This is a genomic window from Aeromonas sp. FDAARGOS 1408, assembly GCF_019048665.1.
GTDB classification, from domain to species: domain Bacteria; phylum Pseudomonadota; class Gammaproteobacteria; order Enterobacterales; family Aeromonadaceae; genus Aeromonas; species Aeromonas dhakensis.
Genome location: NZ_CP077394.1, coordinates 4,602,501 through 4,657,485, shown reverse-complemented (window position 1 = coordinate 4,657,485; position 54,985 = coordinate 4,602,501). Strand labels below are relative to the sequence as shown.

The following is a 54,985-nucleotide window of genomic DNA, read 5'->3' as shown; positions in this document are numbered from 1 at the left end:
CCTCCGCATCCAGCGGCGGAGTGCCGAAGGCGTAGGCGATGTCGCTGGTCACCGTGCTGCCGGCGTACGGGATCACCTTGGTGTGACGCAGGGCGCCGCCGGTAAACAGCGACATGTCCATGGTGCCACCACCTATGTCCACCACGCAGACACCCAGCTCTTTCTCGTCTTCGGTCAGCACGGCGTAGCTGGACGCCAGCGCGGAGAAGATCAGCTGATCCACCCGCAGACCCACCTTCTCAACGCACTTCTCGATGTTGCGAGCCATGTCGTTGTGGCAGGTGATCAGGTGCACCTTGGCGGCCATCCGCACGCCGGACAGACCGACCGGGTTCTTGATCCCTTCCTGGTAGTCGATGGCGAACTCCTGGGGCAGCACGTGCAGCACCCGCAGCTCATCGGACAACCGCACCGACTTGGCGGTGTGGATGACGTTGTCCACGTCTTCCTGGGTCACCTCTTCATCGGAGATGGGCACCATGCCGGTTTCGTTGCGACAGTCGATATGCTTGCCGGACAACCCCAGATAGACGGAGCTGATCTGGCAGTCGGCCATCATCTCGGCCTCTTCCACCGCACGGCGCAGGGACTTGACCACGGAATCGAGATCGTTGACCCCCCCCTTGTCCATGCCACGAGAGGCGTGACTGCCCATGCCGATGACATTGAGCTCACCGTCTGGCAGCACTTCGCCAACCAGAACCGCCACCTTGGTTGTGCCGATATCCAGTCCGACAATCAGATTTCTATCTGCGGTTTTGGTCATTCACTTTCTCTTCGTTCTTCTTCCAGCCAACTGCCATCCCGGTGTCGTATCGAAGATCCACGTAAGCAACCCGCTCACGGGGCTCGATGACCGGAAAGGCATCGATAAACCGCTGCAGTCGAAGCGCGATATCCGAGCGCCCCAAAAACAGCTGAATGTTGCCATCCAGGGTCAGTTCCCAGGCATGGCGAGGGGTCAGATTCACCCCCAGCAGCTTGTATCCTCTGGCCGCCAGCTGCGCCTCGTACTGACGGCTGGCCTCCAGCACCTTGACGGCCTGATCCTCAGGCCCGGACAGCTGCATCAGAGGGGTCTTCACCCTGTCCGGCGCACTGAACACCTCACCCTTGGTGTTGACGAAGCGGTTGCCGTTCCAGCGTGCCGCTACCGCCTGTTCGGTGAGGTAGACCTTGATCTTGTTGGGCCACTTCTTGCGTACCGAGACCTGGGCCACCCAAGGCAAGGCGTTCAACCGCGCCTGCAATTCGTTCACGTCCAACTCGAAGAAGTTGCGCAGTTCGGCGCCATCCAGCACGGCGCTGCGCAGTTCATCGGTTTGCAAATACTGGTGTTGCCCCTGCAGCAACAGCTCGCTCATGGGCAACCGATTGGCATCCGTCAGCCAATCTTTAACATCCAGCGCGGTCTGGTAGAGGCCCCACATGACCAGGAGGAAAAATCCCACCCCGGCGATGAAGCCTCCCTTGGTGCGCCCTTGTGCCCTTGCCTCCACCCGATCGATCCCCGTTTAACGCGCCATGCCGGCCCTTTGCAGGCCGGTTCGCCATTATATAGGCCCCGGCTTGGCGGTCAAAATACTCATTGGGCCCTCAGGCGCCGGATTTCATGCTCTCGATGCTCAATTTCATCTCGCCGAGACGCCGTGCCAGCGCCCCGACGTTCCCTGCCCCCTGGGTCAGCACCAGATCGCCCTCGCCGACCAGCCCGGCCAGTACCGCCGGCACATCGTCCGGCGTCGCGACAAAGATGGGTTCCAGACTGCCGCGGGAGCGGATGGAGCGGCACAGGGCGCGGCCATCGGCGCCCGGAATAGGCTCTTCACCGGCGGCATAGACCTCCAGCATCACCAGCACGTCCACCTTGGAGAGCACGTCAGCGAAATCTTCATAGAGATCGCGGGTGCGGGTGTAGCGGTGCGGCTGGAACACCATCACCAGTCGCTTCTCGGGCCAGCCGGCGCGGGCGGCGTTGATGGTGACCTTGACCTCGCTCGGGTGGTGACCGTAGTCGTCCACCAGCATGGCCTTGCCGCGGCCGGTCTCGAACTCGCCATATTGCTGGAAGCGGCGACCCACCCCTTCAAACTTGGCCAGCGCCCGGATGATGGCATCATCGCCGATCCCGTCCTCGGTGGCGACCGCAATCGCCGCGGCGGCATTGAGGGCATTGTGGATGCCGGGCAGATTGAGGGTTACCTCCAGCTCGCCGGCATCCTTGCGACGGACCCGGAAACGGCTGCGGTTGCTGGTCTGCACGAAGTCCAGCACCTGCACGTCGGCATCATCACTCAGGCCATAGGTGATGGTGGGACGCGCGATCTCCGGCAGCATGCCGCGGATCACAGGGTCATCCACGCACACCACGGCCAGCCCGTAGAACGGCAGATTGTGCAAAAAGTCGATGAAGGTGGCCTTCAGCTTGGAGAAGTCGCCACCATAGGTATCCATGTGATCCGCTTCGATGTTGGTCACGATGGAGACCATCGGCTGCAGATGCAGGAAGGAGGCGTCGCTCTCGTCCGCTTCGGCGATCAGATAGCGGCTGCTGCCCAGACGGGCATTGGTGCCGGCGCTGTTGAGCAGGCCCCCGATGACGAAGGTCGGATCCCGGTCCGCTTCGGCATAAATGCTCGCCACCAGACTGGTGGTGGTGGTCTTGCCGTGGGTGCCGGCGATGGCGATGCCATGGCGGAAACGCATCAGCTCGGCCAGCATCTCGGCGCGGCGCACCACAGGAATGCGCAGCTCGCGGGCAGCCAGCAGTTCGGGGTTGTCCTGCTTGATAGCGGTGGAAACCACCACCACGCTCGCCTCGTTCACGTGCTCGGCACTGTGGCCCACGAAGATGTGGGCACCGAGGGACTCGAGCCGTTCGGTTACCGCATTGCGGGCCAGATCCGAGCCGGTCACCTGATAGCCTTCGTTGGCAAGGACTTCAGCGATACCGCCCATCCCGGCCCCACCGATGCCGATGAAGTGAATGCGACGCACCCGGCGCATTTCAGGGATAACGGTACGCAGTTTTGCCAGTTCAACCTTGGTCATAATCATCTCTCGCTCTGCCCGGTCGCCAGGCGTTTGCACTCATCGGCGACCCGCTCGGCGGCATCGATGATGGCGACGCGACGGGCGGCCTGGGCCATGTTCAATAGGGTTTCCCTGCGCCCGGCAAGCCAGGAGAGACGCGCAGCCAGCGAGGCCGTGGTCAGCTCGGATTGGGGCAGGAATTCAGCCGCACCGCCGTCGACCAGAGTCAGGGCGTTGCGGGTCTGGTGATCATCCACCGCGTGGGGCAGCGGCACAAAGATGGCGGCAACCCCGGCGGCGGCGACTTCGGAGACGGTCAGCGCCCCGGCCCGGCACACCACCAGGTCTGCCCAGGCATAGGCACCGGCCATGTCCTTGATAAATTCACTCACCTCGGCCGCCACGCCCTGCTTGGCGTAGGCCTCGGCCACGGCATCACGATTGCCCTTGCCGCACTGGTGACGCACCTCGATGGGTACCCCGGCCGCCGCCACCGCTGGCGGCACCTGCTCGTTGAGCACCCGGGCCCCCAGGCTGCCACCGACGATCAGCAGCCGCAGCGGCTCTGCACTGCTGCGCAGTTGCGGATCCGGCAGGGCCACCACCTCGGGGCGCACCGGGTTGCCCACCACGGCGGTGCGACGGCTCGGGGCAAAGGCGCCCGGGAAGGCCATCAGCACCCGCTTGGCGAGACGGGCCAGCAGCTTGTTGGTCATGCCGGCCGCAGCATTCTGTTCGTGCAGCAGCAACGGGATGCCGGACAGCCAGGCGGCCACGCCACCCGGACCGGAGGCAAAGCCGCCCATGCCGAGCACCACGTCGGGGCGAATGGTCTTGAGCACCCGGCGCGCCTGCAGCACGGATTTGACGATGCGATAGGGGGCCGCCAGCAGCCGCTTGATGCCATTGCCACGCACCCCCTGGATATCGATGAAGGAGATGGGATAACCATGGGCAGGCACCAGCTCCGCCTCCATCCGGTCGGCGGTGCCGAGCCAGTGAATGGTCCAGCCCTGGGCCTTGAGGCGATCGGCCACGGCCAGACCGGGGAACACGTGGCCCCCGGTACCGCCTGCCATCACCAACAGCGTCTTGCTCACTAAACCTCCCGCACGCGCGCCTGGGCACTGGCCTGACGCAACTCGAAATCGATACGAATCAACATGCTCACCGCCACCATCATGATGATGAGGCTCGAACCACCATAACTGACCAGCGGCAGGGTCAGACCCTTGGTCGGCATCATGCCGCTGGCGGCGCCGACGTTGACGAAGGTCTGGAAGCTGAACCAGATGCCGATGCCGATGGCCAGATAGCCTTCATATAACCGCTCCGCCACCAGCGCCTGATGGCCCAGCTTGAGCGCCTTGACCGAGAGCGCGAAGATGAGGAAGAGCGCGCCCAGCACGCCCACATACCCCAGCTCTTCACCCAGGATCGCAAACACGAAGTCGGTGTGAGCTTCCGGCAGGTACTCCATCTTCTGGATGGAGTTGCCGAGCCCCTCGCCAAACCAGCTGCCACGACCAAAGGCCATCAGCGACTGGGTCAGCTGGTAGCCGCTGCCGAACGGATCGGCCCAGGGGTCGAGGAAGGAGGTGACCCGCCGCATCCGGTAGGGCTCGGCGATGATCAGGGTCACTACCGCGCTCACCCCCACCAGGATGAGGCCGATGAACTGCACCAGGCGAGCGCCGGCCAGGAACAGCATGCCCAGCGACGTCACGAACATCACCACCACAGAACCCAGGTCAGGCTGTGCCAGCAGTAGGATGGCTACCACGAACAGCACCGCCATCGGCTTCATGAAGCCGATGAAGCGCTCGCGTACCTCGCTCTGGCGGCGTACCAGGTAGCCGGCCAGATAGACAAACAATGCCAGCTTGCCAAACTCGGCAGGCTGCAGGTTGAAGGGGCCGAGCGGCAACCAGCGCACCGAGCCGTTGACGCTGCGCCCCACCAGCAGCACCAGCACCAGCATGACGATGGCCAGCAGCAGCATGGGGCCGTTGTAGTGCTGCCAGCGTGCCATCGGCACCTGCAGCACGAACCAGGAGATGCCGAGCGCCATCAGCAGAAACAGGCCATGGCGCTTCACGAACATGAAGGGATCGTTGTTGATGGCGATCCCCTCCGGGATCGAGGCGGACGCAACTATCACCAGACCCACCGCCATCAGCGCCAGCGCCAGCACCACCAACTGCCGGTCGTAAAGACCGGCAGGGCGTGCCGGCAACAACCAGCGCTGCAGGAAGCCCGCTACTGTGCGCAGGGCGTTCATAAGGCCATCACCAGCTCGGTGAAACGATCACCGCGCGCTTCGAAAGACTTGAACTGGTCCAGGCTGGCGCAGGCGGGTGCCAGCAGCACCCAGTCGCCGGGCCTGGCATCGGCAGCCGCCTTGGTGACCGCGGCATCGAGATCGGCAACCCGCTCGGTCTGCTCACCCAGCGCCAGCAGCACCTCGGCATCCTGGCCGAAACAGTACATGTGATCGATCTGGCTGCCGAGCAGCGCCTTCACCGGGCCGAAATCTTGGCCCTTGCCCTGACCGCCGGCCAGCAGCAGCAGACGGCCTTTCACCGATTCACGCACCCCGGCCACGGCGGCCAGGGTAGCCCCCACGTTGGTAGCCTTGGAGTCGTTGATCCAGCGCACCCCGTTCACCTCGCGCACGAAGCGGGCACGGTGGGGCAGCCCCTCGAACCGACGCAGCACTCGCAACTGCGGCTCGCGCGGGATGCCGACCGCATCGCACAGGGCCATGGCGGCCAGTGCGTTGGCTTGGTTGTGGGCGCCGACGATCTTCATCTCGTCCACCGCCAGCAACGGCTCGCCGTGCAGGGTCAGCCACTGGCGTCCCTCCAATTCACAGCGGCCGTAACCGTTGCAATCGAGACCGAAGCTCTGCCACACCTGACCCACGTCGGGCAGGGTCTGGGCATCGTCACGATTGACCAGAATGTGCTGGGAGTGCTGATGGATCTCCATCTTGGCGGCGCGGTAGTCGGCCATGCCTTGATAGCGATCCATATGATCTTCACTGAGGTTCAATACCACGGAAGCGGCGGCGCGCAGGCTGTGGGTGGTCTCCAGCTGGAAGCTGGAGAGCTCCAGCACGCAGAGATCCATCGGCTGCTTGAGCAGCTCAAGCGCCGGCGTGCCTATGTTGCCACCAACGCCCACCTTGAGGCCGGCTTCGGCGATCATCTCGCCCACCAGGGTAGTCACAGTGCTCTTGCCGTTGGAGCCGGTGATGGCGATGACCGGCACTTCGGTGTCGCGCACAAACAGCTCGATGTCACCGACGATCTGCACCCCGCACTCGGCGGCGGCTTTCAGCTCGGGGGTGGCCAAGGCGATGCCCGGGCTCGCCACTATCATGTGCGCCTGCTTGAGGCGCTCGCCGTCCAGCCCGTGAATGAGCTCCACCTCGGGCGGCAGCTGATCCTTGCCGGGCGGGTTGGCGCGGGTGTCCATCACCAGCGGCGTGACGCCACGGCCGAGGAAGTAGTCGACGCAGGAGAGTCCGGTTTTGCCGAGTCCGATGATGATGACCATGGCTTACCTCACCTTCAGGGTGGCAAGGCCGAGCAGCACCAGCATGAGGGTGATGATCCAGAAGCGCACGATGACGCGCGGCTCAGGCCAGCCCTTCTTCTCATAGTGGTGATGGATCGGCGCCATGCGGAAGATGCGCACGCCGCGCAGCTTGTAGGAACCTACCTGCAGGATCACGGAGACGGTCTCCATCACGAAGACCCCGCCCATGATCACCAGCAGGAACTCCTGACGCACCAGCACGGCGATGGTGCCGAGCGCGCCGCCCAGCGCCAGGGAACCCACGTCCCCCATGAACACCTGGGCCGGATAGGTGTTGAACCAAAGGAACCCCAGACCGGCGCCGACGATGGCGGTACAGACGATCACCAGCTCGGAGGTATAGGGCACGTAGGGAATGTGCAGGTAGCTGGCAAAATTGACGTTGCCGGTGGCCCAGGCGATGAAGGCGAAGCCCCCCGCCACCATCACGGTCGGCATGATGGCCAGACCGTCGAGGCCGTCGGTCAGGTTGACCGCGTTGGAGGTGCCGACGATGACGAAGTAGGTCAGTACGATGAACATCAGACCGAGCTGCGGCATCACGTCCTTGAGGAAGGGCACCACCAGCTGGGTCTGACCGTCGTGGGTGGCGGTGGCGTAGAGGAACACAGCCACCCCCAGCGCAACGGAGGACTGCCAGAAGTACTTCCAGCGGGCGATCAGGCCGTCGGTGTTCTTGCGCACCACCTTGAGGTAGTCATCGGCGAAGCCGATGGCGCCGTAGGCACCCAGCACGAACAGCACCAGCCACACATACGGGTTGTCGAGACGGCACCAGAGCAGCACAGAGATGAAGATGGCGGCGATGATCATCAGGCCGCCCATGGTCGGGGTGCCTTTCTTGCTCAGGTGTGACTCGGGACCGTCATTGCGGATCACCTGGCCGAACTTGAGGATCTGCAGGCGACGGATGAGGCGCGGCCCCATCCAGAGCGCCACCACCAGACCGGTGATGATCGACAAGATGGCGCGAAACGTCAGGTAGGAGAAGACGTTGAAGAAGGTGAAATGCGGGGTGAGCAGTTCCGCCAGCCAGACTAGCATGTGGCCGACTCCTGATGGTCTTTGACCATCTCGACGATATCTTCCATGCGGGAGCCGCGGGCCCCCTTGACCAGAATCGAAATTTCTTGATGTGTTTTTATCATTTGCGCAAGCACTTCAAACAACGACGCCTTGTTATCGAAATGTCGGCCAGCCGCGGCATCTGCGGTGTGGCGACTCTGTTCTCCTACGGTCAGCACGGCATCCAGACCGCGCTCACGGGCGTGGCGACCGACCCGGGCATGCTGCTCGGCGGACTCCTCACCCAACTCCTTCATGTCACCAAACACCAGCACCTTGTAGCCGTTCATGGCAGTCAGGGTATCGATACCCGCCAGCACGGACTCCACGCTGGCGTTGTAGGTGTCGTCCACCAGGGTGAGACCACCCCAGCGCTGGACGCAGAAGCGACCCTTGACCGGCGCCATCTGCTCGAGCCCGGTCTTGACCGAGGCGAGCGAAGCGCCGAGCGCCAGCGTGCCAGCGGCGGCGGCCAGGGCGTTGGCCACGTTGTGGCGGCCCGGAATGGCCAGAGTCAGGCTCACTTCACCCTGCGGGGTCACCATGACGAACTCGGCACAACCCTGCTGATTGATCACCACGTTTCTGGCGTGGAACGGCTGACGCTGATCCTCGATGGAGAAGGCGCAGTGAATGCCGCGGGCCTGCCATTTGGGCCAGAACTCGTTGTCGGCGTTGACGATGGCAGTGCCACCTTCGCACAGGCCCTCAAAAATCTCGCTCTTGGCGTGGAACACCCCTTCCAGCGAGCCGAAGCCCTCCAGATGGGCGGCCGCCACGTTGTTGATGATGGCGGCATCGGGTTTGGCCAGCGAAGTAGTCCAGGCGATCTCGCCCGGGTGGTTGGCCCCCAGCTCCATCACCGCGAACTGGTGTTGCGGCTCGAGGCGCAGCAGGGTGAGCGGCACCCCCACCTCGTTGTTGAAGTTGCCGGCGGTGGCCAGCACTTCCCCTTCCTGGCGCAGAATGGCAGTCGCCATCTCCTTCACCGTGGTCTTGCCACAGCTACCGGTGATTGCCAGCACTTTCGGGTTGATGCGCTCGCGCACCAGCCGACCGAGGCGGCCCAATCCCTTGAGGGTATCAGCCACCACCAGCTGGGGGATCGCCAGCGGCAGTTCACGCTCCACCAGCAGGGCGGAGGCACCGGCGGCCACGGCCTGGTCGCAGAAATCGTGGGCATCGAAACGCTCGCCGCGCAGCGCCACGAACAGCGCGCCGGCGCCCAGGGTACGGGTGTCGGTGCTGACAGCCGTGATCGCTTCGTCTTCACCAATCAGACGGGCATCGAGTACCTGTGCCAGCTCAGCAAGCCTGAGGGTCATCATGCGAATGACTCCAATAATGTGTGCAAGGCGGCCGCGACGGTTTCCCGGTCGCTGTAGTGCCGCTTGTCGGTTCCAATGATCTGATAATCCTCGTGGCCTTTACCGGCCACCAGGATGATGTCCTGTTTGTTTGCCTGGCTCAGCGCCAGCTGGATCGCCTTGACTCTGTCGTGCTCGATCTGCACGGCGCCAGGATCGCGAAGACCCGCCACCATGTCGGCCATGATCCGGGCCGGCTCCTCGGTACGGGGGTTGTCGTCGGTCAGGATCACGCGATCCGCATGCAGCTCGGCCATGGCGGCCATCATGGGACGCTTGCCGCGATCCCTGTCGCCACCACATCCCACCAGGCACCAGAGCCGTCCTTCACAGTGCACCCGCAGGGCCTGCAGCGCCTTCTCCAGCGCATCCGGCGTGTGGGCATAATCGACCACGGCGAGCGGCGCCTTGCCGCCACCGAAACACTCCATACGACCGGTCACCGGCTGCAGTTGTGGTGCGCTGGCCAGCAACTCGTCGAAGTCATAGCCGAGCACCAGCATGGCGCCCATCGCGGCCAGCACATTGCTGACGTTGAAGCGCCCGAGCAAGGGGGCGGATAATACACCATTCCCCCAACTGGAGTTAATCTGCGTGCGAAAACCTTGCTGGTGGAAATGGGGGTCTTGCGCCGTCAGCTGTCGCCCCGGGTGATTGGCCACCGGGCCGTGTACGCTGAACGCCACCGCGGTCGGATAAGCGGCCAGCCACTGGCGACCCAGGCGGTCATCGGCATTGAGCACGGCGCAAGGTTCGGCCACCAGTTTCAGCAGCTCTTCCTTGGCGGCGCCATAGGCCTCCATGGTGCCGTGATAGTCCAGGTGATCCCGGCTCAGGTTGGTGAACACGGCAGCGGCAAACGGCAGGGCTGCCACGCGATGCTGCACCAGACCGTGGCTGGAAACCTCCATCGCCACCAGATCCGCCCCCTGCGCCTGCAGGGCGGCCAGATTGGCCTGTACCTGCAGCGCGCTGCCGGTGGTGTTTTCAGCTTCGATGAGATCGCCGAACAGGCCGTTGCCGATAGTGCCCATCACCCCGGCCTTGCCCCCCAGCAGGGTGCGCCAGTTGGCGACCAGCAGTGCCGTGGTGCTCTTGCCATTGGTGCCAGTGATGCCCACCAGCGCCAGCTTGCTGGCCGGCTGGTCGTAGAAATAGCCGGCCAGCTCGGAGAGGCGGGCCGGCAGATTGGGCACGCCGATGCAGGGCACGGCCAGCGTTGGTGCCACGAATTCCCCGTCCTCTTCAAACAGTACGGCGGTCGCTCCCTGAGCCACCGCCTGTTCGATAAACCGTCTGCCATCCACCTGATGTCCGCGAATCGCCACGAAGAGACAACCGGGCCCGACGCGCCGACTGTCCAGCTGGATGTCGGTGAGTGCGAGCGCCGGGGCAGTAATGCCGAAGGGGCGCATCAGCTGATCAAGTGCGCGGGACAACATTGGAAGCCTCCGTACGGGCAAGTTTGGTGGGTACCGCAGGCGGCACCGCGTCGGGACGAATATTGAAGAGTTGCAGCACCCCGCCCATGGCTTCGGCAAACGGCGGGGTCGCCACGGCGCCACCGTAGTAGGCATCGCCCTTGGGCTCGTTGATCACCACCACCATGACGAAGCGCGGGTTGCTGGCCGGGGCGAAGCCGGCGAACCAGGCCATGTAATCCTTGCCGTAGCCGCCGGCCACGGCGACCTTGGCGGTACCACTCTTGCCGCCAACCCGGTAGCCAGGGATTTTGGCTTTCGGAATGGCGTTGTCGACCACGTACTCCAGCGCCTGCAGCATGGCGGTGGCGTTGTTGTGATCGATGACCTGCTCGCCCTTGGGCGGCTCGCTCACCTTGACGATGGAGATGGGCACCCGCTTGCCCTTGTTGGCCAGAGTGGCATAGGCAGAGGCCAGCTGCAGCGGGGTCACCCGCAGGCCATAGCCGAATGACAGAGTAGCCCGTTCGATATCGGACCAGCGCCGACGTTGAGGCAGCATGCCGCTGCTCTCGCCCATCAGGCCGCTGCCGGTATCCATCCCGAAACCCACCATGCTGAGGGTGTTGATCATCTCCTGGGCCGGCATCCGCAGTGCGATACGCGACATGCCGATGTTGGAGGAGTAGCGCAGGATGTCGTACAGGTTGGTCGCCTTGTGAATACTCACGTCGCGGATCTGCTTGGCCCCGATGAACAGAGGGCCGCCCTGGATGGTGTCCTTCCAGCTGGTGACGCCGGCCTGCAGGGCACTCAGCAGGATCAGGGGTTTGACGGTCGAACCCGGTTCATAGGTGTCGGTCACCACTCGGTTGCGCACCCGGAAACTCTGGTACTGGCCGCGGTTGTTAGGGTTGTAGGAGGGGGTGTTGACCATGGCGAGCACCTCACCAGTCTTGACGTCCAGCATCACCATGGAGCCGGAAGTCGCCTTGTTCTCGTCGGTGGCCCGCTTGAGTGCCCGGTAAGCCAGCGCCTGTACCCGCTGATCGATGCTCAGCTGCAGATCGTTGGCGTTCTTGCCCTCTTTCACCAGCCCGAGCCGCTCGATGACCCGACCCTGCCGGTCCTTGCGCACCCGCATCTCGCCCGGGGTCGCGGTCAGCCATTCGTCATAGCTGCGCTCGATCCCCTCGATGCCGTGCCCATCGATGTTGGTCACCCCCACCAGATGGGCGCTGATCTCGCCGGTCGGATAGAAACGGCGCGACTCCGGACGCAGGTAGATGCCGCCCAGCTTGAGCCCCTTGATGTACTCGGACACCGCCGGCGTCACCTGCCGCTGCAGGTAGACGAAGCGCTTGCTCGGGTTGGAGATACGGTGCTTGAGGGTGTTGATGTCGAGCTTGAGCACGGCGGAGAGCGCCATCCAGGCGCGTTCGTTGTGGATGGCACCGGATTCATGCACCGTCTTGGGATCGGCCCACACCGCTTCGACCGGTACCGATACCGCCAGCTGTTCACCGTTGCGATCGGTGATCATGCCACGCACCGCCTGGGTGGAGGTAGTGCGCAGCGAGCGCATGTCCCCCTCCTGACGCAGCCTGTCCGGGTCGATCACCTGGATCCAGGCCAGCCGCAGGATCAAGCCGGCAAACGCAATGCCGATGAAAAACACCAGCGTGCGAAAGCGCCACGGATAGAGTGACGGGGCTTTGACCTTGGGTTGGGCCTTGGCGGATGCCTTGCGTTTCATGGTTGTGTAATTACCTTCTCGGTGGTCACCAGCGGGCGAGCCATCTGCAACTTGTCCATGGCCAGACTCGCGACCCGGGAATGCTCTGCCAGCGTGCCCTGCTCCAGCAGCAGGTGGCGCCACTCGATGTTGAGCCGATCCTCCTCCGCCATCAGGTCATTCTGCTTGGCGGTGAGGCCGCGAGTCATGTTGGTCACCAGGATCACCGCAAAGGCGGTGATCAGCACGGCGATGGCCAGCACCACCTGCAGCTTGTGCCGCCAGAGATCGCCGAGGATCTCTCTGGCCAGATGAACACGCACCTCGCTCATGGCTTACTCCGCCAGCCGCTGGGCCACCCGCAGCACCGAGCTGCGTGACCGGCTGTTTTCGTTGACTTCATGCTCGGAAGGCTTGAGCGCCTTGCCGACCGATTTCAGTTTGCGACCGCCGGCCAGCTGGGCCTCGGTCAGCGGAATGCCGTGCGGCACTTCCGGGCCTTTCTCGTGCTTGCGGATGAAGTGCTTCACCAGCCGATCTTCCAGCGAATGGAAGCTGATGACGGAGAGGCGGCCGTGGGGGGCCAGCACTTCCAGGGCCCCGTTGAGTGCGGTCTCGATCTCGTCCAGTTCGCTGTTGATGTAGATGCGGATGGCCTGGAAGCTGCGGGTGGCAGCGTGCTTGCCCTTTTCCTTGCTCGGATTGACCCGGGCGATCATCTCCGCCAGCTGGCGGGTGCGAACATAGGGCTCGGTGACCCGGTCATGCACGATGGCGCGGGCAATCTTCTTGGCAAAGCGCTCCTCACCGAAGGTCTTCAGTACCCAGGCGATGTCGTCCACATCGGCCCTGGCCAGCCATTCGGCGGCGCTCTGACCGGAAGTGGGATCCATCCGCATGTCGAGCGGACCGTCCTTCATGAAGCTGAAACCGCGCTCGGCATCGTCCAGCTGGGGGGAAGATACACCCAGATCCAGCAGGAAACCGTCGACCTTGCCCAGCAGGCCGCGCTCACTCAGGTAGGTGGTGATGCCGGAAAACGGGCCGTGCACGATCTCGAAGCGCGGATCCTGGATCTTGGCCGCTTCGGCGATGGCCTGGGGATCCCGATCGATGGCAATCAGACGGCCATTGGGGCCCAGCTGCTGCAGGATAAGGCGCGAGTGACCGCCCCGGCCAAACGTACCGTCGACGTAGATGCCGTCCGGCTTGATGGCCAGCCCTTCGACGGCTTCGTGCAGCAGCACTGTAATGTGTTCAGCGGCTTGGGTCATTTATAAAGAGAAATCCTGTAGTCGTGGCGAGCTTACCCAGTCATCCTCGGGCAGGCCCTGAATGTCGTCATTGACCTGTTGTTGCCAGCGGGCTTCATCCCATAGCTCAAATTTGTTGAGCTGGCCCACCAGCATGATTTTCTTGTCCAGCCCCGCGTGGCTGCGCAGTGGCTGGCTGAGCAGCAGACGGCCATTGCCGTCCAGCTCGCATTCGGTCGCATGCCCGAGCAACAGCCGCTGCAGGCGGCGCTCAAGGGGATTCATGCTGGAGAGGGTCTTGAGCTTGCGCTCGATCTCTTCCCATTCGTTTAGGGGGTAAAGCAGCAGACAGGGGTGGGCAATATCGATGGTGCAGACCAGCTGGCCCTCGCTCTCGTCGCGCAGCCAATCACGGTACTTGGTCGGAATCGCCAATCGCCCCTTGCTGTCCAGGCTGATGGCATGCGCACCACGCAACAAATTGCAGTCCCTGAAAATGAGTTAAAGGGGGCAAACCGCCCGATAAAAACCACTTTGATCCACTTTTCCCCACCTTGAAGTTTAAGGACGTGCTGAGGGCTTTTCAAGCGAGGATCTCGGGCATGGGGAACATATTGACGCAGCATTTTCGCTGCGAGGATTAAATGAGTTGATTTTCCACAAGTTATTTGTGTTACCCGCAATTCGATTAATTTTCGGCAATTAAAAAACTGACGAATTACGCGAATAAAAATCAGCCATGCAGGTCACGTTTCTCCAGCGCCATCACAATACTGACATCATGGACAAAAACCACATAACAGATTGATATAAAGCACATTTGTTAAGCAGGGCCAGCCCGATAGTAAATATTCCGAGTCAACCGAGACAGTATTTTACAGTTAATAAAAAGAGCCTTGCGATAAATCGCAAGGCTCTTCAGGAAAGAGGTCGGAGTCGGCCTGTAAGCCGGGTTCTGTACCGGGTTGCCCCGGGTAGCAATCATTCCTCTAGGCCAGCAATCGCTCGCTGGCTCAAGCAACCTACCCGCCCCCAACGCGGGCCGCGCCAATAGGGGCCTATTTGGTCTTGCTTCGGGTGGAGTTTACCGTGCCACGAACTGTTGCCAGTCGCGCGGTGCGCTCTTACCGCACCCTTTCACCCTTACCTGATCCCTTGCGGGCCATCGGCGGTCTGCTCTCTGTTGCACTGGTCGTAGGCTCGCGCCCCCCAGGCGTTACCTGGCACCCTGCCCTGTGAAGCCCGGACTTTCCTCCCCTCCGCCTGTCTGTCCCGAGGGACACAACGACGAAGCAGCGATTGCCCAGCCAACTCCGAGGCGCGGATTATAGCCTCGTGATGCCGGCGGGGTAAACCGGCAATTCCCGTTTACGGCAATTAATAGTGCTCGAGGCCGTACTTGTAGAGGGCATTCTTCTTCACGCCGTGGATCTCGGCGGTCAGCGCCGCCGCTTTTTTCAGCGGCAGCTCGGCCACCAGCAACCCCAGGGTGCGGATCGCCTCAGCCGGCAAGGCCTCTTCGTCCTTGCTCGCCCCCGCCACCACCAGCACAATCTCGCCGCGGCAGCGGTTTTCATCTTCGCCGAGCCAGGTCAGCATCTCGGAGGCAGGCAGACCGTGGATCGACTCGAAGGTCTTGGTCAGCTCGCGGCAGACCACCACCTGGCGCTCACCCAGAATGCGGGCGATCGCTTCCACCGTCTCCTGTACTCGGCGCGGCGATTCATAGAACACCAGCGAGCGGGTGTCCTCAATCACGGCCTGCAGACGATCGTCGCGCCCCTTGGCTTTGGCCGGCAGAAAACCCTCGAAGGCAAACCGGTCGGTGGGCAACCCGGCGGCGGAGAGCGCCGTGATGGCGGCGCAGGGGCCGGGCAGCGGCACTACCTTGACCCCGGCTTCGCGACAACGGGTGACCAGGTGATAACCGGGGTCGCTGATGAGCGGCGTGCCCGCGTCGGAGACCAGAGCCACGCTCTTGCCCTCCTTGATACGGCCGATCAGCACATCGGCTTTCTGCTGTTCATTGTGATCATGCAGCGCAAAGGTCGGTACCGAGATCTGGTAGTGGCTGAGCAGGATGCCAGTATGGCGGGTATCCTCGGCGGCCACCAGATCGACGCTGCGCAGCACATCCAGTGCTCGCTGGGTGATGTCGGCCAGATTGCCGATCGGAGTGGGGACTATATACAGGGTTGGGATGTCACTCATGGGAGCTCCGAGTGTCCCGACAATTGTGTCGCCATATTGGCCCGTTTACACTATGGAGAATTTCAACACTGGTCGGGGAATGAACTTGAACCGGGTTATAAAGCAGCTAAGTGTATCACGACTCTTCGGCATCCTACTCGCGGCAGTCCTGCTCGCCGCCTGTGCGTCGGAGCCCAATCAACCCGCTGGCCAGTCCGGCATGCCGTCGGCCTTCTCGGATCTTACCAAGAATGCCCAGTGGTATCTGGCCCAGGTGGACCCGGCTAAACCGGCCGAAGCCTTCACCTGGCAAGTGATGGCGGCGCGCAGCTATCTGGCGCTCGGTCAGGCCAAGCCGGCCGCGGCCCTGTTCCAGCAATTGCAGAAGCAGGCCCAGAGCGCCGAGCAGAAGGCCCAGCTGCAACTGCTGCAGGCTCACCTGCTGCTCGCCCAGGGCAACGCCAACCAGGCGCTGATCCTGCTGGAAGGCAAGCCCGATGTGGCGCTGGATGCTGATACCCAGAAGGACTGGTACCGCCAGCGCGTGGTGCTGCAGCTCGACATCAACAACAAGTTTGGTGCTGCCAAGTCGCTGATCCTGCTGGAGCCCTACCTGGCCCAGAATGAGCTGGCCACCAATCATCAGCAGATCTGGTCCCTGCTCAAGAGCATGACCCCTTCCACCCTGCAGGCGCTGGAAGAGGCACCGGCTCCCGATGTCACCACCGGCTGGCTGCGGCTGGCAGCGCTGGTGAATGAATTCGGTGCCCAGCCCAATCAGCTGGCTCGCCAGCTGGCCGGCTGGAAACAGGCCTTCCCGAACCACCCGGCCCAGAAAGACATGCCGGCCGGACTCGGTGATCTGGCCACCAGCAACATCAATGCCCTGCAGCAGATCGCCGTCTTCCTGCCGCTGTCCGGCAACCTGGAACCGCAGGGTGCGGCAATCCGCAACGGCATGCTGATGTCTTACAAGGAAAATCAGAGCCAGTTTACCCTGAACTTCTACGATACCCAGACCAAGTCGACGGCGGATCTCTACAAGCAGGCCATTCAGGAAGGGGCCAACATGATCATCGGCCCGCTGCTCAAAGACAGGGTCGAGGAGCTGCTCAAGGCCAATCCGACCGTGCCTGTACTGGCACTCAATGAGCTGGACAAGCCGATCGTCAACGACACCACCTATTACTTCTCCCTCTCAGCCGCCGCCGATGCAACGCAGGCTGCCCAGTACCTCTATGGCCAGGGTTATCGCAAACCCCTGCTCATCGCGGCACAGGGACGGATCGGCTACAGCAGCATCAAGGCGTTTGAACAGGCCTGGGCGACCGTAAGCCAGGACAAACCGGTCGTGGCCACTTTCGGTGCCCGCAACGAAGTGCAGGGTATGGTCAAGAATGCGTTGAGCGGCCGCTCCACCGCCCGGGCTGGCGAAGTGGTTCAGCTCTCCGCTGCCGCCCCGCGCAGCATCGACGTGGTCTATGTGGTCGCCAACAGCCTGGAGACCCGGATGATCAAGCCCTACGTCGACATCTCGGTCAATCCGATGGGCAGCCTGCCGATCTACAGCAGTTCGCGCAGCTACGACAGCGCCACCACCGAGGTGGCCTCCGAGCTCAACGGCATGCACATCTCCGACATGCCGCTGCTGCTTGGTGGTTACGAGAAGCAGCGCGAGCAGATCGCCCTGCTCTGGCCGCAGACCCAGGGCGACCTGCTGCGTCTGTTTGCGCTGGGCTATGACGCCGTCAGCCTGGCTGAGAACCTGCAGCAGATGCGCAAGGTCAACGCCATGCAGCAGCCCGGCATGAGCGGTCAGCTGAGCGTGGATGCCGGCGGCAACATAGTACGGGTACTGGACTGGGCCACCTACCAGAATGGCAAGCTGGTCAGTGACAGCGCCATGCCCCAGCTCGAGGGAGTCCCCCATGAAGGTACTTCTGGCACGGATGCGCCGGCAGTTACAGAACCTGTTCCCGTCACCAACGAGCAAGGGACAGCACTTTGAGCAGGTAGCGGAGCGCTGGTTGCAGGCCCGCGGCCTGCAACCCGTGACCCGCAACTATCGCTGTCGGGGCGGCGAGATCGATCTCATCATGCGCCAGGGGGAGATCCTGGTGTTTGTTGAAGTCCGCTATCGCGCCCAGGCCAGCCACGGCGGCGCCGCCAGCTCCGTCACCCGACGCAAACAGCACAAGATCGTGCTGGCGGCACGCCACTATTTCAAGCAACATGCCATCAACGAGGCCAACCAGGCCTGCCGATTCGATGTGATCGCGTTCGAAAGCGACCAGCCGGACTGGATCCAGAACGCATTTTAAGAGGACCCCATGACTGACCGCATCAAAGAAAACTACACCGAGAGCATCCAGACCAAGATAGCCGCCGCCGAGGCGCTGCCGGATGCCATCCATACTGCAGCCCAGATGCTGACCATCTGTCTGCTCAATGGCCACAAGGTGATGGCATGCGGCAATGGTCCCTCCGCAGCACTGGCCCAGCTGTTTATCTCTGAGCTGGTCAACTGTTACGAAACCGAGCGTCCCTCCCTGCCCGGCATGGCGCTGACCCCGGACATGGCAACCATCAGTGCCATCGCCACCGACCACGGCTTTGAAGAGGTGTACGCCAAGCAGATCCGTGCACTCGGTCAGCCCGGCGACATCCTGGTGGTCATCACCACCACGGGTAACAGCCGCAGCCTGATCAAAGCCGCCGAGGCCGCCCTCTCCCGCGACATGACCATAGTGGTGCTGGGGGGCGGTGATGGCGGCGAGATCGCCGGTCTGCTCGGTCCCAACGATGTGGAGATCCGGGTGCCGTCTGCCCGTCGTCCCCGCATTCTGGAAGTGAACCTGTTGACCCTGCACTGCCTGTGTGATCTCATCGACCAGACTCTTTTCCCGCAACAGGAAGATTGAAACCATGAAGAAGCAAACGCTCCTGCTCGGCCTGCTGGCCGGCACCCTGCTGCTGCAAGGTTGCGCGGCCGTGGTGGTCGGTGGTGCCGCCGGTACCGCCAAGGCTTCCGGCGATCGCCGCACCCTGGGCGCCCAATGGGACGATCAGGCCATCGAACTGAAGGCGGCTAACCTGCTGGCCGACAACAAGCCGCTGAGCGCGGCCAGCAAGATCAGCGTCTACAGCAACAACGGCCGGGTACTGCTGGTCGGTCAGACACCTTCTGACGCTTACAAGCTCGAGGCTGGCAAGATAGTGGCCCGTATCGAGGGGGTGCGCCACGTCTACAACGAGCTGCGCCTCGGCCAGCCAGTCAGCATAGGGGTACGCAGCAACGACACCTGGATCACCTCCAAGGTGCGGGCTGACATGCTGGGCGCCAAGAACTTCGACAGCGCCAAGGTCAAAGTGGTCACCGAGAATGGCGAGGTGTTCCTGATCGGCCTGGTGACCCGTCAGGAGGGGGATCAGGCCGTCGAGATCGCCCGCCACGTCAGCGGTGTGAAGCGCGTGATCAAGGCCTTCGAGTTTGCCCAGAACTGACCCTGTTGATCGCCATAAAAAAACGCAGCCAATTGGCTGCGTTTTTTATTTGATGACCTTCAGGGTCGGACGACCGCTCGGGCGCGGCGGTTCCGGCTCAGGCTCTACCGGCGCTTCGGCCTGCTCCAGCCAGAGATCATACCCAGGCTCGGGTGGGAACAGGGTGCCCACGCCGTTTTCCCGGGCATGAATGGCTAGCACGGCCGCCATCGGGATGTAGACCTGCTGGGAAACTCCACCAAAGCGGGCGCTGAAGCTGATGGCATCATTGTCCATGTGGAACTGCCCAACCGCACGAGGTGCGATGTTCAGCACTATCTGCCCATCCTGAACGAACTGCATCGGCACCATCACATGGGGGATGTTGACGTTGACCACCAGGTGAGGGGTCAGGTCATTGTCCAGCAACCAGTCAAAGAACGCCCGCAACAGATACGGGCGACTGGGCGTCATCGTCGGTTCCATGCTCATACGCCAGCGCGGATCTCGCGCTCGGCTTCGGTCAGGGAAGCCTGGAAGGATTCACGTTCGAACAAACGAACCATGTAGGCCTTCAGCTCTTTGGCGCCACGACCGGTGAAGTCGATGCCCAGACTCGGCAGACGCCACAGCAGCGGGGCCATGTAGCAGTCGACCAGACCGAACTCTTCACTCATGAAATAGGGCATCTCACCGAAGATGGGGGCGATGGCCAGCAGGTTGTCCCGCAGCTCGGCACGCGCCGCATCCACGTCGGTACCCGCCATGATCTTGTCGGCCAGGGAGTACCAGTCCAGCTCGATGCGATGCATCATCAGACGGCTGTTGCCGCGCGCCACCGGGTATACCGGCATCAGGGGCGGGTGCGGGAAACGCTCGTCCAGATATTCCATGATGATGCGCGAGGTGTAGAGCGCCAGCTCCCGATCAACCAGGGTCGGTACAGTGTTGTACGGGTTCAGCTCGGCCAGCTCATCCGGCAGGTTGGCAGGGTCTACCTGGCAAATATCTACGCTAACACCCTTCTCCGCCAGGACAATGCGCACCTGATGGCTGAACATGTCGTTGGCACCGGAAAACAGCGTCATTACCGAACGCTTATTGGCAGCTACAGCCATTGAACCCTCCCGTCATTAAAAAGCAGAAACGGCAATGAAGCATCTTGGACTTCATTGCCGTGCATTATATTACCCGGATCTGGTCGCTTAGTGAACGTCGCGCCAGAATTCCTTCTTCAACAGCACAGTGAAGATGAAGAAGATCACGATGAAACCCAGCACCCAGAAGCCCATGCGTTCGCGCTCCTGTTGTACCGGTTCAGCCGAGTAGACCAAGAAGTTTACCAGATCCAGCACCGTCTGATCATACTCTTCGTTATTCATTTCACCGTTGCCGTCAGATTTGATGCTGACAACCTGCTGAACGTCGACACCATCGACCTGGTGGGTCGCAAACTCGGCGCGGGGCGTCCCCTGCAGCGGCTCCAGCACGTGAGGCATGCCCACGGACGGGAACACGGCGTTGTTCACCCCAAACGGACGGGTCTCGTCCACGTAGAAGGAACGCAGATAGGTGTAGATCCAGTCCGCACCACGCACCCGGGCGACCAGCGTCAGATCGGGGGGCGGCGCACCGAACCATTTGGCGGCATCCTTGTCCGGAACCGAGTTTTCCATCAGATCACCGATCTTGGCGCCATTGACGATCAGGTTGGCTGCCATCAGGTCTTCCGGGATACCGATGTCTGCCGCTACCCGGTTGTAACGCTGGTACTGGGTGCTGTGACAGCCAAAGCAGTAGTTCATGAAGGTGGCGGCACCACGCTGCAGCGACGCCTTGTCGTTCAGATCATAGTGAGCCTTGTCCAGATGCACGGCCCCGGTGTTGGCAAACACCAGTGATGGCAGCAGGGTCAGCACTGCAAATATTATTTTTTTCATTTGAATGTCACCCTTTCCGGCAGCGGCTTGGTGCTTTCATTTTTGCTGTAGAAGAACAACAGGACGAAGAACCCGAAATAACCCAGGGTACAGATCTGGGCGATCAGCGTCAGGGTCGGGGTCGATGGCAGCACGCCGAGTACCCCGAGAATGATGAAGCAGACCACGAACTGGGCGATGTTCAGCTTGTGCAGGGTGCTGCGATAGCGCACCGAACGCACCTTGCAGCGATCCAGCCAGGGCAGCAGGAACAGCACCACGATGGAGAGGCCCATCATGATGACGCCCAGCAGCTTGTCCGGTACCGCCCGCAGAATGGCGTAGAAGGGGGTGAAATACCATACGGGCGCGATGTGTGCCGGGGTCTTCAGGCCGTTGGCCACTTCAAAGTTCGGCTTCTCGAGGAAGTAACCCCACATGTCCGGCTTGAAGAAGATGATGGCGCAGAAGAAGAACAGGAAACCGGCTACGCCAATCATGTCCTTGACGGTGAAGTAGGGGTGGAATGCCACCGCATCCAGCGGCCAGCCGTTCTCATCCTTGTGCTTCTTGATGTCGATGCCGTCCGGGTTGTTCGACCCCACTTCGTGCAGCGCCAGGATGTGCATGGCAACCAGCATCACCAGCACCAGCGGCAGGGCGATTACGTGCAGCGCGAAGAAGCGGTTGAGGGTAGCGCCAGAGATAACGTAGTCACCCCGGATCCACAGGGTCAGATCGTCGCCGATGACCGGAATGGCACCGAACAGCGAGATGATGACCTGCGCGCCCCAGAAAGACATCTGCCCCCACGGCAGCAGGTAGCCCATGAAGGCTTCCGCCATCAGGCAGAGGAAGATCAGCATGCCGAAGATCCACAGCAGCTCGCGCGGCTTCTGGTAGGAGCCGTAGATCATGCCGCGGAACATGTGCAGGTAGACCACGATGAAGAAGGCGGACGCGCCGGTGGAGTGCATGTAGCGCAGCAGCCAGCCGTAATCCACATCCCGCATGATGTACTCCACGGAGGCGAAGGCACCTTCGGCGGAGGGGTTGTAGTTCATGGTCAGCCAGATGCCCGTGATGATCTGGTTGACCAGCACCAGCATGGCGAGCGAGCCGAAGAAGTACCAGAAGTTCAGGTTCTTGGGCGCCGGATACTTGGCCATGTGGTCGTTGTACATGGCGGTGAGCGGAAAGCGATAGTCAATCCAGCCCATCAGTTTGGCAAACATGGTCAGGCCTCCTTGCCATCGGCACCGACCAGGATGGTGGTGTCGCTAAGATATTGGTACGGCGGAATGACCAGGTTCAAGGGTGCTGGCACCCCCTGGAACACTCGACCAGCCATGTCGAACTTGGAGCCATGGCACGGGCAGAAGAAACCGGAAGTCACCCCCTGCACCTGTTCGCCGAAGTTGTCCGGCAGGTAGGAGGGAGAGCAGCCCAGGTGGGTACAAATACCGACGGCCACGAAGATCTCCGGCTTGATGGATCTGTAGCCATTGTGGGCATAGTCGGGTTGTTGGGGCTCGTCAGAAGCCGGGTCGCGCAGCTTGTCGTCATGCGCGGCCAGGGCATCCAGCGTCTGTTTGGTGCGTTTCACCACCCAGACCGGCTTGCCTCGCCACTCAACACGGATGAGCTGGCCTGGTTCCAACTTACTGATATCCACTTCAACCGGAGCACCCGCCGCTTTGGCTTTGGCACTCGGGTTCCATGACTTAATAAACGGCACTGCGGTAAAAGCAGCTCCTACCCCACCAACGGCGACCGTTGACCAGGTAAGAAATCTGCGGCGACCGGTATCAACTGGCGCATTGCTCATCCAAAAACTCTCCCATGTGGACTCCGCACATTCTTATTGTGTCCCTGTTCCCCTTTCTTCCGTGACAACAGCGGCGGAAGCGGAGTTACAATTGTCACAGAAAAACCGAGGGAATTTTAAAGAAAAGATAACAACTTGACAAGAAAGAGAAGCGAAGGTCAAAAACAATAAATACACAATTTTTTGTCTTTTGTGACGTAGTGTTAGCAATACCGTTCGTAATATTACCAATAAAAAAAGCCTGGCACGTGGCCAGGCTTTTTTGACACTCGCGAGAGTGCGTACAAAAAGCGAATTAACGCTTGGAGTACTGCGGACGCTTACGAGCTTTGTGCAGACCGACTTTCTTACGCTCAACCTTACGGGCATCACGAGTAACAAAGCCAGCTTTACGCAGTTCGGAACGCAGGGTTTCATCGTACTGCATCAGAGCACGAGTGATACCGTGACGGATCGCACCAGCTTGACCGGAGATGCCGCCACCGTTAACGGTGATGAACAGATCCAGTTTCTCGGTCATCTCAACCAGTTCCAGCGGCTGACGAACTACCATGCGGGCAGTCGGACGGCCGAAGTACTGCTCCAGGGAGCGCTGGTTGATTACGATTTTACCGCTACCCGCTTTGATGAATACGCGAGCAGTGGAGCTTTTGCGACGGCCAGTACCGTAGTATTGATTTTCTGCCATGTTGCCAGTTCCCGATTAGATATCCAGTACTTGAGGTTGCTGAGCAGCATGAGCGTGCTCGGCGCCTGCGTAAACTTTCAGTTTACGGAACATGGCACGGCCCAGCGGACCCTTCGGCAGCATGCCTTTGACGGCAGCTTCGATTACCATTTCCGGTTTACGCTGAATCAGCTTGTCGAAGCTGATGGACTTGATACCACCCGGGAAACCGGAGTGAGCGTGGTACATTTTGTCGGTAGATTTCTTACCGGTTACGTGTACCTTCTCGGCGTTTACAACGATGATGTAATCACCGGTGTCAACGTGCGGAGTGTACTCAGCTTTGTGCTTACCACGCAGACGAGCAGCGATCTCGGTTGCGATACGACCCAGAGTTTTACCTTCTGCGTCCACAATGTACCAGTCACGTTTTACGGTTTCTGGCTTGGCAACGAAAGTTTTCATTAAGTTAAACCCAATTACCTGTTACAGACCCAATTGCTTATGGGGGCTCTCCCACAAACAACAAACGATGGCCTACCTGTACCCCTTCGAATACAAGTAAAGCTTAAAGTGTTGCTGTCTTATCGACAGCTGTAACGTGGGCCGGGCGATTATAAGTGAAGTTGCCTTAAATATCACCTGCTAATTTCACTGCCATGAAGCTAGCAAATGTCGCCCGGCCCTACCTGCCGCAGATGCCCATCCGACTGGCAGGCGCGGTATTGTGACTAAGGAAGGTGCACTCTGGCAAGGTATTCGTGCGATTGCATTTCCTGAAGCCGTGAAAGACAACGTTGGAATTCGAAATCCAGCAGCCCGTGACCGTAGAGTTCCTGCATGGGCACCGCCGCCGACATGATGAGCTTGACGTGCCGCTCATAGAACTCGTCCACCATGGCGATGAAGCGGCGCGCCGCGTCATCCGAGCCTGCCCCCATGGGCTGCACATTGGCCAGCAGGACGGTGTGAAACAGCCGCGCCAGCTCGATATAGTCGCTCTGGGAACGGGGTGTGCAGCAAAGTTGCTCGAACTCCATATAGAGCACACCTTCCCCCATCCCCAGCGACGCCAGCTGACGGTGATTGATCTCGACCTGGCCCGGCAGGGCCTGTTGCAGCCCGGTTAATTGTTGAAAATAGAGCTCGAGATTGGATTTTGCCTGCCGATCCAGCGGGAAGTGATATATCTCCGCCTGCTCCAGCGTGCGCAGGCGATAATCGGTACCGCCATCCACGTTAAGTATCTCGCAATGACGCTCTATAAGGGCAATGGCCGGTAGAAAACGGGCACGTTGCAAACCATTTCGATACAAATCCTGCGGCGGTATGTTCGAGGTCGCCACCAGCACGACCCCATGGCCGAACAGCTCCTGGAACAGGGTCCCCAGCAGCATGGCATCGGTAATGTCGGAGACGAAAAATTCGTCGAAGCAGATGACGTCGGTCTCGTCGGCCAGCTTGCGGGCGATCAGCTTGAGCGGATCGGCCTGGCCGGTCAGCCCCTTGAGCTCATCGTGCACCCGGTGCATGAAACGATGGAAGTGGATACGCAGTTTGCGCTCCCCGGGCAGGCTGTCGAAAAAAGTATCCATCAGCCAGGTCTTGCCTCTGCCCACGCCACCCCACATATATAACCCCAGGATGGGCGTACGGGGCTTCGGCTTTTGCAGCCAGCCCAGCAGACCGCGGGATCTGGTCGGAGTCGGGGTTTGGCACAAATCCTGATAGAGTCGCTCCAGACGGGCCACTGCCATCGCCTGAGCAGGGTCGGCCACGAAGCCGGGGCGCTGCAAATCCTGCTGATATTTTTGCTGCGGGGTCATCCTGTCAATTGCCTTCAAGTCCCTGAATGAAGGACAAAATGGTATCACGCCCTCGGGGTGCACGGTATAGTGCCATCAAGGCGTAGCGGCCGTTCAGGCCGCATTAACATACATTGGTTTAGCTGTAACAAGGAGCATCTATGAGTCTGTTAAACGGGATCCTGCTGGCTGTCGCCGCCTTGATTATCGGTATCATCATCGGTCGCTTCACAGTGCGCAGCCGGGATGCCGGCCGTCTGGAACAAGAACTGAAGAAGGCTCACAAGGAACTGGAAAGCTACCAGGGTCAGATCAATACCCACTTCGCCGACAGTGCCGCCCTGATGGAGCAGTTGGCCGAGCAGTACCAGACCCTTTATCGCCATATGGCGGAGCAGAGCAAATTCTTGGCCAAGGCCCAGGAACCGCTGTTCCGTGAAACTCTGCTCGACGAGAGCAGCGATGTCCCGGCCAATGAAGAACCGGGTGTACCGCCCCGTGACTATGCAGGGGCCTCCGGTCTGCTCAAGCAGTCCAGTTAGTTCCCCGCGGAACTAATTGCGCTGTATCGTGGTCAGACCTTCACGATTGCATTGCAACTTTTTCTGGGAGCTGTTTTTCATATGCGTAAACCTCTTTCTGTGCTCAGTGTGTTAGCCTTCAGTGTCGGCATCGCCATGTCTGCGGCCCCCGTGCAGGCTGCACTGCCCTCCCTTTTGGCGAACAATCAGGAGATGCCGAGCCTAGCGCCGGTGCTCGAACAAGTCACCCCTGCCGTGGTCAACATTTCCGTCTCCGGCAAGAAGATCACCCGCCAGCGTCTGCCGGAACAGTTTCGCTTCTTCTTTGGCCCCAACATGCCTGACGAACAGGTAAGCGAGCAGCCCTTCCAGGCGCTCGGGTCCGGCGTCATCATCGACGCCAAGAAGGGCTACGTGATCACCAACGCCCACGTGGTGCACGAGGCGGACGAGATCAAGGTCAACCTGAAAGATGGCCGTGAATACGCCGCCAAGAAGATCGGCGAAGACAAGCAGTCCGACATCGCTCTGCTGCAAATCAAGGCCGAGGATCTGGTACAGATCAAATTCGCCGACTCTGACGAGCTGCGGGTCGGTGACTATGCGCTGGCCATCGGCAACCCGTTCGGTCTCGGCCAGACCGTCACCTCCGGCATCGTCAGTGCGCTCGGTCGCAGCGGCCTCAACATCGAGAACCTGGAAAACTTCATCCAGACCGATGCGGCCATCAACTCGGGCAACTCGGGTGGCGCCCTGCTCAACCTGCGTGGCGAGCTGATCGGCATCAACACCGCCATCCTGGGCCCCAACGGCGGCAACATCGGCATCGGCTTTGCCATTCCGTCCAACATGGTGCGCGACCTGTCCGAACAGATCGTGAAATACGGTGAAGTCCGCCGTGGCCAGCTGGGCATCATAGGGACCGAGCTCACCTCTGAAGTGGCCAAGACCTTCGGCTACAACAAGAAGGACGGCGCCTTCGTCAACCAGGTGATGCCTGACTCTGCGGCCGCCAAGGCCGGCATCAAGCCGGGCGACATCATCGTCAGCATCGACGGCAAGGCCATCCGCTCCTTCGGCGAGCTGCGGGCCAAGATTGCCACCATGGGTGCCGACAAGCAGGTGGCACTGGGCCTGATCCGCGATGGCAAGGAGCAGACCGTCAAGGTCACCCTGAAGAAGGCGGATGACAGCGAAATCCTGGCCAGCGCGCTGCACCCGGCACTGGAAGGGGCCAAGCTGAGCACCACCAGCGAGCCGGTGAGCGGCGTGGCCGTCTCCGAGATCGATCCGCGCTCCCCTGCCGCCGCCTCCGGTCTGCAGAAGGGCGACGTCATCATCGGCGTCAACCGCCTGCGCATCAACTCGCTGGAAGAGCTGAGCAAGGCACTGAAGAACAAGCCGGATGTGCTGGCCCTCAACATCCAGCGCGGCGACTCTTCGCTCTACCTGGTAATTCGTTAATCTCCTCTCACCCGCGGCGCCTGCCGCGGGTGATTTTTATCCACCGATAGTGTTATTCTCTGCCCGCTCTATGTACGGATGAGAATGACATGAAAATCCCCCCTATAGTCAGTTACTTGGGCAAGTCTGTCGGCTTCGGTCTCACCGTGGCGGCGCTACTGTTGCTGCTGTTTCCCAATTTTCGAGGCGGGGCCCAACTGCCCGGCCTCATCACCAATGCCCGTGAACTGAGCTTCTCCTACGCGGCGCACCGCGCCGGCCCTGCCGTCGTCAACATCTATACCCGCAGCTTCGCCCGCAATCAGGGCAACCAGACCGAACTCAGGCCCCAGGGGCTGGGCTCCGGCGTCATCATGAACCAGCGCGGCCACGTGCTGACCAACTACCACGTCATCGCCGATGCGGACCAGATCATAGTCGCGCTGCAGGACGGACGGGTGTTCAGCGCCGAACTGGTCGGCACCGACCAGCTCACCGACCTGGCGGTGCTCTACATCGAGTCGGACAACCTGCCGGTGATCCCGCAGGATCCGGAGCGGCTGCCCGACGTGGGCGACGTGGTGCTCGCCATCGGCAACCCCTACAACGTCGGCCAGACCATCACCCAGGGCATCATCAGCGCCACCGGCCGCATCGGCCTCTCCAGCATGGGGCCGGACAGCAACGGCCGGCAGGATCTGCTGCAGACCGACGCCGCCATCAACGAGGGCAACTCGGGGGGCGCCCTGGTCAATGCCCGCGGCGATCTGGTGGGCATCAACACCGCCGCCTACCACCTCAACGGCAATCAGGAGAGCTACGGCATCAGCTTCGCCATTCCCTACAAGCTGGCCAAGCGCATCATGGACGAGCTGATCGCCAACGGCCGGGTGATCCGCGGCTACCTCGGCATCTCCAGCGTCGAGATCAATCCCATCGTCGCCCGCATGATGAATCTGGGTGACCTGCGCGGCCTGGTGGTGGAGAGCCTGGATCCCAACGGGCCGGCCACCAAGGGCGGACTGCGACGGGGCGACGTGCTGCTCAAGATCAACGGCGAGGCCATCAGCGGCGTGCGGGCCGCCATGGACAAGATCGTCGAGAGCCGGCCCGGCACCAAACTCACCATCTCGGTGATCCGCGACGGCAAACCGCTGGAGGTGGAGGTCACCATCGAAGAGGATCTGCGCTACCAGAACCGGGCCAGCGCCAGCGCGGCCACCGCCAGCTGACATCTCCACGGTCGGGGCGACGAGTCGCCCCTTCTCCTCCCTTTTCCCCTCCCGGCCGTGAGGCGACTCACAGTTTCAGCCAAGGGCCACCAGCCCCTCATCCAACGCCAAGTGCGCCCCTGATCACACAAAATAGGCGCCAATGAGCTCTCTTTTCCGCTTGATGCCGCAAAAGCGGCTTCAATTGGCCAACTGACGCGCGAATTTCCGCTTCGAATCGGAAAAACGGTGCCTCCTCTCCCGAACATGACCGGCTTAGGGTAACGCTATCCCTTCTGCCAGCCTTGGAGAGCAGACATTGCACACAGAGACCCATGACCAGCCCCTGACCCCGGACAGCCCTGCCCTGTTGCGCCAAACCGACCAGATCCTGGCGCGCATCCATATCCTGCTGGCCGAACAGGGCATCCGCCCCAACGAGGTACAGCAGCAGATGCTGGCCTCTCACGTCAAAGCCATGGTGTGGCGCTCCCACAGTGGCGAGCCGCTGCCGGAGGTCGACCTCAGCCTGTTCGAGGAGATCTCCCCCCTCTCCCTGCGTCTGGCCGAGCAGGTCGTCAGCTGGCTGGAGCGGCTCGCCTATGAAGAGGCGCACCTCTTGTCCGTCCATTTCGAAGTAGCCAAAGAAAACGAACTCAGTTCAGTCAAAGGAGAATGCTAAATGACAGCCATCAAACTCGTGATCGGTGATCGCCTCGGCAAGGGCCAGAAAGTCGGTGCAGGCGCGGAAGCCGCCGGTGCCAGCGTGACCGTCATCCCCGGCATGGCCGCCGACATGAAGCTCGGCGACGTGATGAACAAGGAGCAGGCGGATCTCGGCATCTCCTTCTGCGGCAGCGGCGGCGCCGGCGCCATCACGGCCCAGACCAAGTACGGCTACAAGTGCCGCTACGGCATGCGCTCCATCGAAGAGGGCGTGACCGCCATCAACGAGGGGTGCGTGGTGCTCGGCTTCGGCTTCATGGACAAGGAAGAGCTGGGCCAGAAGCTGGTCGAGGCGTTTGCCAAGAAACACGGACGCGCCTGATGAAAGAGGACTTCACCACCCAGGTCACCGTCAACGGCAAGGGCGCGACCCGTCAGCAGGCGTTCGCCGCCGCCCTCAGCCAGGTGCAATCCACGCTGCTCAAGGACAACCCGCGGGTGCTGCTGCGCATCGAACCGGTCGAGATCGAGGTGATCGAGGCCGAGGAGTCGGTCCGGGTGGAGAAGTTCCTGTTCTTCTTCCTGCCGCGCCAGCGCCACGAATACCGGGTTCGGCTCGCCATCACGGTCAGGGTCACCAGCCTGGACACCGACAAGGTGACCTTTACCCGGGTGTGACGCCGCCCGCGGCAACACCGCCACAAGAAGGATACATGGGATGTTTCTAATCATATTTATCAAGTCACTCATCATTGGCGGCCTGGTTGGCGTCGGGGTGGGGGCCGGCGCTGCACGGATGTTCCACGCCCCGACCGTGCAGGGGATGGGCGCCTTCCGTACCCTGGGCGAGCTCAACTCCTGCGAAGGGGATCCCGCCTCCCATTTCTCGTTTGGTCTGGGCTTCTACTTCAACGCCTGGGCCTCCACGGTCGCAGCCGGCGCCTTCACCCAGGACGTGGATCACCGCATCTTGCCGAACTGGGGCGCGGCAGCCCTGATGATCAAGAACCGGGATCTCGCCACCACCCTGCATGACCCGAAGAAGATGGCCATCGCTTGCGGCATCATAGGTGCCATCGTGGTCGCCTTCCTCAACAGTACCGCCGCCGCCGTGCCGGCCGCCCTGCAGGTCACCGCGGTCAAGGTACTGGTGCCGGCCGCCAACCTGCTGGTCAACACCGTCATGCCGGTGATCTTCTGGCTGGCCGCCATCGAGGCGGGCAAGAAGTCCGGCTTCTGGGCCACTATCTTCGGCGGTCTGGCCCAGCTCATCATGGGCAACGCGGTACCGGGTCTGGTGCTCGGCATCCTGATCGGCAAGGGGGTGGAAGAGAGTGGCTGGAACCACGTCACCAAGGTGATGATGGCCGCCATCGTCCTGCTGTTCGTGCTGAGCGGCTTCTTCCGCGGCTTCGACATGAAACTCATCGAGTCCTTCCATCTGGGCATTCCCCTGTGGCTGGAAAACGTCCATAACCTGCTGAGCGGCAAATAAGGGGTCACACCGTGGATGAGAAACTGAAAAACAACTTCTGGTATGCCGACTGGTCTTTCCCCATCTTCGTCGGCCTGCTCTCGGCCGGGGTCTTTGCCGGTACCCACATGTTCTACCTGTACGGGGTCGGCGCCTTCAACGAGGTGGCCTTCGTCGCCATGCTCAAGGCCGGGATGGACACCGGCGCCTACGGCGCGGTGGCGGCCTTCGGCGCCAGCTTCCTGTTCGCCCGCATCATCGAGGGCTCTCTGGTGGGGATCCTGGACATCGGCGGTGCCATCCAGACCGGGGTCGGCCTCGGCGTGCCCGCCCTGCTGCTGGGGGCCGGCATCATCTATCCGGTGGAGAACTTCCCCGCTTCGCTGGTGACCGGCATGGTGATTGGTCTGGCCATCGGCTATGTGATCATCCTGGCGCGCAAGTTCACCATCAACCAGAGCAACTCCACCTACGGGGCGGATGTGATGATGGGGGCTGGCAACAGCTCGGGCCGCTTCCTCGGCCCCCTCATCATCCTCTCCGCCATGGGCGCCTCCATCCCCATCGGCATCGGCTCCCTGCTGGGTGCGCTGCTGTTCTACGTGTGGGGCAAACCCATCACTGGTGGCGCCATCCTGGGGGCCATGCTGCTGGGTACCTTCTTCCCGGTTGCGCTTGCATAACCATCCGCCGCCCTGCGGGGCGGCACGCTAGAGGCCATCAGCATGTACGACATCATCATCAGAGCGGGGCGCCAGGGAGATGGCCAGCTCGTCGATATCGCCATCCAGCAGGGCAAAATCGCCGCCCTCGGCTCCCTGCCAGAGACGGCCATGGCGCAGCAGACCCTGGATCTCGGCGGCCGGGTGCATGTGAGCGCCGGCTGGATCGACGGCCACACCCACTGCTACCCCGCCTCCCCCCTCTATCACGATGAACCGGACAAGGTGGGCGTTGAGTCCGGCGTCACCACCGTCATCGACGCCGGCAGCACCGGGGCCGACGACGTGGATGACTTCCAGCGTCTCGCCGCCGGCTGCAAGACCCGGGTGCACGCCCTGCTCAACGTCTCTCGCATCGGCCTGCTGCGCCAGAACGAGCTGGCCGACAGCCGGGACCTCGATATGGATCTCGCCTCGGCGGCCATTGCCCGCCACCCCGGCTTCATCGTCGGCATCAAGGCGCGGATGAGCGGCAGCGTGGTGGGTGAGAACGGCCTGCAGCCGCTGCGCATGGCCAAGGCACTGCAACAGGCCCACGGTCGGCTGCCGCTGATGGTACACGTGGGCAACACGCCGCCGGATCTGGACGAGATCGTCGCCCTGCTGGGGGATGGCGATCTGCTGACCCACTGCTTCAACGGCAAGCCCAATCGCATCCTGACCCCGGCCGGCGAGCTGCGCCAGGCGGTGCGTGAGGCGATGCAGCGGGGTCTCTTGCTCGACATCGGCCACGGCGGCGCCAGCTTCAGCTTCGAGGTCGCGGAATTGGCCATTGCCCAGGGGATCCTGCCCCGCACCATCAGCTCCGACATCTACTGCAAGAACCGCATCAAGGGGCCTGTCTACAGCCTGGCCCACGTGATGTCGAAGTTTCTCACCATCGGCATGACCCTGGAGCAGGTACTGGCCTGCGTCACCCACCATGCCGCCGATGCCCTGCGCCTGTCCGGCAAGGGGCGACTCGAGGTGGGCGCCGATGCCGATCTGACCCTGTTCGAGGTGATGAACGGCCCCACCCTCTTTACCGATACCGAAGCCGGCGCCCGCAATGGCGACCAGCAGTTGCTGCCCCTCGCCGCCCTGGTCGGTGGCGAACTGGTTCTGACTCACTATGGGAAATCACACCATGCCTTCTGTGTATGAGAAATATCAGCTCAAACCGGTGATCAACGCCTCCGGGCGCATGACCATTCTCGGCGTCTCCACCCCCGAGCAGGAGGTGGTCGATGCGGTCAACTTCGGCCTTGGCCACTACTTCGAGGTGAAGGATCTGGTCAACAAGACCGGCGCCTACCTGGCCGGCTTGCTGGGTGTGGAAGATGCGGTGGTGGTCTCCTGCGCCAGCGCCGGCATCGCCCAGTCGGTGGCCGCCGTGATCGTGCGCGGCGACCCCTACCGCCTCGAGCAGTTGCATGCTCATGCCCACAATGTGCCGAGCGAAATCGTGCTGCCCAAGGGACACAACGTCAACTTCGGCGCCCCGGTCGGCACCATGGTCAACCTGGGGGGCGGCAAGGTGGTGGAGGCCGGCTACGCCAACGAGTGTTCTGCCGCCCAGCTGGCCGCCGCCATCAATGCCAATACCGCAGCCATCCTCTACATCAAGTCTCACCACTGCGTGCAAAAGAGCATTCTGTCGGTGGCCGAGGCAGCCGAGGTGGCCAAGGCCCACGGGCTCCCGCTCATCGTCGATGCGGCGGCCGAGGAGGATCTGCGTCTCTACTACAACCTGGGGGCCGACCTGGTCATCTACAGCGGCGCCAAGGCCATCGAAGGGCCCACCAGCGGGCTGGTACTCGGCAAGCGTCAGTACGTGGAGTGGGTCAAGCAGCAGGCCAACGGCATCGGCCGTGCCATGAAGGTGGGCAAGGAGGGGATCCTCGGCCTCACCCACGCCATCGAGCGCTACCTGGTCAAAGAGAAGGAGAGCGGCGCCGCCATGGTCGCCAAGATGACCCCCTTCATCGAGCGGCTCAACCAGCTGCCCGGCGTCAGCGCCAAGGTGGTGTGGGACAGCGCTGGGCGCGACATCGCCCGCACCGATATCGCCTTCGACCACCAGCAGATCGGCATGACCACAGTGCAGATCGTCGCCCGTCTGCAACAGGGTACGCCGGCCATCTACTGCCGCGGCTACAAGGCCAACGAGGGGCACATCGAGATCGACGTGCGCAGCGTCACCCTGCCCCAGCTCGACCAGATCCATGCCGCCATTGCCCACCTCGTTCAGGAGAACAACTGATGTCTCTTACCCCCAATTACTACCGCGATCGGGTCTGCCTCAACGTGCTGGCCGGCTCCCGACAGAATGCCGTCGACATTTATGAAGCCGCCGAGGGTCACGTGCTGGTCGGCGTGCTCTCCAAGAACTACCCGGATGTGCCCTCCGCAGTGGCCGACATGCAGGCCTACGCCAAGCTAATCGACAATGCCCTCTCCATCGGGCTGGGGGCCGGCGATCCGCGCCAGTCCGCCATGGTGGCCGAGCTGGCTCGCCAGCTGCAGCCCCAGCACGTCAACCAGGTGTTCACCGGGGTCGGCGCCAGCCGGGCGCTGCTCGGCCAATCGCAAACGCTGGTGAATGGGCTGATCTCCCCTACCGGTACGCCGGGCATGGTGAAGATCTCCACAGGCCCGCTCAGCGCCGGGCAGCCGGACGGGATTGTCCCCATCGATACCGCCATCGCCCTGCTCAAGGACATGGGTGGCAGCTCGGTCAAGTTCTTCCCCATGGGCGGGCTGACCTGCCGCGCCGAGTATCAGGCGGTGGCCGAGGCCTGTTCCCGCCACGGCTTCTGGCTGGAGCCCACCGGCGGCATCGATCTCGACAACTTCGAGGAGATAGTGCGAATTGCGCTGGATGCCGGGGTCGAGAAGATGATCCCCCACATCTACAGCTCCATCATCGACAGCGCAAGCGGTCAGACCCGTCCCGAGGACGTGCGGACCCTGCTGGCCACGGTGAAGCGGCTGCTGGCCTGACAGCCCTCAGGCACCGGTCCGATCACTGGCCGGTGCCTGGCTTGTCATTGACTCGCTTGTTAACATCGATTTTCTATTCCGCGACAGGAGTCCGATCCCCCCTCATGACCAAGCTGCCCCACCCCAGACTCCAGCAACTGCTCACCCTGCTCCACGCCGAACCGCTGCCGCAGGAGGAGCTGGCCCGCCGCCTCAACGTCTCCACCCGCACCGTGCGCACCGACGTGGCGACCCTCAACGAGATCATCGCCACCCGGGGCGCCCACCTGATCCACCAGCGCGGCAGCGGCTATCAGCTCAAGATCTACAATCAGGAGCTGTTCGAGGCGCTGCTGGTGGCCCAGGAGCAGGAGAGCGGATTGCCTCGCACCAGCCGCGAGCGGGTGCTGCACCTGCAGATCCTGCTATTGACGGCGGAGCAGGGCATCAAGCTCGACGAGCTGGCGGACACCTGGTATCTGAGCCGGGCGGCGCTGCAGGGGGACATGGCGGAGGTGCGGGATCGGCTCGCCCACTTCGACCTCGCCATCGACAGCAAACCCAGGCAGGGGATGCGGATCCAGGGGGGAGAGACGGCCATCCGCGCCTGCCTCACCCAGCTGCTCTATCAGGAGCTGCTGCACAGCAACCCGCTGCAGAGCCTGCTGCCCAACCTCTGTCCCAGCAAGACGCTGGAGGTAGTGGGCAATCACATCCACGAGCAGCTCGGCCACCACCAGCTGCGCCTGGCCGACGAGAGCCTGCAGCAGCTCGCCATCTACTGCGCCGTCGCCCTGCTGCGCCAGGCGGCAGGCCACGAGCTGCGCCAATTCACCGGCGAAGATCTCACGGCGCCGCTGCTGGCGGTCGCCCGCGACATCTATGGTGAGCTGCCGACCCTGACCCCGCCGGGGGAAGAGGAGATAGCCTGCCTCGCCATCCAGATCCAGGCCCGCCTCACCGCCGATGCCCCCCAGCTCAGCCCGGCCATGGCGGCCGAGAGCGAGCAGCTGGTGGAGCATCTGCTGGCCTACATCCACCAGCACTACCCCTATGACCTGCGCGGCGACCTGCAACTGCGGGCCGACCTGCAGACCCATATCAGTGCCATGCTGCTGCGGGTCAAATACCAGATTGGCAGCCACAATCCGCTGGCAGACCACATCAAGCAGTATTACCCCCTCGCCTACGACATCACGCTGGCGGCCATCTCGGAGTGGATCAAGCAGACCCCTTACCGGCTGACCCACCACGAGATAGGCTATCTAGTGATCCACATAGGGGTTGGACTGGAGCGTCACTACGACATCGGCTACACCCGCCGTCCCCAGGCGCTGCTGTTGTGCGATGCGGGCAACGCCACCTTCCGGGTGCTGGAGGCTCGCATCAAGCGGGAGTATCCCCAGCTGCAATTGACCACACTGGAGTCGGTGCGGGATTACGAAGGGCTGGTGCGAGTCGAGCAGGATTTCGTCATCAGCACCGTCAAGGTGAGCGACAAGAACGTGCCCGTGGTGCAGGTCGCACCCTTCCCCACCCAGTACCAGCTGGAGCAGCTCGGCAAGCTGGTGCTGGTCGATCGCACCCGCCCCTACCTGCTCGACAAGTACTTCGATGCCGACCACTTCATGGTGGTCAGCGAACCGCTCAGCCAGGAGGCGCTGTTTGATCGCATCTGCAGCCAGCTGGAGGCGGAGGGTCTGGTGGAGAGCGGCTTTCGGGGATCCTTGCAGGAGCGGGAGCGGATCGTCTCCACCCTGCTGGGGGACGGCATCGCCCTGCCCCACTCCCTCGGTCTGCTGGCACGCCGTACCCTGGTCTATACCGTGCTAGCCCCGCAGGGGATTGACTGGGGCAACGGCGAGAGCGCCACCCTCATCTTCGTGCTGGCCATCGCCAAGGCCGACTATGAGGAGGCGATGGGGCTCTACGACCTGTTCCTGGCGTTGATGAACGAAAAAGCCAGCAGAAATCTGCTGGCTTGTCGGGACTTTGCCGCCTTCAAGGCGCTGGCACGCAGCGCACCTTGAGCATGAAGGGGCCGGCTACTCCTCGTTGAAACCCGAGGTGAACAGCGCCACCACAGCGGCCAGGGCCTCCACTTCCTCGGGCCCCTCCACCTGGACTTCCACCTGCTTGCCCTGAGCGGAGTCCAGCATCAACAGGCCAATCACGCTGTCCGCGTCGGCCTCGACCCCCTCTTCGTTGCGCAGCAACACGTGGGCATCGAACCCCTGCACCAGCTCGAACAGCATCATGGCCGGTCTGGCATGCATGCCCAGTTTGTTTTTCACTTCCACCGAGGCTGAGACGGTCATCTGATCTTCCTATTGGTCCATCAAAATTGCGGCGCACTCTTGTCGAGGGTGCGGTGGCGGATCTGGACGTTCTTGCCCAGCAGGCGGAAGGCGCCGGCCAGCTGCTCGGCAATGAATACCGATCTGTGCTGACCACCGGTACAGCCAATCCCGACCGTCACATAGCTGCGATTGTTGCGCTCCAGGTGGGGCAACCAGGTCGCCAGCATGTTCTCAATCTGCAGGATGAACTGCATCACGTCGGGCTGGCTGGAGAGGTAGCGGGCTACAGGTTCATCCTTGCCGGTAAACGGCTTGAGCTCCGGGATCCAGTGCGGATTGGGCAGGAAGCGGGCGTCGAACACGAAGTCGGCATCCTTGGGAATGCCGTACTTGAAGCCGAACGACTCGAACACCAGCACCAGCTCGTTCTCCTTCTTGCCGAGCACCCGGGTCTTGATGAGCTCGCTCAGGTCGTGAATGCTGAGGTTGGTGGTGTCGATGCGCAGATCGGCCGTCGAGGAGAGCGGCGCCAGCAGGTGGGTCTCTTCCCGGATCGCCTCGTCGAGCGACAGCTTGTTGCGCGACAGGGGGTGCAGCCGGCGGCTCTCGCCGTAACGCTTGAGCAGGGTGGAGTTTTCCGCATCGAAGAAGAAGCTCGTGAACTCCACACGCCCCTCGTTGCGTACCTGAGCCAGCAGGGTTTCCAGCTTGTCGGAACTCGCCGGCAGGTTGCGCACGTCGATGCTGACCGCCAGCTTGTCATACTGGCTCTCGACCGACACGATCAACTGGGGCAGCAGGTTGACCGGCAGGTTATCCACGCAGTAATAACCGAGATCCTCCAGCACACGCAGGGCAACTGTCTTGCCCGAGCCGGAGCGCCCACTCACCACTATTAATTGCATCTTGTTCCCTCACCGCTTGGCGTCATTGCAAGGGCCTGCATCTCAGGCCGATGTCATGATCTGATAGAGTTCTTCATCGCTGGTTGCCTGGCGCAACTGGCGGCATACCGCCTTGTCACCCAGTTTGGATGCCATCAGGGAAAGGGTCTTGAGGTGCTGCTTGCACTCGCTTTCCGGCACCAGCAGGGCAAACAGCAGGTCAACCGGTTGATTGTCGATGGAATCGAAGGGGATAGGCTCTGCGAAGGTCATCAGGATCGCGGTCGGCGGAAACTCGTCGCCGATCCGGCCATGGGGAATGGCGATACCGGCACCGATCCCGGTACTGCCCATCTTTTCTCGCGCCAGCAGGCACTCGAAGAGTACCTGACGAGAGGTCCCCAGGCGCTCAGCGGCTAACTCGCTGATGATCTCCAGGGCGCGTTTCTTGCTGGTACAAGGGACCGCACTTTTGGTGCAGTCCCGACTCAGTATGTGTTCAAGTTGCATGGTTATTTTTGGTTTAACTTATCTTTGTGCTTGATGATCTGCCGATCCAGCTTGTCCAGCAGGGTATCAATCGCCGCATACATGTCGGCATGCTGCGAGTTGGCGAACACCTCACCCCCGCTGACATGCAGCTTGGCTTCGGCGATCTGGTTCAGTTTTTCTACGCTCAATACCACATGAACATTGTTGATGTGGTCAAAGTGACGCTCGAGTTTGGCAAATTTGTTGTTCACATAATCACGCAGAGCTTCGGTGATCTCGACATGGTGTCCGGTCAGGTTGATTTGCATAACGTCTTCCTTTTGTTTTGCCTAAACCAGGCGTTTGCGCTGATTGGATGGCGGGATCAACAAGGATTCACGGTACTTTGCGATCGTGCGTCTCGCCACCATAATACCCTGTTCGGCCAGCAAATCCGCGATCTTGCTATCACTTAGCGGTTTGGCGGGATTCTCCGCCGTGACCAGCTTCTTGATGAGCGCGCGAATTGCGGTCGATGAGCACTCTCCTCCTCCCTCGGTGTTCACATGGCTGGAGAAAAAAAACTTCAGTTCGAAGATGCCGCGCGGCGTGTGCATGTACTTCTGGGTGGTCACCCGCGAGATGGTCGACTCGTGCATCTCCACCGCTTCGGCGATGTCGTTGAGCACCATGGGTTTCATGGCCTCTTCACCGTATTCGAAGAAGCCCTGCTGCTGCTCGACGATGCAGCTGGCCACCTTGAGCAGGGTGTCGTTGCGGCTCTCCAGACTCTTGATGAACCACTTGGCTTCCTGCAGGTGGGAGCGGATGAATTGGGTATCCTGACTGGTGCGGGCCTGTCTGGCCATGGCGGCATAGGTTTCGTTGACCCGGATGCGCGGGGCCGAGTCAGGGTTGAGCTCGACCACCCACTTGTTGCCCTTCTTGACCACGGAAACATCCGGGATCACGTACTGGGATTCGCTCTGGATGACGCCGTTGCCGGGCCGCGGCTCCAGCTGCTGGATGAGATCCAGCACCTCCTTGAGGTCGTTCTCTCTCAGCTTGGTCTTGCGGGCCAGGGTGCGGTAATCGCGGTTGCCGAGCAGATCCATGTGCTCGAGGATCACCTCCCTGGCTTCGTTGAGCCAGGGCAAGTCAGGGGAGTACTGGCCCAGCTGGATCAGCAGGCACTCCTGCACCGAGCGGGCGGCGATGCCGACCGGATCGAAATGCTGCACCCGCTTGAGCACGGCCTCCACTTCATCGAGTTCCACCTCGACATCCTCGCTGCTCACCGCCGCCTGAATATCCTCAAGCGACACCGTCAGATAACCGGATTCGTCGATAGCATCTATGATGGCGAGGGCGATGGCGGCATCCACGTCGCTGAACGGGGTCAAGCGCATCTGCCACAACAGGTAGTCCTGCAGGTTCTCGGTGGTCTCACCCTGATAGATGCTGTCTTCCCCGTCATGGATGGGGCCTGCGCTCTGGGCCGTGCCGGCCGAGTAGACCTCTTCCCAGGTGGTATCCACCGGCAGTTCGTCCGGCATCTGGTCCTGGGCCATGGCATCGCTGGAATCGAGCTGGCTGACGTCCACCTGGTCGACCGGGCTGGTCTCCTGAACGTCGTTTTCCTCTTGCTCCAACAAGGGGTTGTTGTCGAGCGCTTGCTGAATTTCCTGCTGGAGTTCCAGAGTGGAGAGCTGGAGCAGACGAATCGCTTGTTGTAATTGCGGCGTCATGGTCAGGGACTGACCGAGACGCAACTGTAATGTCGGCTTCATCTACGTCGGGATATCCTTATGGTCAGCGAGGCAGTCGTCACAGGAAATGAAGAGATGCCCCCTTACTATAGACTGAATTGATCGCCCAAATAGACGCGCTTGACCTGCTCATCGGCGAGTATTTCCGCCGGTGCACCTTCGGCAATCATCTTGCCGTGGCTGACGATATAGGCCTTCTCACATACGTCCAGAGTCTCTCTGACGTTGTGGTCGGTGATCAAGACGCCCAGGCCTCTATCTTTGAGGTGCTGGATGATCTTCTTGATGTCTATCACAGAAATGGGGTCTACCCCGGCAAAAGGTTCATCCAGCAGGATAAAACGCGGCTCCGCCGCCAGCGCACGGGCAATCTCGACCCGGCGTCGCTCACCGCCCGACAGGCTCTGACCCAGGCTGTCGCGGATATGGGTGATGTTGAACTCTTCCAGCAGTTGCTGGACCTTGTCCTCCCGCTCCTCGCGGCTCAATCCCTTGCGGGTCTGCATGACCCCCATCAGGTTGTCGAACACCGACAGACGCCGGAAGATGGAAGCCTCCTGCGGCAAATAGCCGATACCGTTACGAGCGCGGATATGCATGGGTTGCAGGCTGATGTCCTGATCATCGATGGTGATGAGACCGGCATCGCTCTGCACCAGCCCCACGATCATGTAGAAGGAGGTGGTCTTGCCGGCACCGTTCGGGCCGAGCAGGCCGACGATCTGACCGGTGCCCACTTCCAGACTCACATCGCTGACCACCATACGGCGCTTGTAGCTCTTCTGCAGGCCGGCTGCTTTCAACACTGCCATGGCTTATTTTCCCTGCTTCTTCTGATCGGCCGGCTTGTCGAAACTCTCGACCTGATCCGGCAGGAACACCGTCTTGACCCGCTGGTTCGGGGTCTTGCTCTCGGCAACCATCTTCTGTTTGACGATGTCGTAGCGAATGAGATCGCCATTGACCTGGCTGTCTTCCTGCTTGAGCTGACCATCGCCGGTAATGGTCACCAGCCGGTTCTTCAGCTCATAGCGGATGCTGTTGCCGTGGGCATTGACCGGCTTGCCGTTGTCCAGGATCTGGAAGAAGGTGGCTGGCTTGCCATAGGCCGTCATCACCTCGGCCCCCTTCTCGCCGGAGCGGATCACCACCACCTTGTCGGCCTTGATCTTGATGGAACCCTGGGTGATGGTCACATCCTGCTCGAAGGTGATGCGATTGTCCTGCAGCTCGGCCACTTGCTTGACCGCGTCCACATAGACCTTCTCGGCAAAGTCGGACTCTTTGGCGCTCACGGTGCCGCACAGCAGCAGGGCCGCGAGGGCCAGATTAGCGTTTTTCATTGAAATAGATGGCATGGCCCTGATCCAGTAATTCGAAATATTTGCGTTCCAGATGACCCTTCAGGCCAACGCCCTCGGTCTGGAAGTCCTTACCCACTATGCTGACCTGCTGATTGCTTCTCACGTTCTGGGTCACCAGATCCAGCTCCAGATAGGGGGTATCCAGCGTGGAGATGAAGGAGGTGGGTAGCAGACCATCCAGATGCACCTTGTCCCGCAGGATCACGTTGTCATCAGTGTTGAGCACCCCGGTCTCGGCGGTGACCCTCCACTCGGCTTCACCCTGCTTGTCGAACATGTAGACCACCGGCTTGTCGAAGGTGGCCTGTTCCAGGATCTGGTAATACTCCGCGTAGCGGGACTCCAGTAGCTCAGTGCGCAACCCCTCGGCATTGAAGCGGGTCGTCACCAGATTCTTGGCGGTGAAGTCCGGCTGATAATTTTCCACCTTGGTGGTCGGCTCCGGCGCCAGCTCGATATCGCCGAGCTGCCAGGCCGCCAGCGCCACCAGAAACAGCAGGGCGAACAACAGGGTCTGTCTGCTCATACCGAGGCCTCTGGCTGATAATCACCCAGCCCCTGGGCCTGCAGGATGAGATCGCACACCTCGCGCACCGCCCCCACACCGCCGGCCAGCCGGGTCACCATGTCGGCGCGCGCTAGCACCAGCGGATGGGCGTCGGCCACGGCAATGCCGAGGCCGCAGGCCTGCATCACCGGCAGATCGATGGTGTCATCTCCCATATAGGCTGCTTGCGATGCATCCAGTCCCAGCTTGGCCAGCAGCGCCTCGAAGTGGGGCAGCTTCTGATCCGCCCCCTGCACCAGGTGCTGCACCCCCAGGCTCTTCATCCGATCGCTGACGATGCGGGAGTTGCGCCCGGTGATGATGGCAATCTCGATGCCGGCATTGAGCAGTGCCCGCATGCCGGCGCCGTCGCGGGTACAGAAGGTTTTCAGCTCTTCGCCGTCATTTCCCATGTAGATGAGGCCGTTGGAGAGCACCCCGTCCACATCGCACACCAGCAGGCGGATTTGCGCCGCCTGATCAAACTGGCTGCGCGTCACCGGACCATAGAGGGTCGGTACGTTTTGCATCAAATTACTCCGGCTTTCAGCAGATCGTGCATGTTGAAGGCCCCCAGCGGGCGCTTGTCGCCATCCACGACCAGTAATCCGTTGATCTTTCTGGTTTCCATCAGCTTGACGGCCTCGGCCGCCATCATCTCTGGTCCAACGGTAACACAGTTCACCGTCATGACGCGGCTGATCGGGGTGTGATGGATATCCACCTGCAGATCCAGAATGCGGCGCAGGTCGCCATCGGTGAACAGGCCGGCCAGCACGCCGTTGCCATCAACCACCGCCGTCATGCCGAGTCCCTTGCGGCTCACTTCCAGCAGTGCCTGGCTGATGGTGGCATCTATCCCCACCTGGGGCAACAGCTCGCCGCTGTGCATCAGATCGCCGACTCGCAGCAGCAAGCGCTTGCCGAGTGACCCGCCCGGGTGAGAGAGTGCAAAATCGTCGGCGGTAAAACCGCGGGCTTCCAGCAGGGCCACCGCCAGCGCATCGCCCATCACCAGGGTCGCGGTGGTGCTGGAGGTCGGCGCCAGCCCCAGCGGGCAGGCTTCCTTCTCCACCTTGATGCACAGGTGCACGTTGGCTTCTTTTGCCATGGTGGAGGCCGGGTTGCCGGTCATGCAGATGAGCGGAATGCCGCGGCGCTTGAGTACTGGCAGCAGGGCCAGGATCTCGTCGCTCTCACCGGAGTTGGAGATGGCGATAATGAGATCACCGCCGGAGATCATCCCCAGATCGCCGTGGCTGGCTTCACCCGGATGGAGGAAGAAGGCGGGCGTGCCGGTGCTGGCCAGGGTCGCCGCTATCTTGCTTCCGACATGACCTGACTTGCCCATGCCGGTGACCACTATCTTGCCACTACAGCGCAGTATCATCTCGCACGCCTGATCGAAGGCATCGTTCAGGTACTGGTAGAGTCCATCAATTGCTTGTTTCTCAATGTCCAGCACGGTACGGGCGCTGCGACGAAAATCGAACAGTTCAGACACTTTTTCAGACTTTACAGACATAAAGGCACAGCTCCGGGCTGAAATTTGCTGCGGGATTATAAAAAAGTCTGTCGAGATAAGCGAATCGGATACTTCTTGGGCGTAAAAGAGAGACAATTGGTTACAAAAAACTGTCGCGCGTCTGGATGGGCAGACTGTTCAATAGTTGTTCCTTGCTGTTGCTTAGACCTAGACTAGCCCATAAAATTCGCTCTTCATTTACACCGGATGGACAATTGTTTGAACGATGACCTGATCACCATCTCCGACCTGACCTTCAGTCACGGAGATCGGCTGTTATACGACGGGATAAACCTGACCATTCCCCGTGGCAAGGTCACTGCGGTCATGGGCCCCAGCGGCATCGGCAAGACCACCTTGCTGCGGTTGATCGGCGGCCAGCTCAAGCCCGAGTCCGGTCATATCCTGTTTGACGGGGAAGATATCTCCACCCTCTCCCGCTCGCGCCTGTACGAAGTGCGCAAGCGGATGAGCATGCTGTTCCAGAGCGGCGCCCTGTTTACAGGCATGACGGTGTACGACAACGTGGCCTTCCCGCTGCGCGAGCACTCCGGCCTGCCAGAAGAGCTGATCCACACCATCGTCATGATGAAGCTGCAAGCGGTGGGCCTGCGCGGCGCGGCAAAGCTGATGCCCTCCGAGCTCTCCGGCGGTATGGCCAGACGCGCAGCGCTGGCCCGCTCCATCGCGCTGGATCCGGACCTCATCATGTATGACGAGCCGTTCGTCGGCCAGGATCCCATCACCATGGCGGTGCTGGTGAAGCTCATCAAGGATATGAACGATGCCCTCGGTATCACCTCCGTCATCGTCACCCACGACGTGAAGGAGGTGCTGAGCATCGCCGACTACGCCTATATCATCGCCAACCGCAAGGTTGTGGCGCACGGCACGCCGGCCCAGCTGCGCGAGGAGCACAATCCCGAGGTCGAGCAGTTCCTGAAGGGACTGCCCGACGGTCCTGTTCCGTTTCATTTTCCGGCAGGCGAGCTGCTACAGGATCTCTGATGTTGACAAGCCAGGTAAGCAAACTGGGGCGAAGCGGGGTGCGGTTCATCAGCGCCATCGGCCGCGCCACCATCATGTTGTTTCACGCGTTGGCGGGCAAACCCGCGCCGCGCAAGCACTTTCCGCTGTTGGTACAGCAGCTCTATGTGGTCGGGGTGCAGTCAGTCGCCATCATTCTGGTGTCGGGCCTGTTCATCGGCATGGTGCTCTCGCTGCAGGGCTACAACGTCCTGAAGGACTTTGGCGCCGAGCAGAGCCTGGGCCCGCTGGTCTCCCTCTCCCTGCTGCGGGAGCTGGGCCCGGTGGTGACCGCCCTGCTGTTTGCCGGTCGTGCGGGCTCCGCCCTCACCGCCGAGATCGGTCTGATGAAGGCCACCGAGCAGCTTTCGAGCCTCGAGATGATGGCGGTGGATCCGCTGCGTCGGGTGGTGGCACCGCGCTTCTGGGCCGGGGTCATCAGCATGCCGCTGCTGGCCTTCATGTTCAGCCTGATCGGCATCTTTGGCGGCAAGCTGGTCGGGGTGGACTGGCTGGGGGTCGATGAGGGGGGCTTCTGGTCCGCCATGCAGGCCTCCGTCGACTGGCAGGATGACATCATGCAGGGCGCCATCAAGAGCCTGATCTTCGCCCTGGTGGTCACCTGGATTGCGCTCTTTAACGGTTATGATGCCAAGCCGACCTCGGCCGGGATCAGTCAGGCCACGACCCGTACCGTGGTCCACTCCTCCCTGGCCGTGCTCGGCCTGGATTTTATACTCACCGCAGTCATGTTTGGATAAGGTAAAGATGAAGTTCAGCAAAGTAGAATTCCTGGTTGGCACCTTCATGCTGGCCGGCATCGGTGCCATTCTGGCATTGGCACTGCAAGTGGCCGGTTTGAGTTTCAAACCGGAAGGAGAAACCTATACCCTGCGCGCCCATTTCGATAATATCGGCGGCCTGAAAGTACGCTCTCCGGTCAAGGTGGGCGGCGTGGTGGTCGGTCGGGTCAGCGACATCAGCCTGGACGCCAAGAGCCAGGTTCCGGTCGTCTCCCTGCAGATGCAGAAGAGCGCCGGCGAGTTCTCCGAGACCAGCACCCTCTCCATCCTGACCTCAGGCCTGCTGGGTGAGCAGTACATCGGCCTGGTACCCGGTTTTACCGATGAGGAGATGGGCACCAGCATGCTCAAGGATGGCGACATGATTGAAGACACCAAATCCGCCATTGTGCTGGAAGACCTGATTGGCAAATTCCTCTACAGCCAGTCTTCCGACACCAAGTCAGACAGCAAGTAAGGAGTAACCATGTTCAAGAAGATCGCCCTGTTGCTGGGCCTGATGACCAGCATGCTGTTTTCCCTGACCGCGCAAGCCACCGACGCCACCGACCCCTACGCCCTGGTGGATCAGGCTGCCAAGCAGACCTTCGCTCGCCTGAAATCCGATCAGGCTCAGGTGAAGAGCAACCCGGATCACCTGCGGGTGATCATCCGCGAAGAGCTGCTGCCCTACGTGGACAACCGCTTCGCCGCCTACAAGGTGCTCGGCAACCAGATCAAGCAGACCACCCCGGCCCAGCGTGACGCCTTCGTCGAGGTGTTCACCGAGTACATGGTGAGCTCCTACGCCGACGCCCTGGCCCATTTCGACAAGCAGACCGTCAAGGTCGAGCCGGGCAAGGCCGCCGGTGACAGCAACATCACCGCCGTCAACGTCAGCGTGAAAGAGGCCGGCAAGCCGGACATCTTCCTCGAGTTCAAGCTGCGCAAGAACAACAAGACCGGCGAATGGAAAGCCTTCGACATGGTCGCCGAGGGGATCAGCCTGCTCTCTGCCAAACAGAACGAGCTGGGTGGCCTCATTCGCCAGAACGGCATCGATGCGGTGATCGCCCAGCTGCGCGCCCACAATGCCAAGCCGTTGGTGCTCAAGTCATGAGACTGAGCGGCGAGCTGCAGGCGGCTCAGGTGATTGAGCTGTGGCAACGGCGGGCTGACTGGTGGCAGGAAGACCAGATCGAGCTCGGCGACGTGACCACGCTGGATTCCGCCGGGCTGGCCCTGCTGGTCAAATGGGCCAAAGCCGCTCTGGCACGAGGCACCACACCGCAACTGGTGGGCGCCTCCGCTGATTTCTATACCCTGGCCAACCTCTACGGAGTGGCCGGATTGTTTCAATCAACCCCGCTCACAACTGAGGACGCATAATGCAAGTCTCTGAAATTGAAGCGATACTCCTCGAGGCTCTGCCATTGTCCGAAGTCCATGTCAAAGGGGATGGCAGTCACTACCAAGTGATCGCCGTCGGTGACATGTTTGACGGCATGAGCCGGGTCAAGAAGCAGCAGGCCATCTATGCCCCGCTGATGGACAAGATCGCCAGCAACGCCATTCACGCACTCTCCATCAAGGCCTTTACCGATGCCGAGTGGAAACGCGAACGTAAATTTCTACTGCCCTCCTGATTTGGTATCAAACGTAAATGGACAAATTCAAGATCGATGGTCGTTGTACTCTCAACGGCGAAGTGACCATCTCTGGCGCCAAGAACGCCGCTCTGCCGATCCTGTTCGCCACCCTGCTGTGTGACGAGGAGATCCACCTCTCCAACGTGCCGCGTCTGAAAGACGTGGGGACCACCATCAAGCTGCTGGAGATGCTGGGCGCCACCACCAAGGTGAACGGCAACGTGACCGTGCTGACCGGCGCCGTGAACAACCACGTCGCCCCCTACGAGCTGGTGAAGACCATGCGCGCCTCCATCCTGGCGCTGGGCCCGCTGGCCGCCCGTTTTGGCGCGGCTGACGTCTCCCTGCCCGGCGGCTGCGCCATCGGTGCCCGTCCGGTCAACCTGCACGTGCACGGTCTGGAGCTGATGGGCGCCAAGATCGTCATCGAGGAGGGTTACATCAAGGCCCGCGTCGACGGTCGCCTGAAGGGTGCCCACATCCTGATGGACATGGTCTCCGTCACCGGTACCGAAAACCTGATGATGGCCGCCACCCTGGCTGACGGCCGTACCGTGATCGAAAACGCCGCGCGCGAGCCGGAAGTGGTCGATCTGGCCAACTTCCTCAACGCGCTGGGCGCCAAGATCCAGGGCGCTGGCACCGACACCCTGATCATCGACGGTGTCGAGCGTCTGCACGGTGGCAGTTACAGCGTCCAGCCCGACCGTATCGAAACCGGTACCTTCCTGGTAGGCGCAGCGGTCACCGGCGGCAAGATCACCTGCCGCAAGACCGATCCGACCCTGCTGGAAGCGGTACTGGTCAAGCTGGAAGAGGCTGGCGCCCTGATTGAGAAGGGTGAAGACTGGATCACCCTCGACATGACCGGTCGCACCCTCAAGCCGGTCACCATCAAGACCGCTCCCTACCCGGCCTTCCCGACCGACATGCAGGCCCAGTTCACCGTGCTGAACGCGGTAGCCAAGGGCACCGGTATGGTCACCGAGACCATCTTCGAGAACCGCTTCATGCACGTACCCGAGCTGGTACGGATGGGCGCCGACATCGAACTGCAGGGCAATGTGGCCATCTGCCGCGACACCGAGCAGCTCAAGGGTGCCCAGGTGATGGCAACCGACCTGCGCGCCTCCGCCAGTCTGGTGCTGGCCGGTTTCGTGGCCGAAGGCTCTACCATAGTCGATCGCATCTACCACATCGACCGTGGTTACGAAGACATCGAGCAGAAGCTGCAAGGCCTCGGCGGCCGCATCGAGCGCATCAAGGGCTGATTGCTGCCCCTGAGCAAAGCCGATACAAAAAGGCCCCTCGCTGTGCGAGGGGCCTTTTTCATGGCTGCAATCCGCTGATGCCGGGATCAGTGGCCGGCCAGCTTCATATTCTCGACCAGCACAGAGCCGGTCTTGAGGCTGGAGCGCTCATCTTCGTCGCTGCCCACCGCCACTATGTGGCTGAACATCTCGGCCAGGTTGCCGGCGATGGTGATCTCTTCGACCGGATAGGCTATCTCGCCATTCTCCACCCAGAAACCGGCGGCGCCGCGGGAGTAGTCGCCATTGACGATGTTTACCCCCTGCCCCATCAACTCGGTCACCAGCAGGCCGGTGCCTATCTCCTTGAGCATGCCATTGAAATCCTGACCTGTGCTGGAGACCTGCCAGTTGTGGATGCCGCCGGCGTGGCCTGTGCTGGTCAGCCCCAGCTTGCGGGCGGAGTAGGAGGTAAGCAGCCAGCTCATCAGCTCGCCATTGCGCACTATGTCCATGTCGCGGGTAAGCACCCCTTCCCCATCGAACGGGGTACTGGCGAGCCCCCCCAGCAGGTGGGGGAACTCCTGGATGGTGAGCCATTCGGGCAGGATCTGCTTGCCCAGCTTGTCCAGCAGGAAGCTCGACTTGCGGTAGAGGTTGCCGCCGCTGATGGCCATCACCAGATGACCCCAGAGCCCGGCCGCCGTATCGGGATGGAACAGCACGGGAGCGTGGCGAGTGCTGATCTTGCGGGCCCCCAGACGAGAGAGGGTGCGCTCCACCGCCTCATCGGCAATGCGCTGCGGGCTCCAGAGCCCCTCCAGGGTACGGCTGGAGGAGTAGCCGTAGTCGCGCTGCATGTCGCCGTCCTGCTCGCCGATCAGCACGCAGCTCAGGGAGTTGCGCGAGGCGGCATAGCCTTTGACGAAGCCATGACTGTTGCCATAGACCTTGATGCCGAGGTGGCTGGAGAAACCAGCGCCGTCGGAGTGTTTGATACGGGCATCGCGCCCCAGCGCCAACCGCTCGCACTCGGTGGCCAGCTCGATGCCATATTGGGGATCCAGCGCGACCGGGTGGCACAGCTGCAGATCCGGGGCGTTCCAGGCCAGCAGATCTGCATCTGCCAGACCGGCGCACTCGTCAGGGGAGGTATGGCGCGCAATCTCCATGGCCGCTTCCACGGCGGCGCGAATGGCCGACGGGCTCAGATCCGTGGTGGACGAGGATCCCTTGCAGCCATCGCGATAGACGGCGATGCCGAGCGCGCCATCCTTGTTGAATTCGATGCTTTCCAGTTCACAACCGCGGGTGTTGACCGACAGCCCGGTCTGTTTGCTGATGGAGACTTCGGCCAGCGAGGCGCCCAGTCCCTTGGCGATATCCAGGGCCTCGGCAACCACGGCCTCGAGATGGGCTTGATCCTGGCGGATTTGGTCTTGCTGATCCATAACTCACATCTGTATGAAGGAAGGAAAGGGGCTAAGCATATCAGACCCCTGCGCCCAGCGGGAGAAGCTGGTAACATATCCGCCAAACGTGAATGACAGGAATCAAGAGACCGATGAGTCAATATCAAGACGACAACGAGTGGGAAGACTGGGGCCCCAGCAAGAGCCAGCTCAAGCGTGATGCCGAGGCGCTGCAGAAAATGGGGGAAGAGATCGTCTCCCTCAGCCACAGCGAACTGGAGAAGATCCCGCTGGATGAGGAGCTGGCCGAAGCGGTCGAGCTGGGCCGCAAGCTCAAGCCGAAGAAGGACGAGTCTTTCCGCCGCCACCTGCAGTTCATCGGCCGGTTGATGCGCAGCCGCGATGTGGAGCCCATCGTCGAGGCGCTCTCCATCATCAAGAATCGCCACTCCACCGTCAACGCCCGCCTGCACCGGCTGGAACAGTGGCGCGAGCGGCTGATCAACGAAGGCGACAGCGCCCTCAACGAGCTGATGTCCCAGTTCCACGAGCTGGACCGCCAGAAGCTGCGCCAGCTGATCCGCACCGCCAACAAGGAGCGGGAGCTGAACAAGCCGCCGGTGGCCTATCGCGAAATGTACCAGTATCTGCGCGGCGAGATCGAAGATCTGCTGTAAGTGATGACTCACGTTCGCCGACAGGTGGCGGTCAACACAAAATGAAACGGGGCCTATACGGCCCCGTTTTTCATGGCGTGACGCGTCAGTTACCCGCTACGCACTGGGTGTGGGTTTCCGGTTGCAGATAGGGCATCAGCAGCGGCGCCATCCCCTTGAGCACCTGTACCGGCAGGGCCGAGGTGAAGCGGAACTTGTCGGACTGGCTGCCGGGCACATAGGCCGTCAGGGTGCCGAAGTGATCATCCCCGATGTAGAAGACGAAGGTCGCGGTCCGGTTGCGGGCCAGCGAGCTGGTCACGTTGCCGTAGCGGCCCACCGTCTCGATCCGGTTGTCACCGGTCCCCGTCTTGCCCCCCATCTGCAGCACTGTGCCGTCCGGCAGGGCAAAGGCACCGGCAATGCGCCTGGCGGTGCCACCTTCCACCACCTTCGACAACGCGTTGCGCAGGGCGGTGGCCACCTCTACCGGCAATACCCGGGTCCCCTCGGTCTGCGCCGGCGTGAACTCTGTCTCGAACGGCGTGCCCTTGGCAAACGAGAGGTGCTCGATGCGCAGGGTCGGCGCGCGGATGCCGCCATTCTGGATGATCCCCATCAGCTCGGCCAACGCAGCAGGGCGGTCGCCTGAGCTGCCCAGCGCGGTTGCCAGCGACGGTACCAGGTGATCGAACGGATAGCCCAGTCTGGCCCAGCGCTGATGGATATCGAGGAAGGCCTCGACCTCCAGCATGGTGCGGATCCGGCTGTCCCGGGCGCTGCGGTGACGGGTCTTGAACAGCCAGCTGTAGACCTCTTGACGCTCGTCCCGGCTCGCCTCGACGGCATCGGCGAAGGTCGCCTTGTCAAACTCCTTGAGATAGGAGAGCAACCACAGCTCCAGCGGGTGTACCCGGGCGATATAGCCCTGATCCGGCAGCGAATACTTGCCGGGGCCATAGCTGGTGTAGAGCTGTTCGATGCGCCTCTCGCTCAGCTTCTCCCGAGGCAGACGCTTGGCCAGGAAGGCCGCGAAGGTCTCCTGCGAGGCATCCGGCATCAGGTAGCGGTGCACGGCTGCAAGGCGCACGGCGCTGGGCTTGAGGCCATCCAGGAAGGTGTCGAGCTGCTCCTCCGGAGTCTTGCCACGGTATTTACGCCAGAAGCGCAGCAGATAGGTCTGCCCCTCCTTGTCTGCAAACTTGGCCAGATATTCGGTGCGGCGCGGATCCTTGTCATCCTTGAGCAACTGGGCGCGGTTGCCCTCCCGATAGAGGCTGTAGCGAACGATGTCGCGCATCAAGCGTACGAACGGCAGGTTGATGGACTCGCGCAGGGCGTCGCGAATGGCCGGAATACGGCCGTTGTCTTCGCGCCGGAAGTTGTTGAAGGTGTGCATGCCGCCACCGGTGAAGAACCCTTCGTTCGGGCTGGCGGAATACTTACGATCCAGCGCAGCCTCCAGCATCAGGGGCAGGCTCTTGTCCTTGGCAGTCATCAGGTAAGAGACGGCCCAGCGGCTGATGTTGTCCTGATCCGACACCTCTATCTTGCGCAGGCTCTCGGCCGACATGCCGGCATAACTGTCGTGCAGCTCGGAGACGATCTCCAGATAAGTGGTCAGCACCCGCAGCTTGGCGGTAGAGCCCAGCTCCAGCTTGCTGCCCTCGTTGATGTCAAACGGCTGATCCGTGTTGTCGGTCTGCACCCGCACCTTGAAGCCCTGAGGCGATTTCTCGAACAGGGTGAAGCTGTACTTCACATCCCCCGTCTTCTCCGGCGAGAGCAGGCGCTCACCAAACAGGCCGACCTGAGCGGCAAACGTCGGATCAGCCAACTGTTGCAGGTAATGGGAAACCTCGTTTTGCAGCGGCATGTTGAGGCTGGTATCGGCCGTCAGATCGAGCCGGTCCAGATCGTAGAGCTGCACCCCGAGCTGACGGCTGAGACGGGTACGGGCAACCTGCAACCCCTTGTTGTTGTTGACCTTGGTCACCGCGGGGGACTGCAGGAAATCACGGAAGGTGATCTTGGCCTTCAGCGCAGCCTCCATCAGCGGCGGGGTGATCATCCCTTCCTGCACGAACAGGCGCAGATAGCTGTCGGTCAGAGTGGCCAGTGCCTCTCGTCCCTGAGCCAGGTAATAGGATGGGCGGCGATGGGCAATCATCAACGAGACTACCTGACGCAGCGCCAGCCCCTGCTCCGCCAGCGAGGCATCCTGGTTGCGAGCGGGATCCAGCAGCCGGTTCACCTCGTCAACATTGGCACCGAACCAGACCCAGAGGCCATCACCCAGACCGTGCACCTCGCCATAACCGGGGGCCGCCGAGAGTGGCACCGAGTTGAGGTAGGCCCAGGCAACCAGCTTGCGTGCCTCCAGGGTCTCCGGCCCAAGCCGGTAAGCCCGCACGCTGGCGGACGCCATTTGGCGGATCTTCTCGGTGGGGGAGAGCGTCAGGCCATCCGGCGAGTGGCGGTACTTCTCGACCTGGGTCGCCAGGGTACTGCCGCCGGCCGACTGATCCTGCATATCCAGCGCCTTGCCCACCTGGGACATGGCCGCCTTGGCAAAACGGGGCCAGTCCACGGCCGGGTTGGCCAGCGGATGCTCATTGCTGAGCAGATCGCGGTTCTCGATGAACAGCAGCGACTGGATCACCAGCGGCGGGATGGAGGCAAAGTCCGGATAATAGTGGGTCGGATACTTGAACTGATAGAAGGGTTCCGCCCGGCAATCATGCAGGGTCAGACCGGCCTGAACCTTCTCGGTATAGGGGACGAAGAAGCCGCGGCTGGCGTAGTCATACAAGGCATCGGAGAAATGCACCTGCTCGCTGACCTGATAGCCACGCTGCAGCAGACGCTCCTGCATCATGGGCAGCAGCACATAACCCAGCCGCTTGTCGAAGGGGCCATCCTCGGGGAAGGCAATCTGCTTGCTGAGACCGGGCTCGACCTGATAGGTCAGCTTGGCGGCATAGCGGGAGATCTCCTGCGACTGCAGGCGCGACGTCTGCATCTCATAGCCCACCATAGCAATCACGGCGGCCAGGCACAGCAAAAAGAGAAAGCAGAACAGCCAGCGCCACCAGGGACGACGCTTGCGCTTGTACTTCCCGTCCGCGCTTGGGACAGATGAATCCTGATATGCCACTTTGTTCAAATCCGTCTGTTCTGATGCGCCCATATCAGCCCCACCATGGTTGCGCAATTTATTGTGTTTCACTCAAGCTTAGTCGTTTCAAGTCAATGGCTTGAAATCTATTGACCGCTTTGTAGTGATGGTAACAGGGCGATCATGAAAAGGGGAGCCGATTGTTGCAGAGCGGCGAGAGATCCGAGCTGATGGCAGAAAGCAAAACACCGGCCATGGGCCGGTGTTTTGGGAGAATAATGAGCGAGCTTACTTGCTGGAGCTCATCGCCTTGAGCTTGGAGCTCAGGTCTTTACGCTCCTTGGAGAGCTCGGCGTTTTTGATGATGTGATCATCAACGCGCTCTTCATAGTCGGCGCGCATGTTGGCGATGATGGCCTGAACCTCATCGATGCTCATGCCAGGCTTGATGTAATCGCTCAGGTTGTCGAGCAGCAGCACCCGCTTCTGGTTGTCACGGATCTTCTTCTCATTGTCTGCAATTTCACGCTTGAGCTTGTTCTGACGACGGGACATACGCACATATTCCAGTACATCGCTGAAGGTGGACTTGTTTACTTGTTCCATATCGATACCACTGACGTAAGGTTGATAAAAGCAGGCCAAGTTGCATCCGTACCAGAGAAACGAGCATGAGAGAGTACGGGCCAACCCAAGATGCCCTTTACTCTACCGAGTTATGAAGCAGATACAACCCTAATTGCAGCTCTGACGCCGGGTTTCGGCAGAGGAGAGCCGAGTGGGGAATAAGGTGTGAGACAGGCACTGCTCATGCATCGAAGAACAGCAGTCAAACATGAATCAAGCTGAATTTCAGGCAATAAAAAAGCCCGCTCAGATGAGCGGGCTTCTTCAATTGGGTTCCTGGCAGTGTCCTACTCTCGCATGGCGAATGCCACACTACCATCGGCGCTACAGCGTTTCACTTCTGAGTTCGGCATGGGGTCAGGTGGTTCCACTGCGCTATTGCCGCCAGGCAAAAATCTTCAATCTGAAAAAGCTGATTTAGTTATTCGTTCTCGGTATCTGCTACAAGCCTTAGAACACTTCTTGGGTGTTGTATGGTTAAGCCTCACGGGTAATTAGTACGGGTTAGCTCAATGCATCGCTGCACTTACACACCCCGCCTATCAACGTTGTGGTCTCCAACGGCCCTTTAGGACCCTCAAGGGGTCAGGGATGACTCATCTCAGGGCTCGCTTCCCGCTTAGATGCTTTCAGCGGTTATCGATTCCGAACTTAGCTACCGGGCAGTGCCACTGGCGTGACAACCCGAACACCAGAGGTTCGTTCACTCCGGTCCTCTCGTACTAGGAGCAACTCCCTTCAATCATCCAACGCCCACGGCAGATAGGGACCGAACTGTCTCACGACGTTCTGAACCCAGCTCGCGTACCACTTTAAATGGCGAACAGCCATACCCTTGGGACCGACTTCAGCCCCAGGATGTGATGAGCCGACATCGAGGTGCCAAACACCGCCGTCGATATGAACTCTTGGGCGGTATCAGCCTGTTATCCCCGGAGTACCTTTTATCCGTTGAGCGATGGCCCTTCCATTCAGAACCACCGGATCACTATGACCTACTTTCGTACCTGCTCGACCTGTCCGTCTCGCAGTTAAGCTGGCTTATGCCATTGCACTAACCTCCTGATGTCCGACCAGGATTAGCCAACCTTCGTGCTCCTCCGTTACTCTTTGGGAGGAGACCGCCCCAGTCAAACTACCCACCAGGCACTGTCCGCGAGCCCGATTCAGGGCCCTGCGTTAGAACATCAAACATACAAGGGTGGTATTTCAAGGACGGCTCCAGCGCAACTGGCGTC

At 61.3% G+C, this 54,985-nt stretch carries 59 protein-coding genes, 2 rRNA genes and 1 other RNA gene (2 of these 62 only partly in view); 24 read left to right on the top strand and 38 right to left on the bottom strand.

All coding sequences use genetic code 11. From position 1 onward, the window contains the following. The 15 genes from ftsA to rsmI form a co-directional block, all read right to left on the bottom strand. Window positions 1-766, bottom strand: partial view of a cell division protein FtsA gene (ftsA, locus tag I6L38_RS21600; RefSeq protein ID WP_005305690.1) — the 5' portion only. It extends 494 nt beyond the left edge of the window; only the first 766 of its 1,260 coding nucleotides appear in the window; its start codon is at window positions 764-766; its stop codon lies off the left edge, out of view. Next, window positions 747-1,499, bottom strand: coding sequence for a cell division protein FtsQ/DivIB (locus I6L38_RS21595; RefSeq protein ID WP_005305694.1), 753 nt, complete (start codon window positions 1,497-1,499; stop codon window positions 747-749). Before I6L38_RS21595 ends, ftsA begins: the two co-directional genes overlap by 20 nt. Window positions 1,500-1,596: 97 nt before the next feature. After that, a complete protein-coding gene (gene murC, locus I6L38_RS21590) occupies window positions 1,597-3,051 on the bottom strand; it encodes a UDP-N-acetylmuramate--L-alanine ligase (RefSeq protein WP_010635950.1) in 1,455 nt (484 codons plus the stop codon). Window positions 3,052-3,053: 2 nt separating this feature from the next. Then, entirely contained in the window at window positions 3,054-4,133 is a 1,080-nt protein-coding gene (gene murG / locus I6L38_RS21585) for an undecaprenyldiphospho-muramoylpentapeptide beta-N-acetylglucosaminyltransferase (RefSeq protein WP_010635949.1), read from the bottom strand. Next, window positions 4,133-5,314 (bottom strand): cell division protein FtsW, encoded by a 1,182-nt coding sequence (gene ftsW, locus I6L38_RS21580; protein WP_201879844.1) that lies wholly within the window; start codon window positions 5,312-5,314, stop codon window positions 4,133-4,135. The genes murG and ftsW overlap by 1 nt, the downstream gene beginning before the upstream one ends. Then, window positions 5,311-6,594 (bottom strand): UDP-N-acetylmuramoyl-L-alanine--D-glutamate ligase, encoded by a 1,284-nt coding sequence (murD, locus tag I6L38_RS21575; RefSeq protein WP_216988916.1) that lies wholly within the window; start codon window positions 6,592-6,594, stop codon window positions 5,311-5,313. The genes ftsW and murD overlap by 4 nt, the downstream gene beginning before the upstream one ends. Window positions 6,595-6,597: 3 nt before the next feature. Beyond that, entirely contained in the window at window positions 6,598-7,680 is a 1,083-nt protein-coding gene (mraY, locus tag I6L38_RS21570; protein WP_201879838.1) for a phospho-N-acetylmuramoyl-pentapeptide-transferase, read from the bottom strand. After that, window positions 7,674-9,029 (bottom strand): UDP-N-acetylmuramoyl-tripeptide--D-alanyl-D-alanine ligase, encoded by a 1,356-nt coding sequence (gene murF / locus I6L38_RS21565; protein ID WP_201885238.1) that lies wholly within the window; start codon window positions 9,027-9,029, stop codon window positions 7,674-7,676. Before murF ends, mraY begins: the two co-directional genes overlap by 7 nt. Further along, window positions 9,026-10,510, bottom strand: a complete 1,485-nt coding sequence (gene murE / locus I6L38_RS21560; RefSeq protein ID WP_201879813.1) for a UDP-N-acetylmuramoyl-L-alanyl-D-glutamate--2,6-diaminopimelate ligase — start codon at window positions 10,508-10,510, stop codon at window positions 9,026-9,028. The genes murF and murE overlap by 4 nt, the downstream gene beginning before the upstream one ends. After that, window positions 10,491-12,245, bottom strand: a complete 1,755-nt coding sequence (locus I6L38_RS21555; RefSeq protein ID WP_005305719.1) for a peptidoglycan glycosyltransferase FtsI — start codon at window positions 12,243-12,245, stop codon at window positions 10,491-10,493. Before I6L38_RS21555 ends, murE begins: the two co-directional genes overlap by 20 nt. Next, window positions 12,242-12,556, bottom strand: coding sequence for a cell division protein FtsL (ftsL, locus tag I6L38_RS21550; RefSeq protein WP_005305726.1), 315 nt, complete (start codon window positions 12,554-12,556; stop codon window positions 12,242-12,244). Before ftsL ends, I6L38_RS21555 begins: the two co-directional genes overlap by 4 nt. A gap of 3 nt (window positions 12,557-12,559) precedes the next feature. Next, window positions 12,560-13,498, bottom strand: a complete 939-nt coding sequence (rsmH, locus tag I6L38_RS21545) for a 16S rRNA (cytosine(1402)-N(4))-methyltransferase RsmH (protein WP_019839161.1) — start codon at window positions 13,496-13,498, stop codon at window positions 12,560-12,562. Next, on the bottom strand, window positions 13,499-13,957 hold the full coding sequence (gene mraZ / locus I6L38_RS21540; protein ID WP_216988915.1) for a division/cell wall cluster transcriptional repressor MraZ: 459 nt from the start codon (window positions 13,955-13,957) through the stop codon (window positions 13,499-13,501). A gap of 448 nt (window positions 13,958-14,405) precedes the next feature. Next, window positions 14,406-14,792, bottom strand: an RNA gene (gene rnpB, locus I6L38_RS21535) — RNase P RNA component class A. Between the two features lie 62 nt (window positions 14,793-14,854). Further along, window positions 14,855-15,688 carry a 16S rRNA (cytidine(1402)-2'-O)-methyltransferase gene (gene rsmI / locus I6L38_RS21530; protein WP_005305861.1) on the bottom strand — a complete coding sequence of 278 codons (834 nt, stop codon included), beginning with the start codon at window positions 15,686-15,688 and terminating at the stop codon, window positions 14,855-14,857. Window positions 15,689-15,767: 79 nt separating this feature from the next. On the opposite strand from rsmI, the gene I6L38_RS21525 reads away from it, so the two are divergent. The 4 genes from I6L38_RS21525 to dolP are packed head-to-tail and all read left to right on the top strand — an operon-like array spanning window position 15,768 to window position 19,171. Continuing rightward, window positions 15,768-17,675, top strand: coding sequence for a penicillin-binding protein activator (locus I6L38_RS21525; RefSeq protein ID WP_081013004.1), 1,908 nt, complete (start codon window positions 15,768-15,770; stop codon window positions 17,673-17,675). Beyond that, window positions 17,596-17,988: a YraN family protein gene (locus I6L38_RS21520; RefSeq protein WP_254204172.1), complete on the top strand. Its 393-nt coding sequence runs from the start codon at window positions 17,596-17,598 to the stop codon at window positions 17,986-17,988. The genes I6L38_RS21525 and I6L38_RS21520 overlap by 80 nt, the downstream gene beginning before the upstream one ends. 9 nt (window positions 17,989-17,997) lie before the next feature. After that, the gene (locus tag I6L38_RS21515) at window positions 17,998-18,588 is read left to right on the top strand and encodes an SIS domain-containing protein (protein ID WP_005305871.1); all 591 of its coding nucleotides are present in this window, start codon (window positions 17,998-18,000) and stop codon (window positions 18,586-18,588) included. 4 nt (window positions 18,589-18,592) lie between these two features. After that, on the top strand, window positions 18,593-19,171 hold the full coding sequence (dolP, locus tag I6L38_RS21510; RefSeq protein ID WP_005305875.1) for a division/outer membrane stress-associated lipid-binding lipoprotein: 579 nt from the start codon (window positions 18,593-18,595) through the stop codon (window positions 19,169-19,171). Window positions 19,172-19,216: 45 nt separating this feature from the next. Here the strand turns inward: dolP and I6L38_RS21505 are convergent, their stop codons facing one another. The 8 genes from I6L38_RS21505 to zapE all read right to left on the bottom strand — a co-directional run bounded on the left by I6L38_RS21505 (window position 19,217) and on the right by zapE (window position 25,390). After that, a complete protein-coding gene (locus tag I6L38_RS21505) occupies window positions 19,217-19,642 on the bottom strand; it encodes a ClpXP protease specificity-enhancing factor (RefSeq protein WP_017766408.1) in 426 nt (141 codons plus the stop codon). Continuing rightward, complete coding sequence (gene sspA, locus I6L38_RS21500; protein WP_010635939.1) at window positions 19,639-20,268, bottom strand: stringent starvation protein SspA; 630 nt, start codon at window positions 20,266-20,268, stop codon at window positions 19,639-19,641. Before sspA ends, I6L38_RS21505 begins: the two co-directional genes overlap by 4 nt. Window positions 20,269-20,355: 87 nt before the next feature. After that, the gene (locus I6L38_RS21495; RefSeq protein WP_010635938.1) at window positions 20,356-21,090 is read right to left on the bottom strand and encodes a cytochrome c1; all 735 of its coding nucleotides are present in this window, start codon (window positions 21,088-21,090) and stop codon (window positions 20,356-20,358) included. Next, window positions 21,087-22,304, bottom strand: coding sequence for a cytochrome bc complex cytochrome b subunit (locus tag I6L38_RS21490; protein WP_005305888.1), 1,218 nt, complete (start codon window positions 22,302-22,304; stop codon window positions 21,087-21,089). Before I6L38_RS21490 ends, I6L38_RS21495 begins: the two co-directional genes overlap by 4 nt. A gap of 2 nt (window positions 22,305-22,306) precedes the next feature. Then, entirely contained in the window at window positions 22,307-22,897 is a 591-nt protein-coding gene (petA, locus tag I6L38_RS21485; RefSeq protein ID WP_005305890.1) for a ubiquinol-cytochrome c reductase iron-sulfur subunit, read from the bottom strand. Window positions 22,898-23,192: 295 nt separating this feature from the next. After that, on the bottom strand, window positions 23,193-23,585 hold the full coding sequence (rpsI, locus tag I6L38_RS21480; RefSeq protein WP_005305893.1) for a 30S ribosomal protein S9: 393 nt from the start codon (window positions 23,583-23,585) through the stop codon (window positions 23,193-23,195). Window positions 23,586-23,600: 15 nt separating this feature from the next. Further along, the gene (gene rplM, locus I6L38_RS21475) at window positions 23,601-24,029 is read right to left on the bottom strand and encodes a 50S ribosomal protein L13 (RefSeq protein ID WP_005305895.1); all 429 of its coding nucleotides are present in this window, start codon (window positions 24,027-24,029) and stop codon (window positions 23,601-23,603) included. A gap of 266 nt (window positions 24,030-24,295) precedes the next feature. Beyond that, entirely contained in the window at window positions 24,296-25,390 is a 1,095-nt protein-coding gene (gene zapE / locus I6L38_RS21470) for a cell division protein ZapE (RefSeq protein ID WP_043171629.1), read from the bottom strand. 140 nt (window positions 25,391-25,530) lie between these two features. On the opposite strand from zapE, the gene I6L38_RS21465 reads away from it, so the two are divergent. The 12 genes from I6L38_RS21465 to I6L38_RS21410 all read left to right on the top strand — a co-directional run bounded on the left by I6L38_RS21465 (window position 25,531) and on the right by I6L38_RS21410 (window position 36,397). Then, entirely contained in the window at window positions 25,531-25,911 is a 381-nt protein-coding gene (locus tag I6L38_RS21465; RefSeq protein WP_005305902.1) for a YhcB family protein, read from the top strand. 81 nt (window positions 25,912-25,992) lie between these two features. Beyond that, a complete protein-coding gene (locus I6L38_RS21460; protein ID WP_216988914.1) occupies window positions 25,993-27,354 on the top strand; it encodes a Do family serine endopeptidase in 1,362 nt (453 codons plus the stop codon). An 89-nt stretch (window positions 27,355-27,443) separates the two neighbouring features. Continuing rightward, window positions 27,444-28,565, top strand: coding sequence for an outer membrane-stress sensor serine endopeptidase DegS (gene degS / locus I6L38_RS21455; RefSeq protein ID WP_017779755.1), 1,122 nt, complete (start codon window positions 27,444-27,446; stop codon window positions 28,563-28,565). A gap of 298 nt (window positions 28,566-28,863) precedes the next feature. Further along, on the top strand, window positions 28,864-29,226 hold the full coding sequence (locus I6L38_RS21450; protein ID WP_005305914.1) for a PRD domain-containing protein: 363 nt from the start codon (window positions 28,864-28,866) through the stop codon (window positions 29,224-29,226). Further along, a complete protein-coding gene (locus tag I6L38_RS21445; RefSeq protein WP_005305917.1) occupies window positions 29,227-29,592 on the top strand; it encodes an SFCGS family glycine-rich protein in 366 nt (121 codons plus the stop codon). Further along, the gene (locus tag I6L38_RS21440; protein WP_017782409.1) at window positions 29,592-29,888 is read left to right on the top strand and encodes a DUF4312 family protein; all 297 of its coding nucleotides are present in this window, start codon (window positions 29,592-29,594) and stop codon (window positions 29,886-29,888) included. Before I6L38_RS21445 ends, I6L38_RS21440 begins: the two co-directional genes overlap by 1 nt. 40 nt (window positions 29,889-29,928) lie before the next feature. Beyond that, window positions 29,929-30,705, top strand: a complete 777-nt coding sequence (locus I6L38_RS21435) for a DUF4311 domain-containing protein (protein WP_043171631.1) — start codon at window positions 29,929-29,931, stop codon at window positions 30,703-30,705. A gap of 11 nt (window positions 30,706-30,716) precedes the next feature. Continuing rightward, window positions 30,717-31,367 carry a DUF4310 family protein gene (locus tag I6L38_RS21430; protein ID WP_017766404.1) on the top strand — a complete coding sequence of 217 codons (651 nt, stop codon included), beginning with the start codon at window positions 30,717-30,719 and terminating at the stop codon, window positions 31,365-31,367. 42 nt (window positions 31,368-31,409) lie between these two features. After that, on the top strand, window positions 31,410-32,549 hold the full coding sequence (locus tag I6L38_RS21425; RefSeq protein ID WP_201889600.1) for an amidohydrolase/deacetylase family metallohydrolase: 1,140 nt from the start codon (window positions 31,410-31,412) through the stop codon (window positions 32,547-32,549). Beyond that, window positions 32,533-33,648, top strand: a complete 1,116-nt coding sequence (locus tag I6L38_RS21420) for a DgaE family pyridoxal phosphate-dependent ammonia lyase (RefSeq protein ID WP_201889599.1) — start codon at window positions 32,533-32,535, stop codon at window positions 33,646-33,648. Before I6L38_RS21425 ends, I6L38_RS21420 begins: the two co-directional genes overlap by 17 nt. Next, on the top strand, window positions 33,648-34,388 hold the full coding sequence (locus I6L38_RS21415) for a KDGP aldolase family protein (protein ID WP_201889598.1): 741 nt from the start codon (window positions 33,648-33,650) through the stop codon (window positions 34,386-34,388). Before I6L38_RS21420 ends, I6L38_RS21415 begins: the two co-directional genes overlap by 1 nt. Window positions 34,389-34,492: 104 nt before the next feature. Further along, window positions 34,493-36,397, top strand: coding sequence for a transcription antiterminator (locus tag I6L38_RS21410; RefSeq protein WP_201889597.1), 1,905 nt, complete (start codon window positions 34,493-34,495; stop codon window positions 36,395-36,397). Between the two features lie 15 nt (window positions 36,398-36,412). Here I6L38_RS21410 and npr read toward each other — a convergent pair whose 3' ends face one another. From npr to I6L38_RS21360, 10 genes are all read right to left on the bottom strand, one after another. After that, window positions 36,413-36,685, bottom strand: coding sequence for a PTS phosphocarrier protein NPr (npr, locus tag I6L38_RS21405; RefSeq protein ID WP_005305943.1), 273 nt, complete (start codon window positions 36,683-36,685; stop codon window positions 36,413-36,415). Between the two features lie 20 nt (window positions 36,686-36,705). After that, window positions 36,706-37,572: an RNase adapter RapZ gene (gene rapZ, locus I6L38_RS21400; protein WP_005305946.1), complete on the bottom strand. Its 867-nt coding sequence runs from the start codon at window positions 37,570-37,572 to the stop codon at window positions 36,706-36,708. 42 nt (window positions 37,573-37,614) lie between these two features. Next, window positions 37,615-38,061, bottom strand: a complete 447-nt coding sequence (gene ptsN / locus I6L38_RS21395; protein ID WP_005305951.1) for a PTS IIA-like nitrogen regulatory protein PtsN — start codon at window positions 38,059-38,061, stop codon at window positions 37,615-37,617. A gap of 2 nt (window positions 38,062-38,063) precedes the next feature. Further along, on the bottom strand, window positions 38,064-38,351 hold the full coding sequence (gene hpf / locus I6L38_RS21390) for a ribosome hibernation promoting factor (protein ID WP_005305957.1): 288 nt from the start codon (window positions 38,349-38,351) through the stop codon (window positions 38,064-38,066). Window positions 38,352-38,372: 21 nt separating this feature from the next. Beyond that, a complete protein-coding gene (locus I6L38_RS21385) occupies window positions 38,373-39,812 on the bottom strand; it encodes an RNA polymerase factor sigma-54 (RefSeq protein ID WP_017784940.1) in 1,440 nt (479 codons plus the stop codon). A gap of 65 nt (window positions 39,813-39,877) precedes the next feature. Further along, window positions 39,878-40,603: an LPS export ABC transporter ATP-binding protein gene (lptB, locus tag I6L38_RS21380; protein WP_005305964.1), complete on the bottom strand. Its 726-nt coding sequence runs from the start codon at window positions 40,601-40,603 to the stop codon at window positions 39,878-39,880. A 3-nt stretch (window positions 40,604-40,606) separates the two neighbouring features. After that, entirely contained in the window at window positions 40,607-41,134 is a 528-nt protein-coding gene (gene lptA / locus I6L38_RS21375; protein ID WP_010635928.1) for a lipopolysaccharide transport periplasmic protein LptA, read from the bottom strand. Continuing rightward, window positions 41,121-41,681 (bottom strand): LPS export ABC transporter periplasmic protein LptC, encoded by a 561-nt coding sequence (gene lptC, locus I6L38_RS21370; protein ID WP_216988913.1) that lies wholly within the window; start codon window positions 41,679-41,681, stop codon window positions 41,121-41,123. The genes lptA and lptC overlap by 14 nt, the downstream gene beginning before the upstream one ends. Next, window positions 41,678-42,232, bottom strand: coding sequence for a 3-deoxy-manno-octulosonate-8-phosphatase KdsC (kdsC, locus tag I6L38_RS21365; RefSeq protein ID WP_017766397.1), 555 nt, complete (start codon window positions 42,230-42,232; stop codon window positions 41,678-41,680). The genes lptC and kdsC overlap by 4 nt, the downstream gene beginning before the upstream one ends. Then, a complete protein-coding gene (locus I6L38_RS21360) occupies window positions 42,232-43,227 on the bottom strand; it encodes a KpsF/GutQ family sugar-phosphate isomerase (protein WP_005305976.1) in 996 nt (331 codons plus the stop codon). Before I6L38_RS21360 ends, kdsC begins: the two co-directional genes overlap by 1 nt. Window positions 43,228-43,434: 207 nt before the next feature. Between I6L38_RS21360 and mlaF the strand changes: the two genes are divergently transcribed. From mlaF to murA, 7 genes are read left to right on the top strand one after another with little or no spacing between them, the layout of a single operon-like run. Beyond that, entirely contained in the window at window positions 43,435-44,235 is an 801-nt protein-coding gene (gene mlaF / locus I6L38_RS21355) for a phospholipid ABC transporter ATP-binding protein MlaF (protein ID WP_216988912.1), read from the top strand. Beyond that, window positions 44,235-45,014 (top strand): lipid asymmetry maintenance ABC transporter permease subunit MlaE, encoded by a 780-nt coding sequence (mlaE, locus tag I6L38_RS21350; RefSeq protein WP_005305981.1) that lies wholly within the window; start codon window positions 44,235-44,237, stop codon window positions 45,012-45,014. Before mlaF ends, mlaE begins: the two co-directional genes overlap by 1 nt. 7 nt (window positions 45,015-45,021) lie before the next feature. Beyond that, window positions 45,022-45,513 carry an outer membrane lipid asymmetry maintenance protein MlaD gene (mlaD, locus tag I6L38_RS21345; protein WP_005305985.1) on the top strand — a complete coding sequence of 164 codons (492 nt, stop codon included), beginning with the start codon at window positions 45,022-45,024 and terminating at the stop codon, window positions 45,511-45,513. Window positions 45,514-45,522: 9 nt separating this feature from the next. After that, entirely contained in the window at window positions 45,523-46,155 is a 633-nt protein-coding gene (gene mlaC, locus I6L38_RS21340) for a phospholipid-binding protein MlaC (protein ID WP_005305988.1), read from the top strand. Further along, window positions 46,152-46,424, top strand: coding sequence for a lipid asymmetry maintenance protein MlaB (locus I6L38_RS21335; protein ID WP_216988911.1), 273 nt, complete (start codon window positions 46,152-46,154; stop codon window positions 46,422-46,424). The genes mlaC and I6L38_RS21335 overlap by 4 nt, the downstream gene beginning before the upstream one ends. Next, window positions 46,424-46,681, top strand: coding sequence for a BolA family iron metabolism protein IbaG (gene ibaG / locus I6L38_RS21330; protein WP_005306001.1), 258 nt, complete (start codon window positions 46,424-46,426; stop codon window positions 46,679-46,681). The genes I6L38_RS21335 and ibaG overlap by 1 nt, the downstream gene beginning before the upstream one ends. A 17-nt stretch (window positions 46,682-46,698) precedes the next feature. Further along, window positions 46,699-47,955, top strand: coding sequence for a UDP-N-acetylglucosamine 1-carboxyvinyltransferase (gene murA / locus I6L38_RS21325; RefSeq protein WP_010635923.1), 1,257 nt, complete (start codon window positions 46,699-46,701; stop codon window positions 47,953-47,955). An 86-nt stretch (window positions 47,956-48,041) separates the two neighbouring features. Here the strand turns inward: murA and pmbA are convergent, their stop codons facing one another. Beyond that, window positions 48,042-49,385 carry a metalloprotease PmbA gene (pmbA, locus tag I6L38_RS21320; protein ID WP_201889594.1) on the bottom strand — a complete coding sequence of 448 codons (1,344 nt, stop codon included), beginning with the start codon at window positions 49,383-49,385 and terminating at the stop codon, window positions 48,042-48,044. Between the two features lie 113 nt (window positions 49,386-49,498). Between pmbA and yjgA the strand changes: the two genes are divergently transcribed. Next, a complete protein-coding gene (gene yjgA, locus I6L38_RS21315; protein ID WP_010635921.1) occupies window positions 49,499-50,023 on the top strand; it encodes a ribosome biogenesis factor YjgA in 525 nt (174 codons plus the stop codon). Window positions 50,024-50,108: 85 nt separating this feature from the next. On the opposite strand, the gene I6L38_RS21310 is transcribed toward yjgA, so the two are convergent. The 4 genes from I6L38_RS21310 to I6L38_RS21295 all read right to left on the bottom strand — a co-directional run. Further along, window positions 50,109-53,192 carry a transglycosylase domain-containing protein gene (locus I6L38_RS21310; protein WP_216988910.1) on the bottom strand — a complete coding sequence of 1,028 codons (3,084 nt, stop codon included), beginning with the start codon at window positions 53,190-53,192 and terminating at the stop codon, window positions 50,109-50,111. A 216-nt stretch (window positions 53,193-53,408) separates the two neighbouring features. Next, complete coding sequence (gene tmaR / locus I6L38_RS21305; protein WP_005306016.1) at window positions 53,409-53,726, bottom strand: PTS system regulator TmaR; 318 nt, start codon at window positions 53,724-53,726, stop codon at window positions 53,409-53,411. 295 nt (window positions 53,727-54,021) lie between these two features. Next, window positions 54,022-54,136 (bottom strand): 5S ribosomal RNA (rrf, locus tag I6L38_RS21300). 84 nt (window positions 54,137-54,220) lie between these two features. Next, a 23S ribosomal RNA gene (locus I6L38_RS21295) occupies window positions 54,221-54,985 on the bottom strand; it runs 2,124 nt beyond the window's last position.

What these genes read in the sequence shown, in the direction of transcription:
- murC (WP_010635950.1), bottom strand. Translation starts at nt 3,051, where the DNA reads ATGACCAAGGTTGAACTGGCAAAACTGCGTACCGTTATCCCTGAAATG.
- ftsW (WP_201879844.1), bottom strand. Translation starts at nt 5,314, where the DNA reads ATGAACGCCCTGCGCACAGTAGCGGGCTTCCTGCAGCGCTGGTTGTTG.
- murD (WP_216988916.1), bottom strand. Translation starts at nt 6,594, where the DNA reads ATGGTCATCATCATCGGACTCGGCAAAACCGGACTCTCCTGCGTCGAC.
- mraY (WP_201879838.1), bottom strand. Translation starts at nt 7,680, where the DNA reads ATGCTAGTCTGGCTGGCGGAACTGCTCACCCCGCATTTCACCTTCTTC.
- murF (WP_201885238.1), bottom strand. Translation starts at nt 9,029, where the DNA reads ATGATGACCCTCAGGCTTGCTGAGCTGGCACAGGTACTCGATGCCCGT.
- murE (WP_201879813.1), bottom strand. Translation starts at nt 10,510, where the DNA reads ATGTTGTCCCGCGCACTTGATCAGCTGATGCGCCCCTTCGGCATTACT.
- I6L38_RS21555 (WP_005305719.1), bottom strand. Translation starts at nt 12,245, where the DNA reads ATGAAACGCAAGGCATCCGCCAAGGCCCAACCCAAGGTCAAAGCCCCG.
- ftsL (WP_005305726.1), bottom strand. Translation starts at nt 12,556, where the DNA reads ATGAGCGAGGTGCGTGTTCATCTGGCCAGAGAGATCCTCGGCGATCTC.
- rsmH (WP_019839161.1), bottom strand. Translation starts at nt 13,498, where the DNA reads ATGACCCAAGCCGCTGAACACATTACAGTGCTGCTGCACGAAGCCGTC.
- rsmI (WP_005305861.1), bottom strand. Translation starts at nt 15,688, where the DNA reads ATGAGTGACATCCCAACCCTGTATATAGTCCCCACTCCGATCGGCAAT.
- I6L38_RS21525 (WP_081013004.1), top strand. Translation starts at nt 15,768, where the DNA reads ATGAACTTGAACCGGGTTATAAAGCAGCTAAGTGTATCACGACTCTTC.
- I6L38_RS21520 (WP_254204172.1), top strand. Translation starts at nt 17,596, where the DNA reads ATGAAGGTACTTCTGGCACGGATGCGCCGGCAGTTACAGAACCTGTTC.
- I6L38_RS21515 (WP_005305871.1), top strand. Translation starts at nt 17,998, where the DNA reads ATGACTGACCGCATCAAAGAAAACTACACCGAGAGCATCCAGACCAAG.
- dolP (WP_005305875.1), top strand. Translation starts at nt 18,593, where the DNA reads ATGAAGAAGCAAACGCTCCTGCTCGGCCTGCTGGCCGGCACCCTGCTG.
- I6L38_RS21505 (WP_017766408.1), bottom strand. Translation starts at nt 19,642, where the DNA reads ATGAGCATGGAACCGACGATGACGCCCAGTCGCCCGTATCTGTTGCGG.
- sspA (WP_010635939.1), bottom strand. Translation starts at nt 20,268, where the DNA reads ATGGCTGTAGCTGCCAATAAGCGTTCGGTAATGACGCTGTTTTCCGGT.
- I6L38_RS21495 (WP_010635938.1), bottom strand. Translation starts at nt 21,090, where the DNA reads ATGAAAAAAATAATATTTGCAGTGCTGACCCTGCTGCCATCACTGGTG.
- I6L38_RS21490 (WP_005305888.1), bottom strand. Translation starts at nt 22,304, where the DNA reads ATGTTTGCCAAACTGATGGGCTGGATTGACTATCGCTTTCCGCTCACC.
- petA (WP_005305890.1), bottom strand. Translation starts at nt 22,897, where the DNA reads ATGAGCAATGCGCCAGTTGATACCGGTCGCCGCAGATTTCTTACCTGG.
- rpsI (WP_005305893.1), bottom strand. Translation starts at nt 23,585, where the DNA reads ATGGCAGAAAATCAATACTACGGTACTGGCCGTCGCAAAAGCTCCACT.
- rplM (WP_005305895.1), bottom strand. Translation starts at nt 24,029, where the DNA reads ATGAAAACTTTCGTTGCCAAGCCAGAAACCGTAAAACGTGACTGGTAC.
- zapE (WP_043171629.1), bottom strand. Translation starts at nt 25,390, where the DNA reads ATGACCCCGCAGCAAAAATATCAGCAGGATTTGCAGCGCCCCGGCTTC.
- I6L38_RS21465 (WP_005305902.1), top strand. Translation starts at nt 25,531, where the DNA reads ATGAGTCTGTTAAACGGGATCCTGCTGGCTGTCGCCGCCTTGATTATC.
- I6L38_RS21460 (WP_216988914.1), top strand. Translation starts at nt 25,993, where the DNA reads ATGCGTAAACCTCTTTCTGTGCTCAGTGTGTTAGCCTTCAGTGTCGGC.
- degS (WP_017779755.1), top strand. Translation starts at nt 27,444, where the DNA reads ATGAAAATCCCCCCTATAGTCAGTTACTTGGGCAAGTCTGTCGGCTTC.
- I6L38_RS21445 (WP_005305917.1), top strand. Translation starts at nt 29,227, where the DNA reads ATGACAGCCATCAAACTCGTGATCGGTGATCGCCTCGGCAAGGGCCAG.
- I6L38_RS21440 (WP_017782409.1), top strand. Translation starts at nt 29,592, where the DNA reads ATGAAAGAGGACTTCACCACCCAGGTCACCGTCAACGGCAAGGGCGCG.
- I6L38_RS21435 (WP_043171631.1), top strand. Translation starts at nt 29,929, where the DNA reads ATGTTTCTAATCATATTTATCAAGTCACTCATCATTGGCGGCCTGGTT.
- I6L38_RS21425 (WP_201889600.1), top strand. Translation starts at nt 31,410, where the DNA reads ATGTACGACATCATCATCAGAGCGGGGCGCCAGGGAGATGGCCAGCTC.
- I6L38_RS21420 (WP_201889599.1), top strand. Translation starts at nt 32,533, where the DNA reads ATGCCTTCTGTGTATGAGAAATATCAGCTCAAACCGGTGATCAACGCC.
- I6L38_RS21415 (WP_201889598.1), top strand. Translation starts at nt 33,648, where the DNA reads ATGTCTCTTACCCCCAATTACTACCGCGATCGGGTCTGCCTCAACGTG.
- I6L38_RS21410 (WP_201889597.1), top strand. Translation starts at nt 34,493, where the DNA reads ATGACCAAGCTGCCCCACCCCAGACTCCAGCAACTGCTCACCCTGCTC.
- npr (WP_005305943.1), bottom strand. Translation starts at nt 36,685, where the DNA reads ATGACCGTCTCAGCCTCGGTGGAAGTGAAAAACAAACTGGGCATGCAT.
- rapZ (WP_005305946.1), bottom strand. Translation starts at nt 37,572, where the DNA reads ATGCAATTAATAGTGGTGAGTGGGCGCTCCGGCTCGGGCAAGACAGTT.
- ptsN (WP_005305951.1), bottom strand. Translation starts at nt 38,061, where the DNA reads ATGCAACTTGAACACATACTGAGTCGGGACTGCACCAAAAGTGCGGTC.
- hpf (WP_005305957.1), bottom strand. Translation starts at nt 38,351, where the DNA reads ATGCAAATCAACCTGACCGGACACCATGTCGAGATCACCGAAGCTCTG.
- I6L38_RS21385 (WP_017784940.1), bottom strand. Translation starts at nt 39,812, where the DNA reads ATGAAGCCGACATTACAGTTGCGTCTCGGTCAGTCCCTGACCATGACG.
- lptB (WP_005305964.1), bottom strand. Translation starts at nt 40,603, where the DNA reads ATGGCAGTGTTGAAAGCAGCCGGCCTGCAGAAGAGCTACAAGCGCCGT.
- lptA (WP_010635928.1), bottom strand. Translation starts at nt 41,134, where the DNA reads ATGAAAAACGCTAATCTGGCCCTCGCGGCCCTGCTGCTGTGCGGCACC.
- lptC (WP_216988913.1), bottom strand. Translation starts at nt 41,681, where the DNA reads ATGAGCAGACAGACCCTGTTGTTCGCCCTGCTGTTTCTGGTGGCGCTG.
- kdsC (WP_017766397.1), bottom strand. Translation starts at nt 42,232, where the DNA reads ATGCAAAACGTACCGACCCTCTATGGTCCGGTGACGCGCAGCCAGTTT.
- I6L38_RS21360 (WP_005305976.1), bottom strand. Translation starts at nt 43,227, where the DNA reads ATGTCTGTAAAGTCTGAAAAAGTGTCTGAACTGTTCGATTTTCGTCGC.
- mlaF (WP_216988912.1), top strand. Translation starts at nt 43,435, where the DNA reads ATGGACAATTGTTTGAACGATGACCTGATCACCATCTCCGACCTGACC.
- mlaE (WP_005305981.1), top strand. Translation starts at nt 44,235, where the DNA reads ATGTTGACAAGCCAGGTAAGCAAACTGGGGCGAAGCGGGGTGCGGTTC.
- mlaD (WP_005305985.1), top strand. Translation starts at nt 45,022, where the DNA reads ATGAAGTTCAGCAAAGTAGAATTCCTGGTTGGCACCTTCATGCTGGCC.
- mlaC (WP_005305988.1), top strand. Translation starts at nt 45,523, where the DNA reads ATGTTCAAGAAGATCGCCCTGTTGCTGGGCCTGATGACCAGCATGCTG.
- I6L38_RS21335 (WP_216988911.1), top strand. Translation starts at nt 46,152, where the DNA reads ATGAGACTGAGCGGCGAGCTGCAGGCGGCTCAGGTGATTGAGCTGTGG.
- ibaG (WP_005306001.1), top strand. Translation starts at nt 46,424, where the DNA reads ATGCAAGTCTCTGAAATTGAAGCGATACTCCTCGAGGCTCTGCCATTG.
- murA (WP_010635923.1), top strand. Translation starts at nt 46,699, where the DNA reads ATGGACAAATTCAAGATCGATGGTCGTTGTACTCTCAACGGCGAAGTG.
- pmbA (WP_201889594.1), bottom strand. Translation starts at nt 49,385, where the DNA reads ATGGATCAGCAAGACCAAATCCGCCAGGATCAAGCCCATCTCGAGGCC.
- yjgA (WP_010635921.1), top strand. Translation starts at nt 49,499, where the DNA reads ATGAGTCAATATCAAGACGACAACGAGTGGGAAGACTGGGGCCCCAGC.
- I6L38_RS21310 (WP_216988910.1), bottom strand. Translation starts at nt 53,192, where the DNA reads ATGGGCGCATCAGAACAGACGGATTTGAACAAAGTGGCATATCAGGAT.
- tmaR (WP_005306016.1), bottom strand. Translation starts at nt 53,726, where the DNA reads ATGGAACAAGTAAACAAGTCCACCTTCAGCGATGTACTGGAATATGTG.